Annotated in this window: 47 protein-coding genes (2 of these 47 only partly in view); 25 read left to right on the top strand and 22 right to left on the bottom strand. The window is 48.5% G+C overall.

The window, feature by feature from the left end:
• Window positions 1-183 carry the 3' end of a DUF1801 domain-containing protein gene (locus WBJ53_RS14580; protein ID WP_338876877.1) on the top strand. It extends 189 nt beyond the left edge of the window, so only the last 183 of its 372 coding nucleotides appear in the window; the start codon falls outside the window, past its left edge; the stop codon is at window positions 181-183.
• 56 nt (window positions 184-239) lie between these two features.
• On the opposite strand, the gene WBJ53_RS14575 is transcribed toward WBJ53_RS14580, so the two are convergent.
• Together WBJ53_RS14575 and WBJ53_RS14570 are read right to left on the bottom strand one after the other, a co-directional pair.
• Entirely contained in the window at window positions 240-665 is a 426-nt protein-coding gene (locus WBJ53_RS14575) for a DoxX family protein (protein WP_338876876.1), read from the bottom strand.
• A gap of 193 nt (window positions 666-858) precedes the next feature.
• Entirely contained in the window at window positions 859-3,306 is a 2,448-nt protein-coding gene (locus WBJ53_RS14570) for a TonB-dependent receptor (protein WP_338876875.1), read from the bottom strand.
• A gap of 173 nt (window positions 3,307-3,479) precedes the next feature.
• On the opposite strand from WBJ53_RS14570, the gene WBJ53_RS14565 reads away from it, so the two are divergent.
• Genes WBJ53_RS14565 through WBJ53_RS14555 form a run of 3 tightly spaced genes read left to right on the top strand, consistent with a single transcriptional unit; the run spans window position 3,480 to window position 5,987 of the window.
• Window positions 3,480-4,541 carry a histidine kinase gene (locus tag WBJ53_RS14565; RefSeq protein ID WP_338876874.1) on the top strand — a complete coding sequence of 354 codons (1,062 nt, stop codon included), beginning with the start codon at window positions 3,480-3,482 and terminating at the stop codon, window positions 4,539-4,541.
• Window positions 4,510-5,214 carry a LytTR family DNA-binding domain-containing protein gene (locus tag WBJ53_RS14560; RefSeq protein ID WP_338876873.1) on the top strand — a complete coding sequence of 235 codons (705 nt, stop codon included), beginning with the start codon at window positions 4,510-4,512 and terminating at the stop codon, window positions 5,212-5,214. Before WBJ53_RS14565 ends, WBJ53_RS14560 begins: the two co-directional genes overlap by 32 nt.
• Before the next feature lie 38 nt (window positions 5,215-5,252).
• On the top strand, window positions 5,253-5,987 hold the full coding sequence (locus WBJ53_RS14555; RefSeq protein WP_338876872.1) for a carboxypeptidase-like regulatory domain-containing protein: 735 nt from the start codon (window positions 5,253-5,255) through the stop codon (window positions 5,985-5,987).
• Window positions 5,988-6,012: 25 nt separating this feature from the next.
• On the opposite strand, the gene hisS is transcribed toward WBJ53_RS14555, so the two are convergent.
• The gene (gene hisS, locus WBJ53_RS14550; protein ID WP_338876871.1) at window positions 6,013-7,380 is read right to left on the bottom strand and encodes a histidine--tRNA ligase; all 1,368 of its coding nucleotides are present in this window, start codon (window positions 7,378-7,380) and stop codon (window positions 6,013-6,015) included.
• A gap of 127 nt (window positions 7,381-7,507) precedes the next feature.
• Between hisS and WBJ53_RS14545 the strand changes: the two genes are divergently transcribed.
• Window positions 7,508-7,663 (top strand): hypothetical protein, encoded by a 156-nt coding sequence (locus WBJ53_RS14545; RefSeq protein ID WP_338876870.1) that lies wholly within the window; start codon window positions 7,508-7,510, stop codon window positions 7,661-7,663.
• A 48-nt stretch (window positions 7,664-7,711) separates the two neighbouring features.
• On the opposite strand, the gene WBJ53_RS14540 is transcribed toward WBJ53_RS14545, so the two are convergent.
• The 6 genes from WBJ53_RS14540 to WBJ53_RS14515 form a co-directional block, all read right to left on the bottom strand.
• A complete protein-coding gene (locus WBJ53_RS14540) occupies window positions 7,712-8,059 on the bottom strand; it encodes a hypothetical protein (RefSeq protein WP_338876869.1) in 348 nt (115 codons plus the stop codon).
• 99 nt (window positions 8,060-8,158) lie between these two features.
• Window positions 8,159-9,184, bottom strand: a complete 1,026-nt coding sequence (locus WBJ53_RS14535) for a glycosyltransferase (protein ID WP_338876868.1) — start codon at window positions 9,182-9,184, stop codon at window positions 8,159-8,161.
• Window positions 9,181-10,473, bottom strand: a complete 1,293-nt coding sequence (gene hemL / locus WBJ53_RS14530; protein WP_338876866.1) for a glutamate-1-semialdehyde 2,1-aminomutase — start codon at window positions 10,471-10,473, stop codon at window positions 9,181-9,183. The genes WBJ53_RS14535 and hemL overlap by 4 nt, the downstream gene beginning before the upstream one ends.
• Window positions 10,474-10,565: 92 nt before the next feature.
• The gene (locus WBJ53_RS14525) at window positions 10,566-12,332 is read right to left on the bottom strand and encodes a tetratricopeptide repeat protein (protein WP_338876865.1); all 1,767 of its coding nucleotides are present in this window, start codon (window positions 12,330-12,332) and stop codon (window positions 10,566-10,568) included.
• Between the two features lie 126 nt (window positions 12,333-12,458).
• Entirely contained in the window at window positions 12,459-14,312 is a 1,854-nt protein-coding gene (gene yidC, locus WBJ53_RS14520) for a membrane protein insertase YidC (protein WP_338876864.1), read from the bottom strand.
• A 116-nt stretch (window positions 14,313-14,428) separates the two neighbouring features.
• Window positions 14,429-16,120: a CTP synthase gene (locus WBJ53_RS14515; protein ID WP_338876863.1), complete on the bottom strand. Its 1,692-nt coding sequence runs from the start codon at window positions 16,118-16,120 to the stop codon at window positions 14,429-14,431.
• A gap of 608 nt (window positions 16,121-16,728) precedes the next feature.
• Here WBJ53_RS14515 and WBJ53_RS14510 point away from each other — a divergent pair.
• The 5 genes from WBJ53_RS14510 (at window position 16,729) to WBJ53_RS14490 (ending at window position 24,613) form a co-directional block, all read left to right on the top strand.
• Window positions 16,729-19,233: a DUF2309 domain-containing protein gene (locus tag WBJ53_RS14510; protein ID WP_338876862.1), complete on the top strand. Its 2,505-nt coding sequence runs from the start codon at window positions 16,729-16,731 to the stop codon at window positions 19,231-19,233.
• Window positions 19,234-19,236: 3 nt separating this feature from the next.
• Complete coding sequence (locus WBJ53_RS14505) at window positions 19,237-21,105, top strand: proton-conducting transporter membrane subunit (protein ID WP_338876861.1); 1,869 nt, start codon at window positions 19,237-19,239, stop codon at window positions 21,103-21,105.
• Between the two features lie 279 nt (window positions 21,106-21,384).
• Entirely contained in the window at window positions 21,385-22,143 is a 759-nt protein-coding gene (locus WBJ53_RS14500; RefSeq protein ID WP_338876860.1) for a hypothetical protein, read from the top strand.
• A gap of 150 nt (window positions 22,144-22,293) precedes the next feature.
• Window positions 22,294-23,874, top strand: coding sequence for an FAD-dependent protein (locus WBJ53_RS14495; RefSeq protein ID WP_338877193.1), 1,581 nt, complete (start codon window positions 22,294-22,296; stop codon window positions 23,872-23,874).
• A 109-nt stretch (window positions 23,875-23,983) separates the two neighbouring features.
• Window positions 23,984-24,613 carry a CoA pyrophosphatase gene (locus WBJ53_RS14490; RefSeq protein ID WP_338876859.1) on the top strand — a complete coding sequence of 210 codons (630 nt, stop codon included), beginning with the start codon at window positions 23,984-23,986 and terminating at the stop codon, window positions 24,611-24,613.
• 20 nt (window positions 24,614-24,633) lie between these two features.
• Here the strand turns inward: WBJ53_RS14490 and WBJ53_RS14485 are convergent, their stop codons facing one another.
• From WBJ53_RS14485 to WBJ53_RS14475, 3 genes are read right to left on the bottom strand one after another with little or no spacing between them, the layout of a single operon-like run.
• On the bottom strand, window positions 24,634-26,091 hold the full coding sequence (locus tag WBJ53_RS14485) for a TolC family protein (protein ID WP_338876858.1): 1,458 nt from the start codon (window positions 26,089-26,091) through the stop codon (window positions 24,634-24,636).
• The gene (locus WBJ53_RS14480) at window positions 26,088-27,449 is read right to left on the bottom strand and encodes a biotin/lipoyl-binding protein (protein WP_338876857.1); all 1,362 of its coding nucleotides are present in this window, start codon (window positions 27,447-27,449) and stop codon (window positions 26,088-26,090) included. Before WBJ53_RS14480 ends, WBJ53_RS14485 begins: the two co-directional genes overlap by 4 nt.
• 57 nt (window positions 27,450-27,506) lie before the next feature.
• Window positions 27,507-28,517, bottom strand: coding sequence for an ABC transporter transmembrane domain-containing protein (locus tag WBJ53_RS14475; RefSeq protein WP_338876856.1), 1,011 nt, complete (start codon window positions 28,515-28,517; stop codon window positions 27,507-27,509).
• Window positions 28,518-28,632: 115 nt separating this feature from the next.
• Between WBJ53_RS14475 and WBJ53_RS14470 the strand changes: the two genes are divergently transcribed.
• From WBJ53_RS14470 to WBJ53_RS14460, 3 genes are all read left to right on the top strand, one after another.
• Complete coding sequence (locus WBJ53_RS14470; protein ID WP_338876855.1) at window positions 28,633-29,307, top strand: TetR/AcrR family transcriptional regulator; 675 nt, start codon at window positions 28,633-28,635, stop codon at window positions 29,305-29,307.
• A 426-nt stretch (window positions 29,308-29,733) separates the two neighbouring features.
• Window positions 29,734-30,861, top strand: coding sequence for an efflux RND transporter periplasmic adaptor subunit (locus WBJ53_RS14465; RefSeq protein ID WP_338876853.1), 1,128 nt, complete (start codon window positions 29,734-29,736; stop codon window positions 30,859-30,861).
• 27 nt (window positions 30,862-30,888) lie between these two features.
• A complete protein-coding gene (locus WBJ53_RS14460) occupies window positions 30,889-34,026 on the top strand; it encodes an efflux RND transporter permease subunit (protein WP_338876852.1) in 3,138 nt (1,045 codons plus the stop codon).
• 151 nt (window positions 34,027-34,177) lie between these two features.
• On the opposite strand, the gene WBJ53_RS14455 is transcribed toward WBJ53_RS14460, so the two are convergent.
• Complete coding sequence (locus tag WBJ53_RS14455) at window positions 34,178-34,930, bottom strand: SGNH/GDSL hydrolase family protein (protein ID WP_338876851.1); 753 nt, start codon at window positions 34,928-34,930, stop codon at window positions 34,178-34,180.
• 172 nt (window positions 34,931-35,102) lie between these two features.
• On the opposite strand from WBJ53_RS14455, the gene WBJ53_RS14450 reads away from it, so the two are divergent.
• The gene (locus tag WBJ53_RS14450; protein WP_338876850.1) at window positions 35,103-35,711 is read left to right on the top strand and encodes a sigma-70 family RNA polymerase sigma factor; all 609 of its coding nucleotides are present in this window, start codon (window positions 35,103-35,105) and stop codon (window positions 35,709-35,711) included.
• Complete coding sequence (locus WBJ53_RS14445; RefSeq protein WP_338876849.1) at window positions 35,701-37,461, top strand: hypothetical protein; 1,761 nt, start codon at window positions 35,701-35,703, stop codon at window positions 37,459-37,461. The genes WBJ53_RS14450 and WBJ53_RS14445 overlap by 11 nt, the downstream gene beginning before the upstream one ends.
• Window positions 37,462-37,584: 123 nt before the next feature.
• Here WBJ53_RS14445 and WBJ53_RS14440 read toward each other — a convergent pair whose 3' ends face one another.
• The 3 genes from WBJ53_RS14440 to WBJ53_RS14430 form a co-directional block, all read right to left on the bottom strand.
• Window positions 37,585-38,901: a sorbosone dehydrogenase family protein gene (locus WBJ53_RS14440; RefSeq protein WP_338876848.1), complete on the bottom strand. Its 1,317-nt coding sequence runs from the start codon at window positions 38,899-38,901 to the stop codon at window positions 37,585-37,587.
• Between the two features lie 111 nt (window positions 38,902-39,012).
• Window positions 39,013-39,420, bottom strand: a complete 408-nt coding sequence (locus WBJ53_RS14435) for a GNAT family N-acetyltransferase (RefSeq protein ID WP_338876847.1) — start codon at window positions 39,418-39,420, stop codon at window positions 39,013-39,015.
• 55 nt (window positions 39,421-39,475) lie between these two features.
• Window positions 39,476-40,423 carry a pyridoxal-phosphate dependent enzyme gene (locus WBJ53_RS14430; protein ID WP_338876846.1) on the bottom strand — a complete coding sequence of 316 codons (948 nt, stop codon included), beginning with the start codon at window positions 40,421-40,423 and terminating at the stop codon, window positions 39,476-39,478.
• A 171-nt stretch (window positions 40,424-40,594) separates the two neighbouring features.
• On the opposite strand from WBJ53_RS14430, the gene WBJ53_RS14425 reads away from it, so the two are divergent.
• The 3 genes from WBJ53_RS14425 (at window position 40,595) to WBJ53_RS14415 (ending at window position 44,578) form a co-directional block, all read left to right on the top strand.
• Entirely contained in the window at window positions 40,595-41,521 is a 927-nt protein-coding gene (locus WBJ53_RS14425) for a sugar phosphate isomerase/epimerase family protein (protein WP_338876845.1), read from the top strand.
• A gap of 261 nt (window positions 41,522-41,782) precedes the next feature.
• A complete protein-coding gene (locus WBJ53_RS14420) occupies window positions 41,783-42,922 on the top strand; it encodes an amidohydrolase (RefSeq protein ID WP_338876844.1) in 1,140 nt (379 codons plus the stop codon).
• A 57-nt stretch (window positions 42,923-42,979) separates the two neighbouring features.
• Window positions 42,980-44,578, top strand: coding sequence for an aldehyde dehydrogenase (NADP(+)) (locus tag WBJ53_RS14415; RefSeq protein ID WP_338876843.1), 1,599 nt, complete (start codon window positions 42,980-42,982; stop codon window positions 44,576-44,578).
• A 61-nt stretch (window positions 44,579-44,639) separates the two neighbouring features.
• Here WBJ53_RS14415 and WBJ53_RS14410 read toward each other — a convergent pair whose 3' ends face one another.
• Complete coding sequence (locus WBJ53_RS14410; protein WP_338876842.1) at window positions 44,640-45,380, bottom strand: hypothetical protein; 741 nt, start codon at window positions 45,378-45,380, stop codon at window positions 44,640-44,642.
• Between the two features lie 370 nt (window positions 45,381-45,750).
• Between WBJ53_RS14410 and WBJ53_RS14405 the strand changes: the two genes are divergently transcribed.
• From WBJ53_RS14405 to WBJ53_RS14395, 3 genes are all read left to right on the top strand, one after another.
• A complete protein-coding gene (locus tag WBJ53_RS14405; RefSeq protein WP_338876841.1) occupies window positions 45,751-46,254 on the top strand; it encodes a hypothetical protein in 504 nt (167 codons plus the stop codon).
• 82 nt (window positions 46,255-46,336) lie between these two features.
• The gene (locus WBJ53_RS14400) at window positions 46,337-47,032 is read left to right on the top strand and encodes a hypothetical protein (protein ID WP_338876840.1); all 696 of its coding nucleotides are present in this window, start codon (window positions 46,337-46,339) and stop codon (window positions 47,030-47,032) included.
• Window positions 46,986-48,653 carry a S8 family serine peptidase gene (locus WBJ53_RS14395; protein WP_338876839.1) on the top strand — a complete coding sequence of 556 codons (1,668 nt, stop codon included), beginning with the start codon at window positions 46,986-46,988 and terminating at the stop codon, window positions 48,651-48,653. Before WBJ53_RS14400 ends, WBJ53_RS14395 begins: the two co-directional genes overlap by 47 nt.
• A 7-nt stretch (window positions 48,654-48,660) precedes the next feature.
• Here the strand turns inward: WBJ53_RS14395 and WBJ53_RS14390 are convergent, their stop codons facing one another.
• Window positions 48,661-49,407 carry an NUDIX domain-containing protein gene (locus WBJ53_RS14390; RefSeq protein ID WP_338876838.1) on the bottom strand — a complete coding sequence of 249 codons (747 nt, stop codon included), beginning with the start codon at window positions 49,405-49,407 and terminating at the stop codon, window positions 48,661-48,663.
• 222 nt (window positions 49,408-49,629) lie between these two features.
• Between WBJ53_RS14390 and WBJ53_RS14385 the strand changes: the two genes are divergently transcribed.
• From WBJ53_RS14385 to WBJ53_RS14375, 3 genes are all read left to right on the top strand, one after another.
• The gene (locus tag WBJ53_RS14385; RefSeq protein WP_338876837.1) at window positions 49,630-53,076 is read left to right on the top strand and encodes a ThuA domain-containing protein; all 3,447 of its coding nucleotides are present in this window, start codon (window positions 49,630-49,632) and stop codon (window positions 53,074-53,076) included.
• 43 nt (window positions 53,077-53,119) lie between these two features.
• Window positions 53,120-53,500, top strand: coding sequence for a hypothetical protein (locus WBJ53_RS14380; RefSeq protein WP_338876836.1), 381 nt, complete (start codon window positions 53,120-53,122; stop codon window positions 53,498-53,500).
• A gap of 92 nt (window positions 53,501-53,592) precedes the next feature.
• Window positions 53,593-54,405, top strand: coding sequence for an SDR family NAD(P)-dependent oxidoreductase (locus tag WBJ53_RS14375; protein WP_338876835.1), 813 nt, complete (start codon window positions 53,593-53,595; stop codon window positions 54,403-54,405).
• A gap of 85 nt (window positions 54,406-54,490) precedes the next feature.
• Here WBJ53_RS14375 and WBJ53_RS14370 read toward each other — a convergent pair whose 3' ends face one another.
• The 3 genes from WBJ53_RS14370 to WBJ53_RS14360 form a co-directional block, all read right to left on the bottom strand.
• Window positions 54,491-54,892 carry a hypothetical protein gene (locus tag WBJ53_RS14370; RefSeq protein WP_338876834.1) on the bottom strand — a complete coding sequence of 134 codons (402 nt, stop codon included), beginning with the start codon at window positions 54,890-54,892 and terminating at the stop codon, window positions 54,491-54,493.
• Window positions 54,893-55,246: 354 nt separating this feature from the next.
• On the bottom strand, window positions 55,247-55,624 hold the full coding sequence (locus tag WBJ53_RS14365) for a hypothetical protein (RefSeq protein WP_338876833.1): 378 nt from the start codon (window positions 55,622-55,624) through the stop codon (window positions 55,247-55,249).
• A gap of 79 nt (window positions 55,625-55,703) precedes the next feature.
• Window positions 55,704-56,237 (bottom strand): NUDIX hydrolase, encoded by a 534-nt coding sequence (locus WBJ53_RS14360; protein ID WP_338876832.1) that lies wholly within the window; start codon window positions 56,235-56,237, stop codon window positions 55,704-55,706.
• A gap of 63 nt (window positions 56,238-56,300) precedes the next feature.
• Here WBJ53_RS14360 and WBJ53_RS14355 point away from each other — a divergent pair, with 63 nt between their 5' ends.
• On the top strand, window positions 56,301-57,200 hold the full coding sequence (locus WBJ53_RS14355) for a DUF2911 domain-containing protein (protein ID WP_338876831.1): 900 nt from the start codon (window positions 56,301-56,303) through the stop codon (window positions 57,198-57,200).
• 67 nt (window positions 57,201-57,267) lie between these two features.
• Here the strand turns inward: WBJ53_RS14355 and WBJ53_RS14350 are convergent, their stop codons facing one another.
• Window positions 57,268-57,671, bottom strand: partial view of a sodium:solute symporter gene (locus tag WBJ53_RS14350; RefSeq protein WP_338876830.1) — the end only. The gene runs 1,282 nt beyond the window's last position; the window shows 404 of its 1,686 coding nt (coding positions 1,283-1,686); its start codon lies beyond the right edge, outside the window; it ends in the stop codon at window positions 57,268-57,270.

The following is a 57,671-nucleotide window of genomic DNA, read 5'->3' as shown; positions in this document are numbered from 1 at the left end:
CATATTGGGTTTTATCCAGCTCCAGCCGGAATTGAAGCGTTTAAGAAGCAGCTTGCTAATTTCAAAGGCGCGAAAGGCTCCGTACAATTCCCGCTCGATCAGCCCATACCGTTACAACTCATCAGCGACATCGTAAACTATAGAGTTGCCCAAAATACGGCAGGTAAAAAAGCAAAGAAGTAGTTCTCATTCGCTCTACTCTGCCTTAGCTGCGCCAATGGCCTCAATACGAACAACATCTATTCGTTCTTGCCCCGTTCTTTAAACAGGATATCATCCAGACTAAACGCTCCGGGACCAAGCAACAAACTGGTTAGGTAACCGATCAGCAATAAAAAACCAGCCGACCCATCGCCTGCTATATCGCCCTCGTGTGCTACAAAAACAATGACAAACGCAGTAATAATCAAGGGAATTAGCACCAGCCGCGTCAATAGACCCAGCATCAGCAGGATAGAGCAGAAAAACTCTGCTCCAATAGCCAGCGCCAGCGAAACGGGGCTGCTCAGGCCCAGAAAACTCATAAAAGAATCCTGATACTCAGCAAAGTGGGTTAGTTTGTCGTAGCCGTGGGGAATCATGGCGATGCCCAGCCCCAAACGTAACCATAGGGTAGCACTGTTTACGGTCCAGGATGTAGCAGGAGTGGGTTGTACGAATTGCATAGAAATTATATGAATTAAAAAAGCTGGCAAATACTTGTTATTGTAGGAATTAACACTGGGCCTGTTTAAACTTTTGTTTCAATTGCTTTTGTCATCCCTCCTGCCGCCCCGGCGGACCGGCAGGAGGGATGACAAAAGCGCTCATTACGAATTGATTAGGAAAAGCTCAAACAGCTTCACTGCCATACTCCGGTTATTTCGCTCGGGCATCGTCGTTGGTTATTTTCCGGACGGGCTCGTCGTGGCTGGCGCGGACCTGCCCAAACTGCCAGCTAAAGGTTAGTTTGACCGAGCGGGTGAAGTATTGATTAGCGGTATGTGCCCGGAACGTACTCGACTGCGAATCGTTCTGCTGACGGAAGGGATAGGTGAACGGGTTGTTCACACCCAGCGTTAGATTGGCTTTTTTATCCCAGAACTCTTTGCGAAGCGCCAGGCTGTAATCGTACCAGGCCGAATTTTTGCCCTGCAACAGCACCCATCCTGTACTGTAAATACCATTAGCCTGAACAGTGTATTGGCGGGGTAACTGGTAAGCCAGATTGAGTGTCAACTGCCAGAGCCAGCCGGAGTTCTGCACCTGTAAGGCCGGGCTGTTGAAATGGGCGTAATAAAACTCACCTCCACCGTTCAGCTTCAAGTTTCGGCCTAATTGCCCGGCTGCGTTGACATTCAATCCCGTCCGGTCATTGCGGGCCACGTTCTGTCGGGTAGTTAGCGATACGCCCGATGTATCGACGGTCCGTACATCATCGATGGAGTTATCGGTTTGTCGGCGGTACAGAGCGAGGTTGAGGTAGGTGCCTTTTTTAGTTGTCAGGCTGTAGGAGATTTCGGCCAGATGGGCCAGTTCCGGGCGAAGCTGCGGATTACCGGCCATCCGGTTTTTGGGGTCGCTGGCATTAACATACGGATTCAGATCCCAGATCATCGGTCGGGAAATCCGTTGTGTATAAGTCACTTTAATCGATTGCTGTTCTGAAAGTTGCTTCGACAGAATGACGCTTGGAATGAAGTTGTTGAACTGCGCCCGAAACGGAGAGATAGTGTGTATGAACTGACCGCTCATGGTGGTGTTTTCCAGGCGGGTACCCAGTTGAAGTGTCCAGAACGTTCGGTTTACCAGTTTTAGGGAGGCATAACCCGCAGCCACCTGCTGATCATACGTGAACGTATTAGACCGGTCGGCGCTGAGGCTCAACAGGGCAACGTTTTCGGGCTGGCTGGTGTATACGTCGTACGTACTACTCACATCCCGACGGACCATTTTCGCTCCCACTTCAAACACCTGCTGCCCACTGCGCGAAAACGGATGAACATAATCGATCTGCCAGGTCCATTGGGGGTTATGGCTGCGGTTCGTGCTCGTCTCCCGGTAAAGAGGCTCATCGGTCAGGCTGAACTGGTCGCTGGCATAACGGGAGTTATCGAACGTGTAGCTATACTGACCCAGCACACTGAGTTCCTGCTTCGGCTTGCGAAAGGTGCGGGTATAGCCCAGGTTCCATTCAATATTGCCAAACGGGTTCTGCTGATCGACCACCTGGTTATATTCCTGCGTAACTATGTTTTCGGCGTTTCTGAAACGATAGTAGCCCGTATTGGATGTGGGCCAGGCACCACCCCAACTGCTGACCGACAGGTTGACCCGGTTCAGCGTGTCGAAGGCATATTCCATGCTCAAATCGCCGAACCAGCCCGGATGGATGTTATTGGCACTGATTCGCTGAAACAATTCTCCGGCAGGCTGGCCATTCGCCAGCGATGTACGGGTCGTTTCAATGATACTCTTTTCGCGTTCGGCATTGGTATTGCCCGAAAACGTCAGGCCAAATTTTTCGCGCTTAAACCCATAGCTGCCGCCCAGCGACTGAACGTAATTGCCCGCCGTTACGTCCAGGCTACCATTGGAACCTTTCAACTGTTTTTTGGTGATAATGTTGATGACGCCACCCGCCCCTTCGGCATCGTAGCGGGCCGCCGGACTGGTAATCACTTCGACCGACTGAATCGTGTTGGCCGGGATCATCTTTAGGGCTTCGCTCAGATTGCGGGCCAGCAAGCCTGATGGCCGACCGTTCAGCAACACTTTAATGCTCGAACTCCCCCGAATCTGAACATTACCCGACACATCGACGGTCAGCATGGGCGCTTTGCGTAATACATCGACCGCTGTACCGCCTTTGTTGGTGATGTCGCTACCTGCGTTGTAGACCAGCCGGTCGGATTTTTCTTCAATCAGGGCTTTTTGAGTACTGACCCGAACCTCGTTCAGTTGACGGCTTTCGGAGTGAAGCACTATGTTTCCTAAGCTACGAACGGGTTGAGTAACGGAAATCGTAATGTTCCTCAGGGTTCGGGACTGGTAGCCGACGTAGGTGATTTGCAGACCGTAGGTACCGATTGCCAGACCCGTAAACGCAAAGTGTCCGGTTTCGGTGGTGGTTTGGCCGCTTATAATTGTTCCGGCTTCCGACAGGAGCGCTACCGTTGCAAATGGCGCGGGCTGACGGGTGGTAGAATCGGTCAGTATGCCTGATAGCTGTCCTTTGTTGGTTAAATTTGTGGGTAATTGCTGCCCTTCTGCCAGAATTACCAGTAGCAGAAAGGAAACGATAAAATAGAGTCGTAGTCTGTCCATTCGTGTTATACCAGACGGTAGCTGGTCATCTGGTCACAAAGTACGAGTCTACTTTTGGCACCATCCCGCTAAAAATGACAAACGCATGCTTTTGGATGACGTATTCAATTGGTCATTTTCAATTGGAATGTCGGCTAACATTCGGTTTTTTTGTTTAAAAATCACGACGGAGAATGAGCTGGTTTAACAAGAGCGGAAAGCAAAAAGTCTGGCTGCGGGAAGTGTTGGCCTTTGTCTTTCTGTTTATTCTGATGTCGCTCAATTCCTGGAATCGGCTTACTTCCTGGAATGATCTGGGGCGGGCGCTGCTCTTTTTTCTGACGCTGTACGGGCAGGCTCAGTTTCACCGCTTTGTCTTATTCCCGCTTTTTTTTAGCCACCAGATTAAGCGATACATTGTCTGGACGGTTCCGGCGCTGGTGGTGGGGAGTTTTCTGGTGTATGGCGCAAATCACTGGCTCTATCCCGAAACCTGTCCGATTGAAGAATGGCGCGAGACAGGTCTTTTTCTGCTGGCTACCTATCTGGTCAGCCTGATGGTACTTGTTGGTGTTTTTCTTATTCAGCGATTTTATCAGCAACAGCAGCAACGCCATACCGACCAGTTGCTGCATCAGGACGAGCAAATTCGGTTTTTGCACGCCCAGCTTAATCCGCACTTCTTTTTCAACACGCTTAATAACCTCTATGGAATCAGCCTGCATGAACCCAGCCGGATGCCCGATTTGCTGATGCAGTTATCGAAACTGATGCGGTATCAGGTCGAGAGCAGCCGTCGGTCGTGGGTATCGCTTCAGCAGGAGATCGAATTTATTACCAGCTACGTTACGCTGGAGCAGGAGCGGCTGGGAAAGCGTTGCCAGATCAGCTATCGGTACCCTACCGACGAGTATCAACTGCAAATCTACCAGTTGGCTCCGCTGCTGCTGATGCCGTTGGTCGAAAATGCGTTTAAACACGGCACGGGCGACATCAAAGGCTGTTTTGTGCAGATCACCCTGCAATTGAAGAACAACCGGCTGCTGCTGTCGATTGAAAACTCGCTTTCGAGTCACAGGTTCAACGGCACATCTACCGGCCTGGGCTTACAGAATACCCGACAACGACTGGATATGCTGTATCCCGAAAAACATCGGTTGGTCTTAACCCAGGAACCTGACCGCTACATCACCCAGTTAGAAATCCAGCTAGCCACCCGAGCCGATGCCCAACCCGTTGCGGTGTTTACTTATTGATGACGAACAGGCTGCTCACTATGTATTGCAGCACTACATCGAGCAGGTCGATCAGTTGACGCTGGTGGGCAATTGCTATGATGCGCTGGAAGCGATTAATTTTTTACACCGCCATCCGGTCGATTTACTGTTTCTGGACATTAATATGCCGCAAATCAATGGGTTGCAACTGCTGCAAACGTTAGCCAATCCACCCCGCGTCATTTTCACTACGGCCTATTCGGAGTTTGCGCTGGAAAGTTACGAGTACGGTGTGGTCGATTATTTGTTGAAACCCATCGAATTTCCCCGATTTTTGAAAGCGATTGACAAAGTCGTGACAACAGAGACGGAAAAACAACCGGTCCAACTTCCGGCTGTTCCCGAACAATCGCTGGTGGCGAAAGTAGACGCCGACTGGATTCGGATTACCTTTAGCGATCTGGAGTACATTCAGAGCTGGGGTAATTACGTCAAGCTCTTTACAACACAACAGGTTTATGTAGCGTCGATGACCATGACCGAAGTAGAGCGTCGGTTACCCTCCGACCAATTCATCCGGGTGCATAAATCCTACCTGGTTCCCCTGGCCAGGATACGCCGGATGAGCGGCAACGAAGTTTTGATCGGTGAGACCACCCTGCCAGTTGGGCTAACCTATCGCCGGGAGCTGATCGAGCGCCTGAAAGGGTAAGTAGTAAAAGTTTTGATGAATCTTACTGCCAACGATATATGAAAAGTGCTGCCTATCATCTCAAACTCCATAATCCCTGCAATCAGTCGTGGGATTCGATGACGGAAAACGGTTCAGGAAAATTCTGTTCTGCCTGCGCAAAAACGGTAGTCGATTTCACCGGATTAGCTGATGCCGATATTTTGCATCTTATTCAGACGTCGTCAGGAAAATTATGTGGACGATTGACCCAAACTCAACTAAACCAAACGCTGGAAGAAACACAATCACACCGGTCTTCGTTGCCATTCAATACTGTACTGGCAGGTGCTTTTCTGATCAGTACGACCAGCAGTGCCCTTTCGGATCAGCAGCAATCGCTACCACCCACCAATGTGTTAGGCAGTCATACAGAAAACTCTGTACAGAACCAGGCCATCCGCAATAAACCGGAAACGGTTAGCGATAGTACAAAAAATACGATTCGCGGAACGGTTTTCGATGCTTCAGACCATCTGGCACTCCCAGGAATTTATGTCCAACTGAAAGGCACAGAAGTTAAGGCGATGACCAATGCGACCGGCCTCTTTAGTTTAACAATACCCGCAAGCTATACACCTGACAAGATAACCCTGATCTTTGCCCAGATTGGTTACCAAAGGCTCGAATTAACGCTCAAAGCAGAAGATTTACCGCTTACCAAAGAAGTTTACCTGAATCAGGAGCAGAGCTTTCTGGGCGAAGTCGTGCTTATACCTGTTAAGAAGAAAAAATGGTGGCAAAAGAAGCATTAAACCACTTTTGCCACCATTTCTACGATTATGCCTGTACGATCGCAGCAACCTCTTCTGCACTGACTTTCTGTTGTTCGCCAGTCAGCATGTTTTTCAGTGTCAGCAAGCCTGTTTGTACTTCTTCCGAACCAATCAGTACCACAAACGGAATCGCTTTTGCATTGGCATAATCGAGCATTTTCTTCACTTTTGCCAGATCGGGATAAGCCTCCGCCGAAATGCCCTGGCTCCGTAAGCGATTGAGCAACGGTAAGGCAACCACCCGTGCCTCGGCATCGAAGGAGACAATGAGCGCCTGCGTTCCCTGCCCCGCCGAAGCCGGAAACAATGAAAGCTCTTCCATCACATCATAAATCCGGTCGACACCAAACGATATACCTACCCCCGAAAGCCCCGGCATCCCAAAAGCTCCCGTCAGGTTGTCGTATCGGCCGCCACCGCTTATGCTACCAATAGAAACACCGTTGGCTTTGACTTCGAAAATAGCGCCCGTATAGTATGATAAACCCCTTGCCAGCGTTGGGTCGATCTCAACCTGCGGATTCGTCAGTCCATACTGCTCAACAAGCTGTAGGGTTTTTTCCAGTTCGGCAATACCCGAGGTGGCCGTTTCCGATGTTGCCAGCCAGCTTTTTAACTGATCGATCACTTCCTGAGCTGCCAGGTTGCCAAAAGTAAACATCGGATCTAGCCGATTAATACTCTCTTCCGAAAACCCGCGTTCACGGAGTTCGTCGAGGACTTTTTCCTTCCCGATTTTGTCGAGCTTATCGATAGCAACGCTTAAGGCCCCCTCCTGCCCCGGTGCGCCAATCACTTCCGAAATACCGGCCAGAATCTTGCGGTTATTGAGCTTAAGGGTAAAATTTTCGACGCCCAGATTGCGGAATACTTCATGAATCATCAGTACGATTTCGGCTTCGCACAGCAGCGAATCGGTACCGACAACATCGGCATCGCATTGATAAAACTCCCGATAACGGCCTTTTTGCGGGCGGTCGGCCCGCCATACGGGCTGCATCTGGTAGCGTTTGAAGGGCAAAGCCAGATTATTGCGGTTCATGACCACATACCGCGCAAATGGTACCGTTAAGTCATAGCGCAATCCTTTTTCAGCAATCTTCGGAGTAAGCTTTTTCGACCCGGCTTTCAGATCATCCTCAGTTAAGTCGGCAGCAAAATCGCCCGAATTTAGGATTTTAAATAAAAGCTGATCGCCTTCATCTCCATATTTGCCGGTCAGCACCGACAGGTTTTCCATTGATGGCGTTTCAAGCGGCTGAAAACCAAATCGCTGGAATGTCTGGCGGATGGTATCGAATATAAAGAGCCGTTTGCGCATCTGCTCCGGCCCGAAATCGCGAGTGCCTTTCGGTAATGTGGGTTTTTGCATGGCACAAAATTAATGGACAAGACTCTTTAGAGTAAATAAAATTCGACACATTCTGTCAATTCTGTTTAAAAAAGCCGTACTTTTGCACGTCAAAATTTGAACTTAGCAAGTAAACAAAGATATAATCATGGCAGTAACTGAATTAAAACGCAAAGGCCGCCGGAACCGGGCTATCGCTAATAACAAAACAAACGCGATCAAACAACTGCTGCGTAAGCCTACCATCAAAAACGTAGACGTTGAAGCCATCAAAGCATCGTTTGCGGAGAAAAAAGCGGCTTAAACCGCTTTAAAATGAAAATACCAGTCATAGACTGGTATTCCGAAAAAATCAAGCCTCGCCCTTACCCGGCGAGGTTTTCCGTTTTAGTCGAGACCATTCGCGGTCCCGTTTTTTCAGCTCCCGGCGAACGAACCGGCGATAATCGATCTGCACCCGATACCGAACCGCCTGGCCAAACAGAGCAATGCCTCCATTGATAAGAATAAGGCTATAGATTCCCCACAAAAACCATTGGCGAAAGGGCCCTCCCGTATGTTTAACGTGGGCAGCTTCACTGAAAACACAAAGCCCTGCACTAATCACCAATAAGCTTACAGGCGACAGAATCATCCACTTTGTGCGGGTGCTCATGCGCTTTACTAATCGTTGACCAGGTGGTTTTGCGAGTTTTGTCATCGTAGAAGCAGGGGTTGATAATTGCTTTTGTGGAATAACGTTTAAGTAGCGTATTTCGTTAATATTAGACCAAAATGATTGGCAAAAGCTTTTTTTCGCTCAGGAAGGATAATCGATGGTTGAGCCCGTTTCTCTGAACTCTTTAGGTTCATTGAGTCGTTTCCAGCCTTCGCTCAGGAAACCTACACCGTATCCAATCAGTTGCGTAAAAGCGGCTTCTACGCTCAACAGACCTATTTTCAGGCTCTTTTCTTTTCGGGTAGCATCAATTAGAATCAGGAGCGCAATCAACAAAACTCCGCTGAGGGCCAGTCCAAACAAAACAGGGCTGAGGAGTGCCCAGATCGGAAGCGAAAAGACATACAGCGTAAACATAGCCGGTATGGCATGAACAAGCTTTAACTCTTTCGGATAATAGCGTGATATATTTATGCGCGCCCGCCCGAAAAAACGCAGTTGGCGGTAAAACTGCCCAAAACTTGTCCGTCGTTTGTGGTAAATAAACGCATCGGGAATTAATCCTGTCTGAAAGCCATTCTCGATAATACGAATGGCAAATTCGATATCTTCCCCCATACGGCTCAGTTTATAACCACCGGTTTTTTTCCACACCTGGCGCGACAGCCCCATATTGAAACTCCGGGGATGAAACATACCTCCCAGATTTTTCTTACTCCCCCGAATCCCACCCGTTGTAAACGGCGACGTCATCGAATAGCTGATTGCTTTCTGAACAGGCGTAAAATCGGGATGCGCCTTATCGGGTCCACCGTAGGCATCGAGCCAGTTCGATGCCAGATGGTCGTTCACTGTCGAAAAATAATGTGGAGGGATTAGTGCATCCGAATCAAATATGACGAAATAATCACCCGTTGCCCGCTCAAAACCATAGTTGCGGGTAAAGCCCTGGCCTGAGTTTGGCTTATAGAAATAGCGAATATTGAGTTGGCCTGCAAATTCAGCAACTACGCCATCCGCTTTTTCTTTCGATCCATCTTCGACCACAATAACCTCAAAATGGGTGTACGTTTGTCGGGTCAGACTAAGCAGCAATTCGCGCAACTCGTCGGGCCGGTTAAAAACGGGGATAATGATGGAAAAAAAAAGAGTGTCTTTAATGGTCATGCTTCTGCCAATGCCTCCTGTAGGCTTTCTTCGTTGGCCTGAATGATCTGCTCAACCAACTCATTGGTCAATGCGGTTGAAATAAACAGGCTTTCGAATTGGGAAGGGGCCAGATAAACACCCCGCTTGAGCATCGCCCGGAAATACCGCCCGAACAACGGTAAATCACACGTTTTAGCCTCTGCGAAATTAGTCACCGACCGTTCGGTCATAAACAAGGTAAACATCGAACCAATGTGATTGATCGTGTAGTTTAGCCCTGCTTTTACCAGCCCTTTCCGAAAGCCTTCGGCCAGTTTCGATCCTGTTTCTTCCAGTTGTGTATAGACCTCAGGATGTTCATTCAGATAACGCAGCATGGCCAGTCCGGCCGACATGGCAATCGGATTGCCCGACAGGGTTCCTGCCTGATAAACCGGGCCAGCCGGAGAAACCACGCTCATAATGTCGGCACGACCACCATATGCTCCTACTGGCATACCGCCCCCAATAATTTTACCCATTGTGGTCAGATCTGGTCTAATGCCAAATCGTTCCTGCGCTCCACCTGCTGCGAGTCGGAAGCCAGTCATCACTTCGTCAAAAATTAACAGGGCTCCGTGTTTATCGCACAGCGTTCGAATACCTTCCAGAAAACCCGGCTCGGGCAACACACAGCCCATATTGCCCACAACAGGCTCCAGAATGACGGCGGCAACCTGATTATAGTTATTGTCGAGCAATTTTTCGACCGAAGCCAGGTCGTTATAGGGGGCCGTAAGGGTGTCGGCAGCGGTGGCCTTCGTAACCCCAGGACTATCGGGAACGCCCATCGTAACAGCTCCGCTACCAGCCGCAATCAGAAAGGAATCGCCGTGACCGTGGTAGCAACCCTCAAACTTTATAATCTTGTCGCGACTCGTAAAACCACGTGCCACCCGAATAGCAGCCATCGTCGCTTCGGTACCCGAATTGACCATACGCACCATTTCGACCGAAGGCACCATATCGACGATCAGCTCAGCCATTTCGACCTCTTTGCGCGTTGGCGCCCCAAACGAAAACGAATGCTGAATGGCATCCCGAACGGCTTTCTCAACCGGCTCAAAAGCGTGGCCCAGTATCATGGGGCCCCACGAATTGATCAGTTCAATATACTGCTGCCCATCTTCATCGTAGAGGTAGGGTCCCTGAGCCGATTTAATAAAAAGAGGGTGGCCGCCTACGGCGCGAAATGCCCGAACGGGTGAGTTTACACCACCGGGAATCAGCGTTTTCGCTTTTTCAAATAACTGTTCGCTCGTTGTCATATGTAGAAAGAACGAACGAGCGGCTGAATGAGCGAACAGAATCGGATCGCCGAAGCGAAGCTATTTCGCTCGTTCACTCAGTCACTCGTTTGCTAATTAATTTTAACAAACCGACTCCCTTCGCATTTGACGATAGGGACGATCTGGTTTTCGTTGCTTTGTGTATAATCAAACCCCGACATCAGATAATCATCGGAATCGGATCGCATAAGGCTCCGGTTCCGGGTGCTATTTTTGGCCAGTTGACGACCAAAAAATAACATCATATCATAGCCTTCGCTGGCAAAAACCGACGGAATCGTATTGCGTCGACTCAGGTAGTCTGCCTGAAAATCGACTACGGTTTCGCGTGAGGTATCGATAAAATCAGGATAAATCAGGTAAAGGTCCCGACGCGTGAATGTAGACGATGAATTTGCATAGAAATCAAACGCCGACGATGTGGCAATCAGGGGTGCATTTACTTTCCGGCGACTGAGGGCTTCAATTAGTTTTGCGCCATCTTCATCGTTAGTGCTGGCAAAGAAAACGTGACCTACTGTCACGGGAGCTCCACTCGTTACGGTACCAACAGAACGGGAGCTAGTTGTATTTCCCGAAAACTGCATGGCGTCGGCCATAGCCTGAGTGGAGCCACTCAGCTTCCGAAAATCGACAATCTGGTAATTTTGGCGTTTCAGTTCGCTCTGATAGGCAGCAGCCAGCAACGAATCCTTACGGGATGTACCAAAATAAATGGCCGCCCGCCGGAGAGTCGTTATGTTTCGGGCCTGTTCGGCAGCTTTCTGGGCCTGATGTGCCAGGGAAGGCTGCGCCAGAAACGACAGGGGCTGATCGGCAACTAATTCGCTGCTGGTAGCAATTGGATTTAGCAACAGGATATTACTCTGATTGGCATAGGCCGAAGCAATTCGGTTTGGCTCAATGTATAAGGGGCCAATAATCAGGTCCGTTTGCGCAAAAGCCGGACTGTTGACGAGTTCCAGTGCTTTATTGGCATCGTTATCAAGATCGTAGGCAAACAGGTTAATCGTTATTCCTTCTTCCTGTAGCTTGGCTTTTGCCATTTTCATACCATTATACAAATCATAAACATACTGATTTGAACGCAGGTGCCGATCGGCATTAAAATCATCCAGCCGAAAGGGAAACATGACAGCCACATTATAATATCCTTTCGAACGTGCGTTTCGATTGGGCTGATTTGTGGTTGAAGGACGCGTTGTTGCGGGTGTTATGCTGGTTGGTTGCGTAATAGTACCGGGAACGCCAAAGCGATTAGTTAGCCGATCCGACAATTCCAGATCATCTTTATCAGTAGCAGTACGCTGAATCAGGTCGATCAGAGCAAGCCCAACATTCCGATCATCAGGATATTGTCTGTTGATCTGTTTCAGGCGGCTCAACTCCTTGATTTTACTCAGAAACACCTGTTCCATCTTATCGGTATCTACCCGAAATGAGGTACTTTTGATTTGTTGAATAGCCTCCAGAGCGTCTTCGTACTGCCCCATTTCCATATGCACAGCAGCCAGTAAATAATTGACATCGTCCATTTTCCGCCAATCCGGATAGCGCGACATCAACTGTTTGATCATGAGCCGAGCCTGGTTGAAATTTTTCTGGCGAAAGGCGGCAACAGCATAATAATAGCTTGCATAGGGTGCCAACGGTCCGTCGCGTTGGACAAGGGCATTCAGATCAGCTTTGGCCCGTTCATAGTTTCCGGCCTGTACCAGTTGAACGGCAGCTTTGTATCGACGCTGTGCATCCGACGACACCTGGGCCTCTGCTGTTGTCCAGTAAACAAACCCGATCAGAAAAATCAGCAGCTTAAACCAATTAAGCCTACCATTCATGTTGTTCATGGGGTTAATACACAAAAGCAACGCCTGCGCGTTGCTTTTGTTGGGAGTTACGTCGCTTACGAGCCGTAATTTATGATTGCTTTGTGAATAGTTGAAGAGAAACTACCGACAAAGGTTTTATTTCTTCTGTTTTGCTTTCCGTTGGGCTTCTTCGGCCTGTTTGCGAGCTTCGTCGGCCGCAGCAAGCTGTTTTTGCAACAGAGCCTGGAAACCACCGGGTTTCTTACCTTGACCAGATGCGTTTTTCCGCCGATTATCGTCCAGTACTGCCCGGATTTTGCCTTCATCAACAAACCGACGAATCAGTTGCTGCTGGGTAATGGTTACAATGTTCGACACAAAATAATAGAAGGTCAGACCAGCGGGATAGGAGTTCAGAACGAACATAAACATGAGCGGGAATATGTAGCTCAGGGCTTTCATATTTACCGGACCGGGCTGCGTGGGTGTTGTCTGATTATTGTAATAGGCATACGCAATCGACGAAGCCGTCATCAATACTGTAAACAAGCTGAGGTGCCCTCCAATAAACGGTAGCGTTGGGAACGTGATAAACGCATCGTAGGTTGAAAGGTCGTGCGCCCACAGGAATGGCTTCTGCCGCAACTCAATCAAATTCGGGAAGAGCATAAACAGAGCAAACAGAATAGGCATTGTTGCCAATACTGGCACACAACCACTCAATGGACTTACGCCAACCTCCTGGTAGAGCTTCATTTGCTCCGACTGCTGCTTAGCCATATCGTCGCCTACTCGCTCTTTGATCTCATTGATTTCGGGAGCCAGCACCCGCATTTTAGCCATGCTCACATAAGAGCGATAGGTTAACGGTGTTAACAAGAGCTTCACAAAAACTACCAGGGCCACAATCAACAGACCATAGTTCGAAATAAATTTCTCCAGGAAGTTGAATACGGGTACAAAGAAATACTTGTTGATCGGCTTCAGAATTGAATAGCCCAGATAAACGTTCTGATCGAACTCCGGCGCTACGTCGCCCAGCAATTGAAAATCGTTCGGTCCAAAAAAGAATTTATACTGCGCTTTCCCCGACTTCACATCCGACATTGGCAGCGTTACATCGGCCACGGCCCTTTTCACAACACTACTATCGGCCGGATCGACCAGGGTTTTAAAATCGGCCTTGGGCATCGGGCTGTTTTTAGCGACAAACCCCGACAGGAAGTATTTGTGTTTGATTGTAAACCACTGCACAGGCTCTTCGAGAGTTGCCTCCTGGTTACTTTCGCCTTCGCTCAGTTTCTCGAAATTCTCATCGGCGGTCAGGTAGTTAATCGTAGCGGCACGACGGTTATTTGCCAGGTCGTTTTCATACTGACGCATCTTATCTTCCCAGAAGAATCGGATGTTTTCGTTCGCTAGCGTATTGTTTAATCCATTCAGTTTCAGATCGTAGTCGATCACATATCCTTCGGCCGGAACGGTGTATACCTGCTCTACTGATTGGCCCGGCGCAATTTCGGCCTGGAAAACGATTTGCTGCGCCTGTCCAGTTACGGTTCCGCTCTGAGTGGTAGACTGGTAGTACAGTGTGTGCAGATCGACTTTGCCATGATTGGTAGGCAGTTCGAGAAGCGTTTTGCTACTTTTTTCGTCGATCAGAACCAGCGGCTTCTGGTCGTAGGTCTTATAGTTTTTCAGCAGCACTTCTTTTACCCGGCCACCGTGCGTACTGAACGTTACTTTAATGTCTTTGTTTTCAATGACAATGTCGCGATTTTCTCCCGTGGCAACGGTTGCAAAATCGCCAAATCGAGCTCGGGCAACTGCCGAATCGAGCGGCAGTTCAGCTTTACTAATTGCCGCTTCGGCTCCCGATTCGCTTGTTGGTTTTGTTGTCTGTGTTTTCTGAGCCGCCTGTTTTTCGGGCGCAGGTTTCGGCACCAGAAGCTGATAGCCGACCAGCATCGCCAAAATCAGGACAATGCCAACTAATTGATTACGATCCATTTTCTAAGTTTTCAGCTTGTCGTTTTCAGTTTTCAGGTAAAAGCCGGGAATCCAGACATAGGCTGAAGACTGAAAACGGCAAACTATTTTCGGCAAAATTACGCCAATCTACCCGCTTAATCAACCACATCGGCGGTTTCTACATGGGCGGAATGTTCGGGCGTATCGGCAAGCCGTTTTTGCTGACTATAGGTAAGCGCTGCCCGAACAAACTGAACAAACAGTGGATGCGGGTTCATGACCGTGCTTTTCAGCTCAGGATGGAACTGTACTCCCACAAACCATGGATGGTTATTCAGCTCAACAATTTCGACCAGACCCGTGTCGGGGTTGACGCCCGTTGGCCGGAGCCCTGCTTTTTCGAACCGATCGAGATAATCGTTGTTGAATTCATAGCGGTGCCGGTGCCGCTCGCTGATCTGTGTTTTTCCGTAAATCTGATGTGCCAGCGAATCGCGTTTGAGTTTGCAGGCATAGGCACCCAAACGCATCGTTCCTCCTTTGTCGGTAATATTCTTCTGGGCTTCCATCATACTAATCACCGGATTCTTCGTATCAGGTTCCATTTCGGTCGAGTGGGCATCGTCGATTCCCAGTACGTTTCGGGCATATTCAATGACGGCCATTTGCATACCCAGACAAATACCCAGGAATGGAATACCATTTTCACGCACATACCGAACGGCATTGATCTTACCGTCAATTCCCCGCTCGCCAAAACCCGGAGCGACCAGCACAGCATCGAGCTGGCTCAACACCTCGGCGCAATGATGTTCATCGACCAGCGTTTCGGACTGAATCCAGTCGAGCTGAACTTTACATTCGTTTTCAGCGCCAGCATGAATAAACGATTCGGCAATCGACTTATAGGCGTCGTGGAGTTCAACGTACTTACCCACGAGGCCAATACGCACAATATCGCCCGGATTTTTAAGCCGCCCCAGAAATGCTTTCCATGCGTCCAGATCTGCGTCCTTATCGTTATACAAATCCATCATATACAATGCCCGCTGGTCGAGCCGCTCTTTCTGCATCAGAAGAGGGACGTCGTAGATGGTTTCGGCATCAATGGCTTCGATAACCGAACTAACCTGCACATTGCAGAAAAGAGCGATTTTCCGGCGGATTTCCTGAGGAAGTGCATGTTCGGAGCGGCACACGATGATGTCGGGCTGAACTCCGTTTTCGAGCAGCATTCGAACCGAGTGCTGTGTTGGCTTGGTCTTTAATTCGCCGGCCGATTGCAGATAGGGTACCAACGTCAGGTGAATGACAAGGGTATCTTTTTCGCCCAGTTCAAATTTGAGCTGGCGAACTGCTTCTACAAAAGGCAGCGACTCAATATCGCCTACGCAGCCACCAATTTCAGTGATCACAATATCATACTCACCCGTATCGCCCAGTAGCCGGATATTCCGCTTGATTTCGTCGGTGATATGTGGTACTACCTGAACGGTTTTACCAAGGAAATCGCCCCGCCGTTCGCGTGTGATAACGTTATAATAGATACGTCCGGTTGTGATATTGTTCGCCTGCGAAGTAGGACGATTGAGGAAGCGCTCATAATGCCCCAGGTCGAGATCTGTTTCTGCTCCGTCGTCGGTTACGTAGCATTCGCCATGTTCGTATGGATTAAGCGTGCCGGGGTCGATGTTAATATACGGATCGAATTTCTGGATTGTCACCGCCAGTCCCCGCGACTGTAATAATTTGGCTAGTGAAGAGGCTATAATGCCCTTGCCAAGTGATGAAGTTACCCCGCCCGTAACAAAAATGTATTTTGCGGATTTGGGTCCCGTAGCCGCCATGATTGAAACCTGTTTTGGTCGTTACGGGATGTAAAAGTACGAAGGATAAAGCAGAAATTAGAATAAGTTTACACGAAAATGTTTATCATTTTAAGTAACCGGCTACGGATCAGGCCACTACCAATTTACCTTTTTGCAAAATTTCCGGAATAATGAGTCTGCTCATCACCAGCGTCCATTGCCAACTCCTCCCGCCAGGGTTTGGCTTAACGTTTCGCCAAACGAGTTTTAATTAAGCCCTGCACCGATAGAGATTTTTGAAGGCACCCTGAAAGAAGAAGTAAAGTTTGGTAAACAGCAGCCAGCAATCTATATTATGGGCAATATTGCCAGAAACTTGCCCTTTATCGTACCATGATTACCAAACAATATCACTTAGCCCGTCTGGTATTACTTGGGGTTTTAAGGCTCTAGTTTCTCCTCTTCCGTATCCAGCGTTTTTATTCAACGCCCAATGTTGGCTTATCGACGCCTTGCTCCGGTTCAATTTTCGTTTTTTTTGTAAATAGTAGCTCTGTTCGAGCCCCTTTGCGTCTCGTTTTCCCAGCGTATTGAGCCAGGCATTTTTATCCGATGAAAGTGTGGATTGGCAAACGTTCTTTCTCAGTATGAATACTCACATGGATACCTTCAATGAGCATGATGTTCTTCACAAGCTGAAGCACTATTTACCCGCTCAGGCCCCGTTAAAAGATTTTGTTCATCACAATACATTACACGCCTTTCAGGATCTTGATTTCCATCAGGCCTTACACCGGGCAGCTAAACTGTTTGGCTACAAGACATCGCTTTCTATCGACGAATACCGCTCGCTGTATGCAGCTAAACGAATTCGGGAAGATATTTTAAAGCAGATAATCGGTCAGCGAAAAGGACCCGAGAAACTGGAAGAATGGCTACATAAAGCAATCCATCAGCCACATAAAGGCAATCGACGAAGCCGAATTGGCTCCTTACGGGCTAATTGGAAAAAACACTATCATATTGATCTGGACTCGATGGTTCATCCCATTTTGTTCAGAATTCTGTGTAGTTATCTCGACCAGGGAATTTCCATCTGGAATTTTCCGATTCGTCAAAAAAGCTTTTTAGCAGCCCTGCATGAACTTGAGAAAATCAGCCTTTCCAGTTTTTTTCGCACAAAACAGGTAAAGACTCTGTTTCTTTCGCAATCCTATTCACTGAAAAGTATATTGGATACACTGGTAGGAAATGAGTCACTCTACGAGCATTATCTGTTTGATCAACAATTTTCGCACCCTGGCTGGTCGGGACTGGTAAACGCTGTAGAAACTCTTCCCGAAAGCCTTTTGGACGCTCGCAGCCTATCTCTGCACGATCTGATTGTGTTCGAGCTTTTGCTGGAAATGGATTCACTTTATTATCAGTTTGGCAATAAATGGGAACCTATGCAGAGCTGGCTATCAGAAGCGCCAGTCTATCTTTTCGCCGAAACACCCAGCACAGAACTTAGTCAGATCCTTAGCATTTGGCAGGAGGCATATGAATGGAGTTATTACGATCAGGTACTGGCAGGGCTCGAACAGGAACCACATCCTGCCGATAGGCAAGCCAAACGCACAAGTTTTCAGGCACTCTTGTGCATCGATGATCGGGAATGTTCTCTACGTCGCTATCTGGAAGAATTTGATCATGAATGTGAAACGTTCGGCACCCCTGGTTTTTTTGGCATAGACTCCTTTTTCCAGCCCGAAGGCGGAAAATATTATACCAAAATCTGCCCCGTTCCGGTTACGCCAACCCATTTGATCAAAGAGACTGGATCGCCCCACAAACGACCTAAAGATTATTATTTAGACAAACATGCTCATTCTTTCCATAGCGGTTGGTTAATTGCTCAGACCCTGGGTTTTTGGGCTGCCCTGCGGTTAGTGCTCAGTATTTTCAGACCAACCCTGACACCCGCTGCGGCTTCGTCGTTCAGGCATATGGACAATAATGCCCAGCTTACTATCGAAAACAACGATCCGACAGCCCAGGAAAATGGCCTGCAAATTGGCTATTCGGTCAGCGAAATGGCTCAGCGGGTAGAAAACATTTTAAAAAGTATTGGCCTGGCCGATGGCTTTGCTCCTATTATTTACATCGTTGGACATGGAGCAAGTAGTGTTAACAATCCACATTATGCCGCCTACGACTGTGGCGCCTGTTCTGGCCGGGCGGGCTCGGTAAATGCAAGGGTCTTTGCCCATATGGGCAATCATACTGAGGTGAGAGCAATTTTGCGGGACAATGGAATTTACATCCCAGACACTACTCAGTTTATAGGTTGTTTGCACGACACTACCCGCGACGAAATTGAGTTTTTCGATGAAAACTCCCTTTTGCCGGAAAATCAGCTACACCATCAAAAAAACAAAAGAGCTTTCGATAAAGCACTGGATTATAACGCTAAAGAACGGTCAAGACGTTTTGATTCGGTCAATAGCAACCTAAGTCCCCATAAAGTTCACGAACGGGTTCGGCAACGTTCGGTCGCTTTGTTTGAAACCCGCCCCGAACTCAACCATGCCACTAATGCGCTTACCATTGTAGGCCGACGGTCTCTCTCCCGAACGCTGTTTCTGGACAGGCGATCGTTCCTGAACTCATACAACTATCGACTGGACCCCGATGGCATTTATCTGCTTAGCATTCTAAAAGCGGCTGTTCCGGTTTCGGGAGGCATCAATCTTGAATACTTTTTTTCAAAAGTGGACAATAATCAGTTAGGAGCTGGCACTAAACTTCCCCATAATGTAATGGGTCTGATTGGAGTAGCGAATGGTATGGATGGCGACCTTCGCCCCGGTTTACCCAGCCAGATGGTTGAAGTTCATGAACCAATCCGAATGTTATTTATCGTCGAGCAAGACCCGGGCGTCGTTTTAACTGTTCTCCGGCAATCGCCCCCTACAATGCAATGGTTTGCCAACAACTGGGTTCATTTGGTAGCGGTACATCCTGAAACGTTTGCGTTGTATGTTTTTACGAATGGCGCATTTACTCCATACCAGCCATTAACAACGCATGTCGACAACATTGCCGACACAACGTTGATTGTTGACTCAGAACAGAAGATCCAACCTGTTTATATTATTTCTGACAATTAATTTATGGCATCGCTTCTTGCTGCTTTTATTCTTCTTCCGCTACTGGTCTTTCTCCTGCTATTGACAATTTCACCGCGGAAGGAATACACCATTTCGAGGATCAGCTTTGTTACGGTCAGTTTGCAACTTATCCAGCTAATGGGTCTTTTGCTCTCCTGGGCGATAGCAGGTTTTCCAACGCTTACGGGTAAGAACATAGTGCTATTACAGACAGACCACTATACGTTTGTTATTACTTTTTATTTTGATAGCATCTCGGCTGTTTATGCGTTTGTAGGCACTGTACTGACGTTTCTTGTCGTAATTTATAGCCGTCACTATCTGCATCGGGAGCCTGGCTATAAGCGCTTTTTCAGCACCATTCTTTTCTTTTTTACCGGTTATAACCTCACCATCTTTTCCGGCAATTTTGAGACACTGTTTATTGGCTGGGAAATTCTCGGCATCTCGTCGTTTCTATTAATTGCCTTCTATCAGCATAAGTACATTCCAGCCAAAAATGCGGTAAAAGTCTTTTCAGTGTATCGAATCGGCGATGTCGGCCTGTTGCTTGTTATCTGGATGAGCCATCACTTATGGCACGATACCATTACGTTCTCCAAACTCAACAACTATGTTCTGGTACATGACCATCTACAAACCCATACCCTGATTGGCGTTTTTATCTCGCTGATGATTTTAATTTCTGCCCTGGCAAAATCGGCTCAGTTGCCCTTTTCTTCGTGGTTACCCCGAGCCTTGGAGGGCCCTACCCCCTCCAGCGCTATTTTCTACGGTTCACTGGCGGTGCATTTAGGTGTTTTTTTACTTTTACGGACGTATCCTTTCTGGGTTCATCAGTTTTCAGTCCGTATCGCAATTGCCCTTTTGGGCTTATCCACCACGATTATGGCTTCGGGTATAGCCCGTGTTCAGCCCTCCATCAAAGTGCAGATCGCCTACGCATCCATTGCGCAAATTGGGATCATGTTCGTTGAAGTTGCTGCCGGTTTCGAAACACTGGTTCTGTTTCATTTTGCAGGAAACGCTTTTTTGCGTTCCTATCAGCTACTCGTTTCGCCATCGGTGGTTAGCTACCTGATTCGGGAACAACTTTATGCCTTTTACCCCATCAGGCGTTCGCTGGAAGATTTTCTGCCCAGGCGGTTGTCATTCACTTTTTATGTGTTAGGTATAAAGGAATGGAATCTTGATTCAGCCTTGTATCAATACCTGTGGAATCCACTCAAACTGGCCGGAAATCAGCTCAACTTCATTACCCTTAAAGGGCTACTGGGCTTCTTTATTCCCTGTTATCTCATTGGTTTATTTTTTCTATACTACCCCAACAGTATCCCGGCCAGTATACGCAGCTATCTGCCCATTTTCTTTTCGTTCATAGCCGTGATTATGGTGCTCAAGGCATTCACAGAACGAAAGCGAGCCCGTGTTGCCTGGGTCTTATCCATACTCAATCACTTTTTTATTGTACTCGCTATTTCGTTTAATGAAACATTCAGTACGGTTCAGGTTCTCATTTACCTCAGCGGAGTCTGTGTGGCGGGTATCGTTGGCTACGCTTGTCTGGTGCGTGTAAAGCTGGCCGAAAAAAGTTTGAGTTTGCGGCAGTTTCATGGGTATGGCGTCCGCCATCCAATTCTGTCGTTTATCTTTCTATTGGCATGCCTGGCTGTTTCTGGCTTCCCAATCACACCTACCTTTATCGGAGAGGACTTAATGTTCTCACATATTCGTGAGAATCAAGTTATTCTGGCTTCGTTTACCGCCCTAAGCTTTGTTATAGGCGGACTCGCGATCATCCGAATTTACGCACGGGTCTTTTTAGGTCCCTATAAAAAATCAATGTATGAAATGGCTTATCGATCATACTAATAACGGCATCTGGCATAATCCGTTTACTCTTTTCTACAGGTAAATACGGGGAAGCCTGCAACTTATTGACGGTCCCGTTCGTTACTTTTTTAATCGCTTTTTAATCTGACACCTTATTAACCCTGCGCTCTTCAGCCCAGTCAAACAGTTAGCTTATCGATACAACCTACTTTTGGTTAATCATCTGTCAGGTAATCTCCTTTTCAAAATTAAACGTACATTCACTGGATTACCCAAAAACACTCAACCAGTTTCTTCACGCACTAATGTTAAAACCCAATGACGAAAGCCGAAAAACTTGCCATTGTTAAACAATACTACCCGAACGCTAAAACCACAACCGATACGATCAATGACCTGATTCGTTTCATTGAGGACAAGCTCAATATGGAAACTAGTCAGATACTTATGGCCGACAGTGTTTGCGCCGACGACGTTAACGGGGTTCAGTATCCGATGCGAACCCGCGAGTTTTACGGGCCCTTCAATCTGGCGGGTTTGTGGGGTTATCCGTTCACAGGTTTAACTGGCATGGGCGCTTTTGCCAGCCACGTTCCCGATGGCGGTGCTGCCTTTATTTACTATGGTCCACACATCGGCATTTCGAAACAGGGGCATGTTGGCGAAATTCATCGTTTTGGCCAAAGTGCCAACTCAAGCTGCTGCGGAGCGGCCATTGGCGCTTTAACCAAGTTCAACAATAAAGCGATTCAGGAAGGGGTTATCGACGAACTAAACTACCAGGCCAACACACTCGAACAACTTCTGCTGAAAAATAAAGAAAGGCTAAACAAATCTGCTGAATTTGGCCCTCAGTTGATGGAGGTTACGGAAATTGCATTCGAAGCAACCGATAAACGAATTCAGGAGTTAATTAGCCAAACCAGGTTTAATAATTGTCAATACATTATTCTGTTGGGTATTATTCTTATCAATGGCGACAGCGATGTAGGGTCATTTAATGCAATCAAACGGTTTGATATAATCGACCTTACCACGAACGAACGGACAAGTTACCTGAGCGATCTGTTGGACTAAATTACCCGACGAGTCTTTGTTTGAATGCCCGACGTTAACACAATTGGCGTCGGTGTGAACCCAAACAAAAGCCTGCCTGTTACTCCTCAGGCAGGCTTTTTCCGTTTACTTTTACCGATTATTTGCCGGATAAATACCGGTCTTTCCTTTATGATTCACTCGCTTACGTTAACACTACCACCCGAACAGGCTTTTGATGAATCTGCCTTTCGGGCTCAGGCTTTACAGGCCCTTCATCTCTCCGACGATGAGGTGTTCGTACGAAAACGCCGACAGTCGATCGATGCCCGAAGCCGACAAATTCGGGTGCATGTTGAGGTCGACGTTTTTGTGAATGAACCTCCCCCTCCTCTAATCCAGTATAGCAAACCGCAGTCAGATATCAGTCGGGCTCAACAGGCAATTATTGTTGGGGCGGGCCCTGCCGGTCTGTTTGCGGCCTTACGTCTGATTGAGTTAGGCATTAAACCGATTGTGCTGGAGCGCGGCAGCGACGTTCGAACCCGACGACGCGACCTGGCTGCTATTAATAAAGACCATATCGTTAATCCGGAGTCGAACTATTGCTTTGGCGAAGGCGGTGCCGGAACCTACTCCGATGGAAAACTATATACCCGTTCAACCAAACGGGGCGATGTACGCCGGATTCTTGAGATTTTTGTGGCGCACGGCGCTAGCGACGAAATTCTGATTGATGCCCACCCGCACATTGGCACCAATAAACTACCAACCGTAGTGGCCGACCTGCGTCAAAGCATCCTGAATGCGGGTGGAGAAGTTCGCTTCGATACGAAAGTTACGGACTTCATCCTGGAGAAAAACGAACTCAAAGGAGTTGTATTGGCATCGGGCGATACCTTGATGGGTATAGGAGTCATTCTGGCTACCGGTCATTCGGCCCGCGATATTTTTTATTTACTCCACAATCGCAATATCCGCATCGAGGCCAAACCCTTTGCTATGGGCGTTCGCATTGAACATCAGCAGCGTTTGATCGATCAATTTCAGTATCACCGCCCCGACCGGGGCGATTATTTACCCGCAGCATCGTACAGTTTAGTAACTCAAACCCGGTTTAATGGGGTAGAACGTGGCGTTTTTTCGTTTTGTATGTGTCCGGGAGGGTTTATTGTACCAGCGGCCACATCTCCGGGCGAACTCGTTGTCAATGGCATGTCGCCCTCACGGCGGGATTCTAAATATGCGAATTCAGGTCTGGTTGTAGCCATTACAGATTCGGATTTGAAACCGTATCTCGACGAAGGGCCATTAGCTGGATTAGCGCTACAACAGGATCTCGAACGCTGGGCATGTCGTATCGGTAGTAATCAGAGCGACAAACCCTCACAAACGGCCCCAGCTCAGCGCATAGCCGATTTTGTGAATGGCCGCGTTTCAGACGAGTTACTACCAACATCATACCAACCGGGCTTGTTATCGGTAGCCATGGCCGATGTATTACCCGACCACATTGCGCAACCCCTACGGCAGGGACTACGTGATTTCGGTCAAAAAATGCGTGGTTATCTAAGTAACGACGGTCAGGTAATTGGTGTAGAAAGCCGAACCTCGTCGCCGGTCCGTATTCCGCGACACCGCGACACCTGTGAGCATGTTGAGCTTCGGCGGCTGTTTCCGTGTGGAGAAGGAGCTGGTTATGCGGGCGGAATCGTGTCGGCAGCTATGGATGGCGAACGTTGCGCTGAAGAATTAGTTAGGTTGTATAAATGAGTTTACGGTTTACAGTTTTCAGTGGCTCCGCTGTTGCAATGATTTCCAGGAGTTAGGTTGTAAAAAGGTGGAGCCACTGAAAACTGTAAACTGTAAACTGTAAAAAAACATGATCGATACCTCGTTCCACAGCTTCACAAAACAGCTTCGGCAGCGGCTCCAGCAACCGTTGCCAGGCGAAGTAGCGCATCAGAAAATGGCTTCGGCCGCTCGCTACAGGCTTGGTATTAAACCCAACGAACGAACCCGACGCAGTGCCGTGTTGATTTGCTTTTACCCATATCAGGACTCCGTCTATCTTCCCTTGATTCTTCGCCCGCAGTATGATGGCGTTCATGCGGGGCAAATGGCCTTTCCGGGCGGACGAATGGAACGGTTCGACGAAAATCTGACCCGCACCGCTCTGCGCGAAGCCCAGGAGGAAGTAGGTATTCGGGTTACCGATGTGAAAGTATTAGGTCTGCTGACCGAGCTGTTTATTCCACCCAGTAACTTTTTTGTTCAGCCAGTTGTCGGCATGCTCCCCTACCGACCCGACTTTTACCCCGACCCACGCGAAGTGGAGGCCGTGGTTGAAGTAGACCTGCAAACGCTCATGGACGAAACGATTGTGGGCGATAGTCAGATTGAAGTCAGGGGTATTATTGTCGATGCACCTTTTTATCAGATCCAGGGGCATCGGGTCTGGGGAGCAACGGCCATGATGATCAGTGAGTTGTTGATGGTGATGGATTCGTAGGCTACGGAATTTCCGGTATTTTACCGGCTCGTTCCGGCTACATAATACAATTCGGCAATCGCTTTCTGGTATTTCGTTTTTAGCTCCTCGCCTTTTACACGCAAGTCAATCAATTTGGTTTCCCGCGAATTAACCAGAAACAGTGAGCTTTCGCCCAGCTCAAACTTTTGCTGTTCGGCCCTCAACAGAGTCTGCTGATTCTGAATCGTTTGTTGTTGAACAGCTACCTGCCTGGCCAGCGTTTGAAGCTGGTTATAAGTTGATTGGACAGTGTTGGCGATATCCCGACTGGCCTGCTGACGTTCCAGAAGCACCTGCTGGCTCTTTACCTGTACTTCTCGAAGCTTACCCCGTTCTTTCCGCAGAAACAGAGGAAACACAAAGTCTAATCCCACCTTATGATTCTGGGGGCGAAACGAATAATAATTACCCCAATCGTAGGGAATGTCTACCGTTGGCGTCTGGCTCAAAACACTCGCGTTGAGCACCACCTGCGGCTGAATCATAGCCTTCCGAAATTGTCCTTCCAGCGTGAGTTGCTGTGCTTTCGTATCCAATTTCAGTAGTTCGGGATGCTGCTGAGTAGCCTGATTTAGCAGGCTCTGGAGCACCTGTTCGTCATAGGCCGTTAGTGTAGCTTCCTGTGGTATGGCTCCGATGGGTAATTCGACAGGTTGCCCCTGTCCATTCCAGAGAAAGTTACTGACCCCAAGACGGGCATTTTGCTCGTCTACTTCTGCCTGCTGCCGTTGCACAAGTCGGTCCTGCACCGCAATGAGTGCTTCAGTGGTATCGATTGTGGCGGCATCGCCGAGCAATGCCCGTTCGCGCAAGGCCCGAAACCGACGGTCGGCCAAGTCATACCCTTCGGCAATCAACCGTCGCTGCTGATAAGCCAGAAACCACTCCCAATAGGCTTTGGCGGCATCGAACAGGGTTTTATTGACAAGTTTCAGCCGATCTGCTTCGGCCAGGTTCACAGCGAGCCGGGCCTGCCGAACAGCCGTTCGGCGGGCATCGATGAGCAGGCTTTGCCCAATCGGTACACTCAGCCCGATTCCTGTCAACCCCGAAGAAGGTGTCCGCTCTTCAGGGTTGATGTATTTTCCGGCATTCCGGTTGTAGGAAACAGTCAGATCAATCCCACCCGGCCAGAGCGGAACAGCCAGTTTGTTCTGCCAATGATCGTAATACAGATCGTTACCAAATTCTTTCCGGTCGTAGGTCGATACTAGTTTAGGATCGAAAGCGCCCCTGGCCTGCATAACAACCTGCTTTGCTTCTTCGCCAAACAAATCTGCCTGTTTTACGATAGGATGATTCTGCCGAATTAACTCAAAAAAGACTTGTGCCGAGAAAACGGACGTATCTGGCCGGGTAGTTCCGGCAACGGGTGCCTGCGAATAAGCCATAGACTTCAGCCCGGCCACGGCTACCATCATAAAATACCATAGCCTACAATCGAAGAGTCGTTTCATTTTTTCGCTCCTTTCTCATCTACTTTTGGCTCCTCTTTCAGGCTTGGTGGAAAGCCATTGAGCTGTCGCCATAATTCATACCAGACCGGAACATCGTCAAGCATTACCCAGCCATAAACCCCCGACCCAACCCGCAATTGGGTCGGCCAGGGCTGGTCGCCCTGCTCCTGAATTGGGCGTACCAGCAGGCGATATTTTCCGCCTACGCTACTCACGGCATCGATGACGGCTACCCGTCCGCCAAACGTTCCGACGGATACCGTTGGCCAGCCCGAAAACTGAATGGCAGGCCAGCCATCAAATTGCAATCGCACAACCCGTCCGCGTTGAATCAGTGGTACATCCATAGCCCTTACGAACAACTCAACTGCCAACTGCGGATTTGCGGGTTGCAGTGTAGCAATTGGTTCGCCCTCTTTAATTGTTTCCCCAATTCCGGCTTTAGATGGTCGCACAACGTAGCCATTCTGTGGTGCCCGTACGACATACAGCCCACGACGTACATCCACGCTACTGATTTTATTACGAATTTTTGAGATTTCGCCACCGGCTTCGGCCAGATACGACACCGCCGAACTGCGGTCTGATTGCGCCTTGGCCAGCTTTTCCTGAAAATCAGCCTGAATTGTCCCCAAATCGAGTCGGGCATTGACGAGTTCCTGCCGCGATACATTTAGTTTATTTTCCTGCGAAATCACTTTCGCATTGTCTTCCTGCACCTTTAGCCGCCGTGCTTCGAGGTCGGTGAGCGAGAACAACCCGTTTTTATAGCCCTTCTCGAAACGGTCGAGCCGATCGAGGGCAATCTGATAATTTTTACGAATAGCCAGCAGGTCAGCTTCATCGGCCGAGACTTTGTATTCGCTCTGACGCACTTTATTGCGGGCGGCTTCCAGCTTCACCTTCAGGCCTGTTTGCAGGGCCACAATCTGGCCATCCAGAGCCCGAATTTTTGTTTCGGTAGCGTGCAGGCTTCCCTGCTTGGCAGTTAGTTGTTCGCCCAGCCGCTGCGGCAGATTAGGATCAAAATAGTCGTCCTTTATATCGGAAATAACCAGCAGGGTGTCGCCCCGCTTCACATAATCGCCATCGGTAACGGCCCAGCGTTCAATACGCCCCGCAATGGCATTCTGAACGGTTTGCGGACGGTCCTGCGGAGTGAGTGCCGTAATGGTTCCTTCGCCATTGATGTTTTGCTGCCAGGGTAGAAACATCACCAGAATACCTAGCCCTAAAAAGGCCAGCATCCAGCGGCCCAGCCTTCGTCCACCGTCCGACTGTGGAAGTGCCCGAAGCGTTTTTAGCGGATAATTAGCAAATAGGTCTTCGTCTACCCGCTGATTTGATAAATTAAGCATGTCGTGACTGATGAGTAATAACGTGTACTGGAAAAGATTCTACGAACGATTTATCCATTACTGGTTATCATGGGTAAGTGGCAAATCGGTTACTGCACCAATTTTTTCAACGGCCGTTAATAAATCGAATACCGTATCAATACCTGAGATGAGTTTATCGACTGAACCCGTAATGAGAACAATCACCAGTTCGGCCGCCACAAACTGCCCCAGCGACATCTCCCGCCCAACCACCAAAGTCGTTCCCAAAATCAGCAAGCCGCCTGTAACGATGGTTTTGAAAGCGACACCGCTATAAAAGAATCGGCGAAGTACCTTAAAATGCTGATTTCGATAGTTGACGTAATTGGCAACCAGATTATCCATTTTATCAATAGGTTCCAGCGTGTCGGCAGCCGGATTGGCCTGCTGATACCGATAGGCAGGTAGCTCCCGGGCAATGTCTTCGAGCCAGGCTACAACTTTATATTTATATTTTGACTCATTCAGGCTCGTTTTGATGCCACTTGGTCCGTAAAGCATGCAGATAAAAACAATGATCAGTACGGTAAACACCCCAAAGCCAACGAAAACGGGATGATACGCCGACAGCAGAATGATGCCAAAAATAATCTGTACTGTAGCCGCCGTTAGATCAATCAAGAGTTTAGGAAGACCTTTCTGAATCGTTAACACATCAAAAAAACGGTTCATCAATTCAGGCGGATAATAACCCGATAAAGCATCGGGCTCAATGCGTGGCAACCGATACGTAAACTCGAAGGCTGCTTTTGCAAAGATCCGCTGCTGGAGAATTTCAACGAGCGTCATCTGGCCAACCAGCAGCAGACCAGTCGCTATAACTCCTGCAATAACCAACCCAATCAGCAGGTATACAGAACTAAACAGAAGCCCTCCCGATACCAGATTGAAGACAGCCTGAATACCCAAAGGCAGCGATAGGCTAATTACACCCGTTACCAGGGCATATAAATAGATATAGCCTATATCTTTTTTCTCATTAGCCAGTAACCGTATTAACCGTTGTACGGGAGTTGGTGGCGGTTCAATTGTATGAATTGCGCTCATATAGTTGCTATTGTTTATGATAGTATTACTATCTTTAATGCAAATATAATATCGATGGTCGATAGTATATGTACCTTTGGCTATTTATTAGCTAAATGGCTAAAAAAACGGATCAATGGAGTATTCTGTACATGTCCGCATGAATGAGCGGCTATTTCTGCGCGACCCGGAAGGGTCTGATCTAGGGCGTCGGATAATCAGACAGGGAATTTTATTATTCAATGAGATTGGTTTTGAAGATGCTACCTTCAAAAAGTTAGCCGAACGCTTAAACACGAAGGAAGCCAGTATTTATCGCTATTTCGAAAACAAACACCGTTTGCTGGTTTATCTGGTTGCCTGGTACTGGCAATGGATGGACTTTCAGCTCGTTTTTCAGACCAATAATCTGGCGGACCCACAGCAGAAACTACAACGACTGCTGCGTGTGCTTCTGCTGATCGATATTCACGAGACCCTCGCCAATGACATCGATATACGTGCTTTGCATAACATTGTGGTTCGGGAAGCCAGCAAGGCCTACCTTACACATCATGTAACAGAAGATAACCGGCACCAGTTGTTTAAGCCTTACAAAGATTTGTGTATACGGATTGCCAGTATTATCCTGGAGTATCACCCAAACTACCCTTATGCGCGGTCACGGGCTAGTTCATTAATTGAAACAGCTCATTATCAAACGTTTTTTATGGAGAATTTACCTTCCTTAACTGATTTTGGCCAACCGAAGGATGAGCGAAAGCTCCTCGACTTTATGCATCATCTGCTATTCTCATCACTTGACGCCTAGTTCCCTAAGCATTTTATGATGAGCAGTATACTGACTTATGATGTGTTTAGCTGGTGCACTGCTCAGGCACAGTTTTTGTCTATACCAGACAAGAAATTTTTCAATTTTCATCCAGGCAAAAACCATAAGTATTTTCCCCATGTCACCGTGTAGATCTACCCTATAAAACCAGAAAATAGTAGTTGCTTCATTATCACACAAAGACTGGGATTCAGGCTATTTATAGCTTTTAAAAATCATAAGCATTTTTACAGTCTATTGCCATTCCGTGACCAAACTAAACCATTGACAATCATTCTAAAATTCAATTATTTACCTTCAGCAATCCGTTGATATAGTGCTTAAGATTGATAGTTTTGTAGTTTGTAACAAACGTGGCTCTGCCACCGTTAAAAATTTACGTTTTTTATTGCAAAATACTGCTCCGTGAAAAGATGGATTGCTATCGTTCTCGTCGTTGGAACACTTGGCGGGATTATTTATTATAACAAAGTGTTACACCCCGCACCCGGAGCTACTCCTGGAGGTGGTGGCAAAGGAGGCTCCGAGAAAGGTGGAAAAGGCGGCCCTGGCGGGGGTGGTCCTGCCAGTGTAAATGCCTTTGTGGTTGTCCGAAAAAACCTTCAGGAAGATATTGTTTCGGGCGGATCACTACTAGCCGCTGAACAGGTCGACATCTATCCAGAAATTTCGGCCCGCATTACCCAATTGAACATCCACGAAGGGCAACCCGTTAAAAAAGGTGACTTGCTGGTAAAACTCTTTGATGCCGATTTACGGGCCCAGCTACTTAAACTACAGGCACAATCCGAAAATGCCCGCCGAACCGAAGAACGCAATAAACAACTGCTGGCCCGTGGTGGTATCAGCCAACAGGAATATGACATTGCAACCACCAACTTAAGCTCATCGCTCGCTGACATTGAATTAGTAAAAGCAAACCTGCAACGGACCGAAATCCACGCTCCTTTTTCGGGTATCATTGGTTTGCGAAACGTAAGCGTTGGCGCTGTTGTGTCGCCCAACACCCTCATTGCCCGGCTTCAGCAAACGTCGTCGCTTAAACTCGATTTCTCCATTCCCGAAAAATACGCTTCGGCTGTACACAATGGAAGTACTATTTCGTTTTTAATAGACGGGAGCAATCAACCTAGCCATGCAGTAGTTTATGCAATTGAACCAGGCATTGAAGAACAAACCCGTAACCTGCGTATCAGAGCCCGGGTCAACAATACATCGTCTCGTTTTCGGCCTGGCACATTCGCTCGCGTTACGCTGACCATTCAGAACGAACAAAGTCTGGTTGTGCCTACCCAGGCCGTTATTCCACAAACACGAACCAATCAGGTAATTATGGTTAAAAACGGGAAAGCGGTCTTCAAAGATGTTAAAACAGGACTTCGTACGGCCGGGCTCATTCAGGTGCTTTCGGGCCTGAGCGTTGGCGATACCATTGCTACCACCGGTTTATTATTCCTCAAACCCGATGCTCCCGTTAAAGTGGGTAAAGTAGTTAGTTTAACTGAAAATGGCCCCAAAGTAGCGGCAAACTGAGTACCACATACTTTAATCAACAAAACAATGAGTCTCCCCGAACTAAGTTTAAGTCGGCCCGTATTTGCGATGGTGATGTCTATCGTTGTCGTCCTATTCGGTGTGATTGGCTTTACGTTCCTCGGTGTGCGCGAATATCCGGCCATTGACCCGCCGGTTATTTCAGTACGAACAAGCTATACGGGTGCTAACCCCGAGATCATTGAATCGCAGATTACCGAACCAATCGAAAAGTCGCTCAACAGTATCGAAGGCATTCGGACAATCTCATCGAATAGTTCGCTGGGGTCCAGCAATATTACGGTCGAGTTCAATCTGGACGCCGATCTCGAACAGGCGGCCAACGACGTTCGCGACAAAGTATCGCAGGCACAGCGGCAATTGCCTCAGGATATTGATGCTCCTCCGGTTGTCACTAAAGCCGATGCAAACTCCGATCCAATTATTTTTCTGAATGTTCAGAGCACCACACGCAGCCCAATTCAGCTATCCGACTATGCCGAAAACGTGCTTCAGGAGCGGTTGCAGACCATACCCGGTGTTAGTCAGGCCAATATTTATGGGCTCAAGCGGCAGGCGATGCGCCTGTGGATCGACCCAATCAAACTGTCGGCTTATCGGTTGACTTCGCAGGATATTCAGAATGCCCTGACCGCCCAAAATGTTGAACTGCCCGGAGGTAAAGTCTACGGAAACAATACTGAATTGACCGTAAAAGCCGTTGGCCGTCTGACTACCGAAGACGATTTCAATAACCTCATTCTCCGGCAAACCAGCAATCAGATTATTCGGTTTAAGGATGTGGGATATGCAACACTCGGCCCCGAAAACGAAGAAACGATCTCCAAACAAAATGGAAACGTGGGCGTCATTCTGGCCTTGATCCCTCAGCCGGGTGCCAATTACGTTAGTATTGCCGATGAGTTTTACAAACGATTCGATCAGTTAAAGAAGGACGTCCCAGAAGATATTATTCTGGTAGTTGGTACTGATCGCAGCATATTCATCAAGCGCGCTATCGAAGAAGTAGGCGAAACGCTGCTGATATCGTTTATTCTCGTCGTTCTGGTCATTTACCTTTTCTTCCGCGACTGGCTGATTGCGTTTCGTCCGTTGATCGACATTCCGGTGTCGTTGATTGGTGCCTTTTTTATTATGTACGTTGCCGATTTCAGTATCAACGTACTAACGCTGCTTGGTATCGTGCTGGCAACGGGTCTGGTGGTAGACGATGGCATTGTGGTCACAGAAAACATCTTTAAGAAAATTGAAGAAGGGATGGAGACGAAACAGGCTGCTAAAGAAGGCTCCAACGAGATTTTCTTTGCCGTTATTTCGACTTCGATCACGCTGGCGATTGTGTTCCTGCCCATTATTTTCCTACAGGGATTTGTAGGTCGTTTGTTCCGTGAGTTTGGTATTGTGGTAGCCGGAGCTGTTTTAATCTCGGCCTTCGTTTCGCTGACCCTAACCCCCGTACTAAGTGTAAAACTAACCAGTAAAAATCACGGTCGCTCCTGGTTTTACCGGAAAACGGAACCATTCTTTGAATGGCTCGACGAGAGCTATCGCCAGTCGCTCAGTAGTTTTATGAAGAAACGTCGCTGGGCCTTTATGATGATTGGCGTATGTTTAGCGATCATCTTCGGCATAGGTTCGCAGCTTAAGTCAGAATTGGCTCCTCTGGAAGACCGTGGCCGTACGCGCATTAGCATCACATCGCCCGAAGGAACAAGTTTTGAAGCGCAATCGGCGCTGACCGACCGCGTGCTGGACTTTGTGCTGGACTCCATACCCGAAAATAAGCTGGCATTCAGCGTTGTGGCACCAGGCTTCTCGGCTGCTGGTGCCGTTAACTCGTCGTTCGTGATGGTGAACATGGTCGATGCCGACAAACGGAAACGATCGCAACAGGAGGTTGTCGATTATCTGACCAAAAACCTGAAAAAGTTTAGCGAAGCTCGGATGTTTGCCACACAGGATCAGACCATTCAGGTAGGTCGGGGCGGTGGCTTGCCCGTTCAGTTTGTGATTCAGAACCTGAATTTCGAAAAACTGCGGGAAAAACTGCCTACGTTCCTCGACGAGGTTCAAAAAGACCCGACTTTCCAGACCTCCGATGTCGATCTGAAGTTCAACAAACCCGAACTTAATATTTCGATCGACCGGGAGAAAGCTACCAATCTGGGTGTTTCGGTTCAGGATGTAGCGCAGACGTTGCAGTTGGCACTTAGTAACCGCCGACTGGCCTACTTCCTGATGAACGGAAAACAATATCAGGTGATTGGTCAGGTAGACCGGGGCGACCGCGATGAACCTGTCGATCTGGCTTCGTTCTACGTGCGCTCAAGTCAGGGGCAGTTGATTCAGCTAGACAACCTCGTTAGATTTCAGGAAGTAAGTAGCCCTCCGCAGGTGTACCACTATAACCGCTTCAAATCGGCAACAGTATCGGCGGGTCTGGCTCCCGGTAAGACCGTTGGCGACGGCGTTGCGGCCATGCAGGCCATTGCCGCCCGGACGCTTGACAACACCTTCCAGACGGCTCTCTCTGGCCCATCGCGTGATTACGCTGAAAGTTCATCGAACACACTTTTCGCCTTTGGTCTGGCGCTCGTGCTGATCTATCTGGTACTGGCCGCTCAGTTCGACTCGTTCATCGATCCGTTTATTATCATGATGACCGTGCCACTGGCGCTGGCGGGTGCTGTGTTCTCACTCTGGATGTTTAACCAGACACTGAATATTTTCAGTCAGATCGGGATTATTATGCTGGTAGGTCTGGTAACGAAAAATGGGATTTTGATTGTCGAATTTGCCAACGAGCAACGATTGGCGGGTAAAAACAAGATCGATGCGGCCCTTGAATCGGCAGCTCTGCGCCTTCGCCCTATTCTGATGACTACGCTGGTAGCGGCTTTCGGTGCTTTACCCCTGGCAATGGCCTTAGGTTCGGCTTCGAAAAGCCGGGTTCCGCTCGGGATCGTTATTGTAGGCGGTCTGTTATTTTCGCTCATACTGACCCTGTATGTTGTGCCAGTTATTTACACCTACATGACCCGCCGGAAAGATGTGCCGCAGACCGATCAGGAGAACACCAAGAAACTGAACGGGCGGCCCACTGGCGATACCACCAAGCCAGAAGAAGTACAGGTACAGTTGTAAGCGTCCTATAGTAAAAAAGTGATCGGGCTCAATCGAATGTAAAACCTGCATTCGATTGAGCCCGATTCTGTTTGGGCTTTTCTGCAAAAAATCCCTGAGAAGAAATCCTCCCAGGGATACGACGCATCATAGGTTAGTAGAAAATGTTTATTTAATTCCGACGAATCGGACGAATGGAAACAATGGTTGGGGCTGCTACATAAAAATCAAAAAGTGCCAACCCAATTAATTCATGCCCAATAGCATTCAGATAGCTGGGGCTATTCTCCAGAAAATACTCTTCACGAGGATAAACCACAGAATCCGAATCGAACACACTAAATAATTGCCTTACTTCCGAGCGCATCAGGAGCGATTTTTCTTCCTGCCGAAGCCACTGAATACCAGACTCCTGATGCGGAAATGGACTAAGCAGAACAACTTTATGCCGATGTGGTCTCAGCAGAATCAGCAGTTTATCTAATTCGCGCCCAACTGAATTCAAACCAGGCAGTCGACCAATAGATGCCAATGCTTTCATTAGCTGAAGCTTTCCCCATTGCCGAATTTGTGTCCAGGGCTTCCGACGATTTGGCCCGGAAATCGTCGGAAGCGGTTCGGGCAACAATAAATCACCCGTCAAATCGGGTATTGATCCCGAATTAGCAGCAACTACAGCTCCTAAACCAGCCGGAAGATCAGCACATCCCTGACCGGTCTGGACGACAATCAAATCGTATCGTTCTAACGGCAATTTTTCTAGCGTCGACTGTATGGCCGATAGAGTAGAATGAGCATACGCTTCTACCTCAACCGACCGCCCGTTCTGGCTGATTTGCCGAATAAAGTGCCCCACAAAGCTGGGTTGTCCGGCAGTAAGGCCATATCCGCCTACATGCCGATCGCCAATTATCAATATCTTCATTGGATGAAGTGGCACCCAATATGCCGTTTTTAAACGATACGCCCCAGGTTGGACAAGTGTGGCAGGAAAGGCAAAAAAAATCCATAAAATATTGGTAATTCGATGCAACGATTCATATTGGTCTTTCGTATTAATACGTATATGCGCATACTCACTCTAATCGGAACGAACGTTGTTTTTCAAGAAATCGTCCTCGTTTGCCGAACATGACCTAATTAGTGTCATTCAGGCCTGCCGTGCCAAAGATCCCCGGGCGCAACGAACGCTGTTTAAGCAGTTTTTTGGGTATGCCAAGAGTATTTGCCTACGCTATACAAACAGCCGGGAAGAAGCCGAAGATGTATTGAATGAGGGATTCCTGAAGGTTTTCCAGAATCTGGATCGTTTTGACGAAACCCAGCCCTTTAAAGCCTGGCTTCGAACGATTTTGGTTAATACGGCCATTAGCCATTATCGGCGCAATCATCAGCTCGACCAACAAACTAATCTTGAATCGGGGGAACAGATAGCTGTAGATGAAGATGTTGTCGACCAGATTGCGGCCGAAGAAATTCTGGCACTAGTTCAACAGCTAACACCAACCTACCGAACGGTGTTTATGATGCACGTTGTTGATGGATATAGCCTCCACGAAATTGCAGGCATTCTATCGCACAACGAAGCTACGGTTCGCTCTAATTATGCACGCGCCCGTCAGAAACTTCAGCAGATGATTCGACAGGCGTATCCATTCCATGCTAAGACTGGCCCTGCGGCCCCATTGCCCTATCATGAAAACTGACCGTTTTGCCGATATTATCCGACGAAAGCTGGATAGCATCCGACCCGATTTCTCCGAGCGGGACTGGGATAGGATGCAGGCGACTCTTAAACAAGCTGGGGTTACGCCAGATCCCACTTCCTTTGCCGCTCATCCATTTGCTGCTCCGGCAGCCAAACTTGCAGTTGTTGGCGCAATAGGCACTGCTGTTTTCTTAACCACCACGATCTGGCAACACTATGAATTAAAACATTTACATCAAAATCTCCAGGAAGTCACTCAGAAAGCCAATCAATTGCAGACTCTGACTCCCCGTGCCGATAGCCTGACGCAGACAGTTGGTGGCTCGGAGCCTGTTGGTCAGGTAGGCAAAACAATGCAGCAGACCCCCGATCAGCCGGCCAACGCTGTTTCCGATACGCGAAAAACGACCACTGGCAACATCCCACGCGATACGGTCTACATTGACCGATATGTGATGGTACCATCGACATCGCCCCGGCGTCAGACTACAGCAACAGCCCAACCTGCCGATCAGTTAAGCCAGCGCACGGTCGACAAACGGTTATCTTCCTCCGATCGTTCGTCGGAAAGCACGCCATCGACTAACCCGCCGGAAGAACGTATCGCCAGTCAGCGTACGGGAAAACCCGCTGAGTTATCGACACCGACACCGGTTGACCTCGCCCCTGAAGCTACGGCTGTAAAAGAAACAGGCAATGTCGCCGTCGATAAATCGGGAGCATCACCCTCGGTATCTCCTGATAAAACAACCGGCCGGTCGATGACTTCTGCGAAAGCGGTAAACGCATCGACCGTTGAGCCCGTAAACGGGATTGCTACCGACAACAGCACGGCGGTGACTGTTAATGACCGAACAGGTAGCGGACAAAAAAATACGGATCGAACGCCTTATAGGGCCCCTTCCCAGGCTGATCGTTCGCCGTCTTTTCCGACAGAAGAAACCGCTATCCCGAAAGCCAACGAATCGGCCCGGTCGGTAACAACCTACGAACAGCTAACGGCATTGCCTATGCAAAACAATACGGTTCGGTGGGATCAGCTCCTGGCTCAGCGGGCAAAACGTATGCGTCCGGCTCGTACAACCATTGTTAGCGGACAGCCGCAATCGCCCGCCAGAAGCAAGCCGATCACACCGTTTTTTGCGGGCGTTCGTGTGGGAGCGGGTACCAATCTAAGCTCTCAACTGTCTACCTATGGGGCGTATTCGGAAGTTCTGTTGGGCAGGCATTTTGCGCTAAGCGTAGGTATTAATAAGGGAAATTTTGCGGCCTTGAGTTTCCGCGACGAAGATGACTATGATCGAGTAAATCATGAAGACTTTCGGCAACAGTTTGCCCGATTTGTCGATATGCATCAGGCTATTCTGAACATAAAGAGCACAACAACTCGGGTTCAGATGCCTATTCAGCTTAGCTATCGGATTCCGTTAAATCAGGCGTTTACACTAGCCCCTGTAGTTGGCACTAACCTGACTATACAGAATATGGAATCGCTGAGCTTTATTTCGTTATTTCAGATACGCCCCTCTTTGTTTGAACTGAAAACGTTTGATCGGAGCATTAACCGGCCTATCGACCTATTCAACAGTATGACCCTCGGAACCAATGTTGAATGGCATCAACACCATTGGGCGGTGCAGGCAGGGCCAGTTGTTACTATACCTTTCCAGACTACATCGTTCCCGGTTTCGTACTGTCAGGATAATGTGTCGGTTGGTTTACGGGCACGTTTGTTCTATCAGTTCTGATCGTTTGTGTAGCTCCCAACAAAGCGTTGGGTGGCATACCTAACAACTAATCCACTATATAAAAATCAAAGCGGGCACCAGGTCTGAACGACCTGATGCCCGCTTTGATTTCAGGCAGTTTCGTTACTTGCTGGCGGCTACACGCCAGACACGACCGGCGGCATCATCGGCAACCAGCAGAGCTCCGTCGGGCGTTACGGCCACTTCAACCGGTCGGCCATAGACGTCTTTATCGGTTCCGTTGGCAATAAACCCCGTCAGAAAGTCTTCTGGTTCACCGGGCTTTCCATCCGTAAAGGGAACAAAAACAACCTTGTAACCAGCCAAGGTTGATCTGTTCCAGGAACCATGCTGCCCAATAAACGCACCATTATGGTATTTTTCGGGAAACGCCGATTTATCGTAGAAAGCCAGGCCGAGCGACGCTGTGTGAGCCCCAAGGGGCACATCGGGAACAATTGCTTTTTTGACTAAATCCGGGCGCTCACCTTTCCGTCGAGGATCTTCATGTTGCCCGTAGTAGGAATAAGGCCAGCCGTAAAAAGCGCCTTCTTTTACGCTCGTGAGGTAATCAGGTACCAGCTCGTCGCCCAGTTCGTCGCGCTCGTTAACGGACGTATATAGCTTTTTGGTTTCTGGCTGCCAATCCATTCCAACGGGATTCCGCAAACCACTGGCATAAACCCGTTCGCCCGAACCATCGGGATTAATCTCCAGAATATTGGCCCGCCGAACTTCATTTTCTGGACCGTGCTCGCCTACATTACTCCCCGACCCCACCGACACATAGATTTTTTTACCATCGGGGCTAGCCAGCAAATTACGGGTCCAGTGGTTATTGTAGCCACCTGCCGGTAGGCTCAGAATTTTCTTTCCCTGAGCCGTCATTTTGGTCTGCCCAGTCTGGTAAGGGTATTCCCAGAGCGCATCGGTGTTGGCTACGTAAAACTTACCATTCAGGATGAGCATGCCAAAGGGCTGGTTAAGTCCCGATAGAAACACCTCGCGGAGCTCTGGTTTGCCGTCTTTGTTGGCATCGCGCAGTATTGTAATCCGGTTAGCGCTTTCGCCTGTTCGTTCGGATTTATTCTGCCCCGTAACGACATTTTTAACGGTCTGCTTTACACCTTTTCGTTCAGTATTCGCTTCCGAAACAAAAACATCGCCGTTGGGGGCAACATAAATACAGCGTGGACTTTCCAGATCATGGGCATAGTCGGTTACCACAAATCCGGCTGGTGCCTGTGGGGTTTTACCGGCGGGCCAGCCGATCACGTTGCTGAATTTAATAGCCGATTTTGTGGCATAGGGCGGAGGTAAAGCAATGGTTGTGTCGGTCATCGCTACTTCGGTAGTCGATGTATTGCTTTCTTTTTTCTGGCCACAGGCCGCTACAACGGCCATAAAAGCCGCCGTTACAATCAAAGTTTGTGTTTTCATCGTTGAGTATTCGTGTTCAGACGCTTCCCGAATGGTGTATTTACCGGCCTATTACAGCCCGGGCAATAAGCCGAAACGCTTCCCTACTAAACTCATGAAAATGATCTTTGGTTAAAGCGATAGCGAAAAGCGGGCGTATGGAATCGGACCTTTATAGAAGACCTCGCTTACGGGTTTCATGCCGAAACGGCGATAAAAATCGGCCGCGTCTAAACGGGCATCGCACCAGAGAGTAGTAGCCCCTAACTGTTTGGCTTCGGCAATAACATGGGTTAGTAGCTGAGTACCAATCCCGTTTCGCTGGTAGGCGGGGCTAGTAGCAAATTTGCGAAAACGGGCGGTTTCTCCATCAACAAAAAGTGAGATAACGGCCACCAGCACTTCGTCCAGAAATGCCCCGTAATGATACCCATCCTCATCATTATCGACTTTCACGAAGTCGAGCGGCTTATCGGGCCACAACACACGATGGCGGAGCGGATAGGTCTGTTCAGGAGTAATAAGTCGAATGTCGATCATTAGTAGTCATTGGTTATTGGAGGTTTCGTGTAGTAACGAATGGCCAATGCCCCGCCTAAAACGGTAATTTCCCTAAATCAACATTCCCTCCAGTTAGAATAATACCCACTTTCTGACCGGCAAACTGCTCTTTATGCTTTATCACTGCTGCCAGTGGTACGGCACTCGATGGCTCAATAACAATTTTCATTCGTTCCCATACCAGTCGCATGGCTGCACTAATTTCAGGATCAGAAACCGTCAGGATCTCGGAAACATGCGTCCGAATAATGGCCAGCGTCCGTTCGCTCAGGCTGGTCATCAGGCCGTCGGCAATGGTTTTGATGTAAGGTGCCTTTTCTACCCGACCACTCAGAAACGACAATATGGCATCGGCAGCGCCTTCTGGCTCTCCGGCAATGATGCGTGTGGTGGGCGACAGATAATGAGCCGCCAGTGCTGTGCCGCTCAACAAACCACCACCACCTACCGGTGCCAGAATGGTAGCGAACGGCTTGTCTTGTCCAAAATCTTCGATCAGTTCTTTGGTTGCGGTAGCCTGCCCAGCAATGACCCGGTCGTTGTCGAACGGATGGACCAAAACCGCCCCCGTTCGTTTGATTACCTCCAGCACACCTGCTTCCCGGGCTTCGAGCGTAGGCTCACATTCGATCACTTCAGCACCATAGCCCAGCACGGCTTCTTTCTTCACCTGAGGGGCCGTACGTGGCATCACAATGTAGGCTGGTATTCCTACCTGCCGGGCAGCAAAGGCAACAGCCTGCGCATGGTTGCCCGACGAATGAGTTGTTACGGCAGTTCCTTCTCCATTTCCGACAACCTGCAATACGGCATTTAGGCCCCCTCGGGCTTTAAAAGCCCCAATCTTCTGGAAGTTTTCGCACTTAAAAAACAAGTCGGCTCCGATACGTTCATTGATGGTTTTATTGGTCATCACCGCAGTATGGTGAACATAGGGGCGGATGCGATCGTGGGCTTCGCCAATGGTTTCGAGGGAGATCATCGGATAATTTGTAAGCAAATGCCGCAAATTACGAAGAAATTGGCCGGTGAACAGGTAATTCTTGCGGTTTATGCTCTTTTCTCCTTATGACCTTTCGGCTTTTGCTTGGTTTTTCGCCGGGGAAGCCAGTCTTTTGTTTACGCAAAACTCACGTATCAAATCCATTCTGTTATGAGCACGACTCGTCGTTCATTTTTAAAGCAGGCCGCCGGTTCGCTGGCAGGCCTGTCTCTGATGCCAGCCGCCTTTGCCGAAGTTACCAAGAAAAAAATGTTCTTCGATATTTCGCTGGCAGAATGGTCGCTCCATAAAGCCCTTTTTTCGAAGAAAATTACGAATCTCGACTTTCCTGGTATTGCCCGCAAAGAGTTCGACATTAGCATCGTTGAATATGTAAATCAGTTTTTCAAGGACAAGGCGCAGGATAAAACCTACCTGAACGATTTACTGACCCGGTGCAAAGACAACGGCATCACGAACCACCTCATCATGATCGATGGCGAGGGGAATCTGGGAGCTACCGATGCCGCCGAACGCAATAAGGCCGTCGACAATCACCACCGCTGGGTGGAGTGCGCCAAATACCTGGGTTGCAAAACCATCCGGGTTAATGCGGCCGGAAAAGGCACCGCCGACGAAGTAGCCCATGCTGCCATTGAAGGGCTAAGCAAACTGGGCGAATTTGCCAAAACAATGAACATCAACGTAATTGTTGAAAATCACGGAGGTTATTCGTCGGAAGGGAAATGGTTAGCGGGTGTGATGAAGCAGGTAAACATGAAAAACGTTGGTACTCTGCCCGACTTTGGTAATTTCTGTCTGAAACGGGGCGAAGGCCATACCTGTGTGGAAGAGTATGACCGCTATTTGGGCACGCAGGAACTAATGCCATTTGCTAAGGGCGTATCGGCCAAAACCTATAATTTCGACGATAGTGGTAACTGTATAGAAACCGACTATAACCGCATTATGAAAATCGTAAAAGACAGCGGTTTCAGAGGTATTGCCGGCATCGAATACGAAGGCGACAAGCTCGATGAATATGACGGCATTCGCAAAACGAAAGCCCTGCTTGAACGTGTTGGCGCTCTCGTTTAGTCCTTTTCGGTTCTAAATCGGTATAATAGAAGACTTTCGCAAAAACCGTACAGCCTACGACGCACCGTGGTTAGTTGGCACGTAATGAGAGAACCGTAGCACGTTTTTTTGCGAAAGTCCTGTACCATTAGTTATTGTTCATCGAGACCACGAAGAATAAACATTCGGATTCTTTGCGGTTCCACCTCTGTATCTTGTTGGACAACCAGTAGATATAGTTCTGGTTCAGCGCTCCATTCGTTCTGTATATTCGTATTCCGTATGCCGCCAGAATCAGTCGATCCGTTCATTCAGTTCAGACGAGAGCTTCACCAGTTTCCGGAGATTTCAGGTCAGGAGTATGCTACCCAACAGCGAATAAAATCATTCGTCAGCTCGTTTTGCCCGGCAAAAATTACTGAAGTTGGAAAGACGGGACTCCTGCTCCAATATGGTGAAGATTCGTCGGGGCCAACCACACTGATCCGGGCCGATATGGATGCGTTACCGATTCAGGAAATCAACGAATTTGGCTATAAATCCAGAAACGGTGGCGTTTCGCACAAATGCGGCCACGATGGTCATACCGCTACACTGACCCGGCTGGCCTCATTGCTTCATAAAAAGCCACCCGCCACCGGAGTTGTTTACCTGCTTTTTCAACCAGCCGAAGAAACTGGTGCAGGAGCCGAAGCGGTACTGAACGACCCGGCCTTTGCGTCTGTACACCCCGACCGTGTGTATGCGCTGCACAATCTGCCGGGCTATCCGCAAGGCGCTATTGTTTGCAAACCGGGCAATTTTACCGCAGCCGTAAAAAGCCTGATCGTCCGGTTCTTCGGAAAAGTATCGCACTCAGCCGAACCCGAGAATGGTATCAACCCGGCCTATCTGATGGCAGAATTTATCCTAAAAAGCAGGGATTTTGAGCACAACGATCCTGATTCGGAAGCCTTTGCGCTGATAACGCCTGTCTATACCACTCTGGGTGAACAATCGTATGGCATTTCGGCAGGCTATGGCGAAGTCCATCTGACATTGCGCACCCGGAATAACGATCGGATGGAAGCGTTGACCCACCTGCTGCTAACTACCTTATCGAACCTTTCGGCAGGCTCAGGCATTACACTAGAAACAGCCTATACGGAAGCTTTTTTTGCCAACCAGAACGACACAAAAGCGTATGAAGCGGTAAAGAACTGCGCCGAACAATTAGGGTATGCCTTTGTTGAAAAACAGGAACCCTTCAAATGGGGCGAAGACTTCGGTTTGTTTACTCAGCAATACAAAGGTGCCATGTTTGGCATTGGCGCTGGCCAAGACACGCCAGCGCTTCATAATGCCGATTACGATTTCAATGACCACTTGATTGAACCCGGCGCTCAGTTATTTGCAGCACTTATTGACCAATATCACACCTAATTCAGCAACGCGTTATCAGCAAACGCTACTTTTTTTGACCAATCCTGATTGAATAGTATGCCAACATTGGACTATCAACTTACCGCCAATTTCATTGGTAACGAAGCAACTACCGGCGAAGGTGACTTTTTCCGGGCTTTTGCACCAGCCAGCCACGAGCAGCTTATCGACGAATTCGCGAATGTGTCGAGCGAGCAGGCAAACCGGGCCGTAGAGAAAGCGGCCACGGCCTTTGCTACCTATACGCGACTACATCCAAATCAGCGGGCCGATTTTCTGGACGCTATCGCTTCCGAAATTGAATCGCTCGGCAATCTGCTCATTGAACGGGCCGTCTTGGAAAGCGGATTACCGGAGGGCCGCCTAACGGGCGAACGTGGCCGTACTGCGGGCCAGTTGCGTATGTTTGCCAGTCTGCTCCGCGAGGGTTCGTGGGTAGATGCCCGTATCAACCCAGCGCTTCCTAACCGTCAGCCCCTCCCCCGGCCCGATTTGCGACGGATGCTCATTCCACTCGGGCCGGTTGTGGTGTTTGGTGCCAGCAATTTCCCACTGGCGTTCTCTGTGGCTGGTGGCGATACGGCTTCGGCACTGGCAGCAGGCTGTCCGGTTGTTTTCAAAGCTCACCCATCGCACCCCGGCACATCGTCATTAGTCGGTCAGGCAATCACGACGGCAGCGCAGAAAACAGGAATGCCTGATGGCGTATTCTCATTAGTACATGCCGACAACTCGGTAGCTCAGGAACTGGTAGCGCATCCGTCCATAAAAGCCGTCGGTTTTACCGGATCGCGGGCGGGTGGTCTGGCTATTCAGCGAATAGCGCAGGAGCGGCCTGAGCCAATTCCGGTTTATGCCGAAATGAGTGCCGTTAATCCGCTTGTTGTACTGCCCGGAGCCATTCAGGAAAACGCCGTAAAAGTAGCCGAAGGGCTGGCTGCATCAATAACGCTGGGGGTTGGTCAGTTCTGTACGAATCCGGGATTGGTCTTTCTGCTGGATTCGCCACAAACGGAGCTTTTTCTCGAAACCGTAGCCGAAAAAATACGGGCTTCGTCGCCTGCTACCATGCTCAACGCAGGCATCTGTCATAACTACCAGAAAGGTGTGCAGCAGAATCGGGTGGTTCCTGGTGTGCACGTACTGGCCGAATCGGATATTGATGCTGAGAGTATCCGCACCGAAGGGCGCCCAACGGTTCTGACAACCACTGCTCCTCAGTTTCTGAGCACACCCACTCTGAGCGACGAGATTTTTGGCCCTACCTCACTCATCACGGTCTGTGCAACCGAAGCCGAACTCGCCGACTGCCTGAATACCCTCGAAGGGCAGTTGACAGCCACTTTATATGCCACACCAGCGGAGTTAACCGAATCTGCTGTCGATTGGGTGTCGTTGTTGCAAAGCAAAGCCGGTCGTGTACTTTTCGGAGGGTATCCAACAGGCGTTGAAGTTTGCGAAGCCATGACCCACGGTGGCCCCTATCCGGCTACAACCGACGGAGGCCGAAGCACGTCTGTCGGCACGGGGGCTATCCTACGGTTCGTTCGTCCGTTTACCTACCAGAGTTTCCCCGACCAATTACTGCCCTTAGCGCTTCAGAATGACAATCCGTTAGGTATCTGGCGAAATGTAGATGGTAAGCTGACCAAATAAGATAAAAAAAAGACACAACTCGCTTCTGGGTTGTGTCTTTTTTAGCCAGAAGGCAATCGGTTCATCTGCACTTCGACAGCACTTCAGCAGCCAGTTTCTTCGCGAGAGCAATGTTCTCATCCTCGTTGGCACTTACATCCGTAATGACCTGAAATGTGGTTTTGCCCGCCAGCACAATGAGGTGTTTTTCTTTTATACGCCAGGTAGCGGCATCACCAACGCCCTCAACCGGCCTGAACATAATGGCCTCACTGGAGAGTTCTTTTCCTAAACCAACTGCCGACTGGGTTTTCGTCTGATCATATCCTTTCTTTTCCAGCATTTCGCCTGCTTTTTTAAACGCTTCTTCTTTTTCGCTGGTCGTCATATTCCGATAAAAGAAGCGAAAATTCTCAACGGGCGAGCCTTTTTTCGCCATCATGAACATATCATTTCCCAGCCAGCTCAACCCGATTCGGTTTGATACATGTATGTCCATTTCCCGCCCCATCAGGTTTATTTTCTGCATACGATCGCTCGGCCAAACGTACTCATAGGTGTCGGTGTCATGACTCCTGGCCTCAGGGCGGTAGCTGTATTTTTTCTCTGCCTTCGCCATATCGCCGGAGTAATACTTCTGGATTTGTTCAAGCGGCAATAGTTTATCCAGTTTGGTTTGGTAGTTAATCAAACAGGTTCCTACATCGACTGTTGGGGCCAACTTGTCGGCAACTGACCGGGCCGCTTCGGTCTGGGCGTTATTGCCACAAGCTCCAGCAATCATAAATGACAAAATAACCGGAAAACGATAGGGAATGTCCATAGGCTTCGAAACGGATAGCTTTAGAATGTGAAAACACATGAAATAGGATACAGGCCCAACCAATTTGTCATAACCGGGAGTCAGGTCAGCTTTGGCCTAAAGTTTAGAGTTGGCAACCATCTATACCTGATGCAGTTTACAGGCCTGGGATTTGAATGTGTCAGTGAGGCTTTTCAGTTAATGACCAACACAATGGCAAGCCTTACATTCAGAATCCAGGGCGCACTGAAAGAACGCCCGATTTATCCGGCAGCTTTCGGTAGAATTGTGTATTAATTCACGTTGATTTGATACAAAGCCAGTCAGCAGGCATTTAAATTTCGTGAGGACATTTAGATTTGGGAATTAAAACCAAAGTAATTCCATTACCATGACACTTCGTGAAGTTTTCAATAGCATTTCAGGCCAGCCTACCCTGCTCTTTCTACTGTTGATGTCGGTACCGGCACTTGCCTTCCTGGCGACTGTATGGTCGGGCGAAACAGCCGAAGACATCTGGAAATGGCGGTATGTCTATGCTGTTCTGGTGTATCTGGCCTGTATTCCCGGAATCTTTGCTGTCACGCTGAACATCTATCTGTTTTTGTTCGACCGCCAAAGTATCTGGGATATGAATCTGGCGGTTCAGGTACTTCCTGTTCTTACGATGGGGATTACCCTTGGCATTATCCGTCGGAAGATGCCATTCAACTACATCCCGGCTTTTGGGAAACTATCCAGTGCATTAACACTAATTGCGGCTGTGATGGGACTCTTATGGATTATTGACCGAACCCGGCTCATAGCCATCACCTACATTCCCTTCACCTATATCCTGATTGGGTTTGTGAGTCTGCTACTCCTCATTCGTTTTGCCTGGAGCCGGATTTTTTAGGGTGGCTAAACGCTGGCGATAACCAGCATTTGCGCATTTATTATCTACACTTTACCTTCGGGGGTTACTTTGCATACCTTACATGAATCCCCGTAACTACATCCTGTATCTTTTTCTGTCCGGCGCTTTGCAGATCGGTTGCCAATCAAGCACAACTTCCCCTGTTGATCCCGGAACAGACTATTTCCCGCTTGAAACGGGGCGATATACTGTTTATTCGGTTACGGAACAACAATATGGCCTCAACGCGGTTCCTGTCCAGCGGACCTACCAGATAAAGGAAGAGATTGGGGCCTCCTATCAGGATGTGACTGGGCAGCCAGCTTTCAAACTGCTGCGCTACCGACGCGCTGCCGACAATCTGCCCTGGCAAGCCGATTCAATCTGGTCGATTCGTCAGGTGAATAATGAAGCCATTCGGACAGAAAATGGGCAGGATTTTGTCAAGCTACAATTCCCGATCAGTGACAACCTGACGTGGAATGGAAATCAGTTGAATGCACTTGGCGAGGATGCCTATCTGATGCGCAATACAAATCAGCCTTACCACGTTTCGGATAAGGAATACGATGAGACAGTTACGGTTGTGGCCCAGGATGATTCGACGCTGGTTTCGCAGGATAAACGAATAGAAGTCTACGCCCGACAAATAGGACTGATTTATAAAGAGCGCGTTCAGCTACAATTCTGCTCATCGAGTCCATCGTGCATCGGAACATACCAGATTGACTATGGGATTCGACAAGTGTACCGCATTCAGGCTTACGGCAAAGAATAAGATTGGCTGGCTAGTGGTTCTGTTTCTTCTGAACCACAGCATCAGCCACGGTCAGTCAACCCACAAATATCTGGTACTGCTCCGCGATAAGGCCAATTCTCCGTATAGTATAACCCGACCGGAAGCTTTTCTGTCGCAGCGGTCGATCCTTCGGCGGCAAAAGCAACACATTTCGATTACCGAACGCGATTTACCGGTCAATCCATCCTACATCAGTCAGCTTCAACAGGCCGGAGGCAAAATCTGGTTCCCTTCCCGCTGGCTCAATGCGGTGATGGTTGAGGCTACGGATGCCGTCATGGCTACTATTCAGCAATTGCCGTTTGTAAAAGGGCTGGAATTTGGCCGTTCGCTGGCCAATTTCCGGGTAGGTGCCGACAGCACCGGTAAGACGGTGAATAAATTTGAAAAAGCCGAAGGCATTCAGGCTCTGAACTACGGGGCATCGGCTTACCAGCTTTCGCAGATCGGGGTCGACCAAATGCACGATCAGGGTTATCATGGCGAAGGAATGCTGATTGGCGTACTCGATGCCGGTTTTCTGAATGCAAATAAGGTTTCATACCTAAAACCACTCTTCGACGATAAGCGCGTATTGGCTACCTATGACTTTGTTCAAAAGGAAACCAGTGTCTATGAAGATGATCAGCATGGCGTAGAAGTACTTTCGTTACTGGCGGCTACGGTCGATAACCAGTTGTATGGAACGGCCTACAAAGCATCATACATCTTATTGCGAACAGAAGATGCCATCCCCGAAAGCCGGGTTGAAGAAGCAAACTGGCTCTTTGGGGCCGAATATGCCGATAGCGCCGGTGTCGATATAATCAGTTCGTCATTAGGTTATACAACCTTCGATGATGCCTCAACCAACTATACCTACCAGGACATGGATGGTAAAACGGCTTTGTGTACACGAGCTGCCCAGATTGCTACCGAAACAGGTATGGTTGTGGTCGTAGCGGCAGGCAACGAAGGAAATGACACCTGGCACTATCTGACGGCCCCTTCCGATGCGGCATCGGTTTTGGCCATCGGTGCCGTTACTCAGGCAGGTGTGCAGACATATTTTAGTTCCTTTGGACCGTCGGCCGATGGGCGGATCAAACCCGACCTGGCAGCACGTGGTCAGGGGAATATACTCGGAAGCCCATCGGGTGCTATAACCAGTGGTCAGGGAACCTCCTTTGCCACTCCGCTTGTAGCCGGTTTGGCGGCAGGTTTCTGGCAGGCTCATCCGTATCTGACCGCCCAGCAGGTTACTGAAAGCCTTCGCCGGTCGGGAAACCAGTACGACAAGCCCGATGACAAACTCGGCTATGGTATTCCCAACTTCGGGCGGGCAGCTACCTACTCCGACGTATATAGTCAATTGCTTTTTTATCCTAATCCATTTAGCGAAGCAAACCCGCTGGTCGTTCAATGGGCCGAGTTAGGAACCAGCGCATCACTCGATGCAACCCTTATTGACCTGACAGGTCGAGTTATCTGGCATACGAATTACCCTCCGGGTGGCATACCCAATTTTGTTCTTCCCAATCTCAACCTTTCCGCTGGTATGTATCTTATGACGCTGATTTCGGGCAATAAGAAGCGTACGTTAAAAGTGGTGAAGCAATAAACGCACATTATTGAGCTGTTTGCTTTCGAAACCGGTATAAGTAAGGCGCTTTGTTGGCGGCACCGGTAAATTTCTTCTCCAGGCGTTCCAATACATTCATATCCAGTATCTTCTTCTGAAAATTATTGCGGGCAAAGGGTTTATCATAAATGGCTTCGTAGAGTTCCTGAACCTCTTTCATTGTAAAGGTTTCGGGCAGCAAATTAAAGGCAATCAGTTTCTGATCGAGATTAAGCCGAAGCGTTTCCAGCGCTTGTGCCACCATTTCGTTATGGTCCATGATCATCGTTGGCAATTCCTTAACTGGATACCAGTCAATGGATTCGTCAAGATCAATTTTTCGGGGAATCACTGTATTAATGTCGACCAGCGCATAATAGCCGATGGATACAAACCGCTGGGTAAACCAATCAAATTCTTTTCGATTGAATTGCTGATCACCAGGTTTACCAAGTTTGTCCTCATTTAGCTGAATCAATCGTTCCAGAAAAGCGCGGTTGGTTCGCGGAGCATCACCAAACACTCTGAACTGCTCCAGGTAGATATCTTTAATGCCAGTTCGCTCTTCCAGAATCCGGCGGGCCGCCTGATCGATCCCTTCATGCTGATAGATAAATCCGCTTGGCAACGCCCAGAAATTGCCCCTGAAATTCAGTTTGGGTACTAAAACATGGAGTTGTTTGTGTCGATAGCCAAAAATGACACAATCGATGGAAAGTTGTTGTATGTAGCCCTGTTCGCTGGGTGCATGCATAGCGTACTGGTTATTAGGTCAGGCAAAGGTAATGGGTTTACGGTATTCGGTTTATGGTTGGCTGACGCGTCAGCAATTCGTGCGTCAGCCAACCACAAACCGAATACCCAACCATAGTACTGCGAAGATATGGAGTTGGATAAAATTTATTGTCTAAATAATAGACAATAATAATTTTTATTTTCTACATTTGCCCAATAACAGTAAAATACCCTGTGCTTTATGAAAGTAAACTCTCTAAAAATCAGCACCATAGTTTGCGGGTTATGGCTGCTGGCACATATTGCTTTTGCTCAAACACCTAAACTCAACCTGCTTGTTTTCAGCAAGACGGCCGCTTTCCGGCACCAGTCTATTGAAGCAGGTAAGAAAGCACTGGCGAAGATGGCCAGTGAAAAGGGTTTTGGGGTGAGCTTCACCGAAGATGCCAGCCAGTTTAATGAAGCCAATCTGAAAAAATACAATACGGTCGTATTTCTCAACACCACAGGCGATGTGCTTAATAACGAGCAGCAAAGTGCATTTGAGCGCTACATTCAGGCCGGTGGTGGCTATGTTGGTATTCACGCAGCCACCGATACGGAATACGAATGGCCCTGGTACGGTAATCTGGCGGGAGCTTACTTCCTCGATCACCCCATGCCCAATAATGTGCAGAAAGGCAAGTTTATCGTCGCCATGAAAAACCACTGGGCTACCAAAGGGATGCCCGATGAGTTTGAGCGCACCGACGAGTTTTACAGCTTCAGGAATATCTCACCCAAGCTCAACGTCGTGCTCAAAATCGACGAAAAAACCTATCAGGGTGGCAAAAACGGCGATAATCACCCCATGAGCTGGCATCAGGAGTTCGACGGCGGACGGTCTTTTTACACAGCGATGGGGCATACCGACGAAACCTTTTCGGAACCGTTGTTTCTGAATCACCTCTGGTCGGGCATTCTGTACACCACGGGTGGCGATAACCCGAAACCGCTAAACTTTGCCAAAGCCCGGCCGGAAGAAAACCGATTCTCGAAAGTTGTTCTAGCCGAAAAACTGGATGAGCCGATGGAACTGAGCGTACTGGGCGACGGACGAATTTTGTTTATCCAGCGCAAAGGTGAGGTTCGTTTGTATAACACCAAAACCAAAGAACTTAAAACGATCACCAAAATTCCGGTCAGCATTAAATACGTCAATAAGGAAGGTAAGGAATCGATGGGGGAAGATGGGCTGCTGGGTCTGAATAAAGACCCGAATTTTGCGCAGAACCACTGGATTTATCTCTACTATTCGGTTCCCGAAGAATCGAAAAACGTGCTGGCCCGCTTCGAACTGAATGGCGATGAACTGGATATGAACTCGAAGAAAGTACTGCTCGACGTACCGACCCAGCGCGAAGAGTGCTGTCATACGGGTGGTTCGATTGCCTGGGATAGAGCCGGAAACCTGTATCTGTCCACAGGCGACAACACCAACCCGCACGCATCAAACGGGTATAGCCCCAGCGACGAGCGCGAAGGTCGCGGCCCGTGGGACGCCCAGAAATCGTCGGCCAACACGAACGACCTGCGCGGTAAAATTATCCGCATCCATCCTGAAGCGAACGGCACCTACACCATTCCCGACGGTAATCTGTTTCCTAAAGGCACTGCCCAGACCCGCCCGGAAATTTACACGATGGGTCACCGCAACCCGTTCCGCATTTCGGTCGACCAGAAAACGGGCTACGTATATTGGGGCGAAGTGGGGCCTGATGCAGCCAAACCCGATCCGAATCGTGGCCCTGCCGGACATGACGAAGTGGGGCAGGCTCGTAAAGCCGGAAACTTCGGCTGGCCGCATTTTGTGGGCGACAACAAAGCCTATAACAAATACGACTTTACCGCCAGTAAGTCGGGTGAAAAGTGGGATGCGGCTGCACCGACCAACAACTCGCCCAACAACACCGGTTTGAAAGTGCTGCCTCCCGCGCAAAAGGCATTTATCTGGTATCCGTACGATGCGTCGCCGGAGTTCCCGCTGGTGGGCGCCGGTGGCCGGAATGCCATGGCTGGACCGGTTTTCTACAGCGAGGATTTTAAAGCGGCACCTCACGCATTCCCGAATTACTACGACAAAAAGCTGATTACCTACGACTGGATGCGAGGCTGGGTCATGGCCGTTATGATGGACCAGGAAGGCAACTACGTGTCGATGGAGCGGTTTATGCCGAGCTACAAGTTCAGCAACCCGATGGATATGGAATTTGCCGAGAATGGTGACCTCTACATGCTCGAATACGGTTCTGGCTGGTTCTCGGCCAACGACGATGCCCGCCTGATTCGGATCGAATACAACGGTGGAAACCGGAAGCCGCAGTTACAGATGGTAGCCAATAAAATGGGTGGATCGGCCCCGCTGGCGCTCAAACTTAGTTCGAAAGGAACCGAAGATGCCGACGGCGATGCGTTGACCTATTCCTGGAAGGTTACGTCGAAAAATGGCTACAGCAAAGTCATTAACACACCCGATGCGAACCTGACGCTGGATAAAATGGGCGTTTATAAAGCCACACTGACCGTGAATGATGGCAAAGGTGGCACCGCTTCGCAGTCGATGGATATTACTGTGGGCAACGAAGCGCCCGTTCTGAGTCTGGAGATGCCGGGGGCCAATAAGTCGTTCTACGTAGCCAACAAGCCATTTGCCTACGATGTTAAGGTGAGTGATAAAGAAGATGGCACCCTGGGCAAAGGTATTGATCCTGAGCGCGTAGCCGTTACTATCGATTACCTGCCCGAAGGCTTTGATAAAGTTGCTATTGCGCAGGGACATCGGTCGGCCGATGCGGGTGCCTTACTGACAACGGGTAAAAAACTGATTGAAGGCAGCGACTGTAAAGCCTGTCATAGCATCAACAAAAAGTCGATTGGACCGGCTTATGCTGACGTAGCGAAAAAGTATAAAGGCGACAACTCAGCCCTGGAGCGGCTGACCAAAAAAGTGATTACCGGTGGGGCTGGCGTATGGGGCGAAACACCTATGTCGGCACACCCACAACTCTCGGCCGCCGATGCCTCCGAAATGGTGAAGTATGTGCTGAGCCTTTCGAGCGAGTCGGCGACCAACGCATTGCCTGCCAAGGGCAACTACACCGCCAAAATTCCAGCGGGCGACAAGGGCAAAGGCGTTTACATTGTTCGGGCATCATACGAAGACAAAGGCGCGAAAGGACTGCCTTCGCTCCGGTCGGAACAGACGTTTATGCTCCGCAATGCCATGCTGGACCCCCATGGCTTCGATACCTACGACAACGTCAACAAAATGGCATTCGGAGGTAATAATCTCGCCATTCCATCCAAATCAGGCGCTTACATGGGTATTAAGCAGGTCGATCTGGCAGGCGTTTCGGAGTTTCGGCTTCTGGCAGTAGCGCCCAAGCCTCAGCTCAATGCCATTGGGGGTAAAGTAGAAGCCCATCTGGATAGCCCAACTGGCAAGCTCATTGGCGAATCGGCCATGCTGGAGCCTTCCGACAAGATGGACTTCAAGCCGAATCAATTGAGTGTTCCGGTCAAGCTACCCGTTCCAGCCGACAATAAGCCGCACGATGTGTATCTGGTCTTCGTCAATCCGGCGAAAGCAGCCGGAAGCCTGATGGTGGTAATGGGCGTTGAAGCCGTTCTCGATTCTACGACACATTAACTTCTGTAGTCTAATCCTGTTTCATTTCTAACCAATTCTAACTATGAAAAAAGTAAGCGTACTTCTGTTCTTTTTATTGCTGGGAGTTGCATACAATGGTTTTTCCCAAGCCACACCCTCCGATTTTTTTGCAGCTAAATGGGATATTCTGGTGGCAGGCACGCCCAATGGCGACGCAAAATTTTTAACTCAACTGGTCAGAAAAGATGGAAAGCTCACCGGCGAGTTAAAAAATCCAACAGATGCGTCTGCCGAACCGATCCCGATCACAAAAATTGAGGAAGCAGACAATAAAATAACCATCTATTTCACGGCTCAAGGCTACGATGTGAACCTGGATCTTGAAAAAGTGGATGAAGATAATTTGAAAGGCTCGCTGATGGGCATGTTTGATGCGAAAGCCCTGCGGGTTAAAGAAGGCTAAACGGGCAGTCTTACGCCTTTAAAACACTTCCCGAAAGTGCAGAACTATCTGTTCTAAGCTTTCGGGAAGTTGCGTCTTAAGCTACACTAATCATGCAAATAGCCAATAAAACATTTGTTGTAACGGGTGCTGGTAGCGGTATTGGGCGCGAACTAACCTTGCAATTGCTAAAAAAAGGCGCTAACGTCGCCGGAGTCGATATTCATCCCAATACTCTCCACGATACGCAGCAACTAGCCGGTGACGATCATAAATGCTTTATGGCATTTCCGCTCGATATTACGGATAGAGAAGCGGTCGGACAATTACCACAGGCAGTTGTCGGTCACTTTGGCGCAGTAGACGGTTTAATCAATAATGCCGGTATTATTCAGCCCTTTAAACCTGTTCAGGAATTAACAATGGATGAGATCGATCGCGTTCTGCATGTTAATTTTTACGGAACGCTATACCTGACCAAAGCCTTTTTGCCTCTTTTCCTGGAGCGCCCCGAAGCTCATATTGCGAATGTGTCGAGTATGGGTGGTTTTCTGTCCGTACCAGGTCAAACAATTTATGGGGCTGCCAAAGCGGCTGTTAAGCTCTTTACAGAGGGTTTATATGCCGAATTGATAAACACACAGGTTAACGTAACGGTCATATTTCCTGGCGCCATTGCCACTAATATTACTGAAAACTCAGGATTAGGCAAACCCAAAGCGAGCAGCAATTCAGCCTCCGAGTCAAAAATTAAACCGTTACCTGCTCCCAAAGCGGCTCAGATTATTTTGGACGCAATTGAAAAAAATAAATTCAGAGTAACGGTAGGCAGCGATGCCCGGTTTCTGGATTTACTCTATCGTTTCAATCCAAAATATGCTACAAACCTGATTCAGAAGAAAATGAAGAGTCTTCTGACCATGTGAGATAGGGCTATAACCAGAAAAACCTTCCTAAAGATAGCAATGCCACCTTTGGAAGGCTTATCTGGTTAGCTATATCAGGCGTCCGTTAATCGTTTCCAATCACGGATGTACTATCTGAATGACGTTTACGCTGTTTGGCCGTACGGTCGTCCGTTGCGCTGCGGTATTCGCCAACGCGCTGAATCTTGTAATTCCGCTCGGCCAGACTTACAGAGGGTGTATGATCAACCGTAATACCGCCTACTGGCTCAGCATTTGGTACTGCTTTTTTATAGTCGGCCAGCCGAGCGTCGTTCGGAGCGGGAGCTTCGACGGCAACGTTCGTTTTCGACTCCCATTTACGGGCAGCAGCGGCTTTGTTTGGGTGTTTGTAATTGTGTGTCGAGTATGTTGGATCATTTCGCAACTGCTGTTTATCCTGCGCCTGTGTCGGCCCGGCTATAGCCAGCAAGGCCAGACCAGCTAGTAGTCCCAGAGTGTATTTCATAACTATTCTATGGTTTTGTTGTACAGCAAAACTATCAATTTTGTCGTACTTACAAAACAAAGAAATTGACTACTATATTTATAGTTTTTACGATTTTTCACCTAAACACGCGTTATTTATGCAAAAACAGTACGTTTAAAAGGTAATTTCATTAGTTTATAGATAAAAATCGCCCTTCATCACATTTTCACCAAACTTTTTTTGGGGCTATTTATTCCTTCACAGGCAATCATTTTCTGAGTATTCGCAAGCCAGGTCTGCCGTTAAAAACAGCCCCGGCTAAGCCGATCAGGAAGCACCAAAACCAGCCGGTTATAGCTGGTTTTGGATAACGTCACATAAAAACTTAAGTTTTCAGGCAGCCTTATGATGATGCTCATGTTTATGCTTTGGCTGCATACTATGTGAGGCATGAACAACATGCTGGGTTTTGTAATTCCAGCTTGCCATATCGGTAGAAGCCTTGTAATCGATATTGATACCGCCATCCGATTCGCCCTGACGAACCTGGGGTTTATAATCGGACCACAGTGCCTCTTTTGCCGAAGTTGCTGGCACACTGACCCCCGATGTATGCTCGAGATGCTGAGCTACACTAGCCTTATTCATCTGTTTGTAGTTGTGCGTAGAATACGTCGGATCGATATATGCTACAGGATGGTCTTGCGCAAAAGCGGGCTTCATTAAAACCAACAGAATGAGTCCACCAACCAATTTCAGCACTGTTTTCATAGCCTTGTTTGTTTTAGTTTATCGAATCCATTACTGGTTGGTCATAAAACAAACTGCCTGGCGAATAAACTATTAATTTTTAATTAATTTTTTGAACCATTCTCAGGACAGACACTGAATTCGTTCGTGTAGTAATTGTATTGAGAGCCACCCATTGCACATCTTTGACCTCTTCATTTAGCTTAAAGGGCTCCGTCGGATCGGCTTCGAACAGAAACCGAATATCGTAATGAAGATGCTCCGGCACATCGCCACGGGCCGGAATGGGATGTATATCAACATCTAGGATTGCTGGGCTTACCAGTTTCAGCGAGGTGAGCCCTGTTTCCTCTTCAGCTTCGCGAAAGGCTACAGCCCTACTATCAGGATCACCATCGGCATGTCCGCCCGGCTGAAGCCATCTGTCGAGTTTACGGTGATGAATTAAAACTACCTGTTGCCGATCGGGGCTAACAATCAAAGCCGATGCCGTGATATGGCCAATGAGAAGAGTTCGTTCAAAACACGCAGGATTGGCTTCAACAAACTCAATGGTGGCCTGAGTCATGGCTTTTTCATCGGCTGTGACCGGATGATGTTCTTTCAATAAGGTAAGCAATGCTTTTCGATGCATAAGTTGGCTTTATATGTAAAAAAGCTGCAATTTGTGTCAATTTTCCAATCTATGTTTATAATCATGCGCAAATTTGCACTTTCAGCGTCCACATTTCTTCTGGCCGCTCAATTAGCCACCGCTCAAATTAAACTGCCTTCGCCTAGCCCCGGCGCCACCGTAACCCAAACCGTAGGAACTACTGATTTCACGATTAATTATTCACGGCCAAGCCTGAAAGGCCGGACACCGTTTACCGATGCGTTTGTTCCAACGGGAAAAATCTGGCGGACCGGTGCCAATGCTGCTACCGCCTTTACTACATCGACCGATGTGATGATCAACGGCAAAACCCTGCCGGCCGGCAGCTATGCCATCCTATCGATACCCGACAAAAACGACTGGACGCTTATTTTTAGCAGCAACAAGTCTGTTACAGAACAAACCTACAAACCCGAAGAAGATGTATTACGGGTTCAGCTTAAGCCAACTACGGGTGGCGAAAAAGTTGAAACCTTTACAATCGGCTTTAGTGATCTGACCGAGGCCTCAACCAAACTGAATATTCTATGGGATGATGTGAAAGTCAGTGCCGATCTGAAAGTCGATGTAGAAGCTAATGCAGCTGCTAATGTTGATAAGGCTGTAGCCGACAAGCCCGATGATGCAGCCGTATTGCAGGCAGCCGCCAATTATAACCTGTCGAAAGGTCGCAATCTGGATCAGGCACTGGGCTGGATCGACAAATCGGTTTCAATGGGCGAAAATTTCCGCAATCTGTACATTAAATCACAGATTCTGGCCAAAATGGGTAAGTACGCTGAAGCGCTGCCACTGGCCCAGAAAGCCCTGTCGCTCGGGCAATCGTCAAATGATTCGGTTTTCCCGTTCTTTAAAGAGGGGATCGAAAAAAGCATTGCCGACTATACGGCTAACCTCCCTGCCGTTCCCACTATAAAAGGGAAAGGCAAGAAGAAATCCTAGGTTTTCATTGAGTGAATTAGCGATTGATTGTAGCTTCTGAATGAAGTTCACTCAATCGCTAATTCATTCAATTGTTACGAAACACCTGTTGCAGTAGCCAGGCAAACCCGACAACCAACAGGCATCCAATCACGTTCAGCCACAAAAAGGCAGTCAGATTCAGATACCAGCTCAGCACCACAAACACTTCGGCAATAAGAGCTCCCCAGAACGTAGCCCGCCCACCAATTGACTTCACATAGAATGCCACCACAAAAACACCCAGTATAACACCATAGAACAATGATCCCAGAATATTGACAGCTTCGATCATACTGCCCAACTGATTGGCAAACTGGGCAACTATAATACAGAATATTCCCCAACCAACAGTTGCCCAGCGCGACACACTCAGATAATGCGCATCGTCGCCATCGTTTCTGACTAATCGTTTATAAACATCAACCACCGTTGTTGATGCCAATGAACTAT

This window comes from Spirosoma sp. SC4-14, assembly GCF_037201965.1.
Classification (GTDB): Bacteria; Bacteroidota; Bacteroidia; order Cytophagales; family Spirosomataceae; genus Spirosoma.
This window is presented reverse-complemented; position numbering and strand designations above follow the sequence as displayed.

Coding starts and splice junctions, on each gene's coding strand:
- WBJ53_RS14515 (WP_338876863.1), bottom strand. CDS start 16,120: ATGGCGGCTACGGGACCCAAATCCGCAAAATACATTTTTGTTACGGGC.
- WBJ53_RS14440 (WP_338876848.1), bottom strand. CDS start 38,901: ATGAAAACACAAACTTTGATTGTAACGGCGGCTTTTATGGCCGTTGTA.
- hemL (WP_338876866.1), bottom strand. CDS start 10,473: ATGACAACGAGCGAACAGTTATTTGAAAAAGCGAAAACGCTGATTCCC.
- WBJ53_RS14430 (WP_338876846.1), bottom strand. CDS start 40,423: ATGATCTCCCTCGAAACCATTGGCGAAGCCCACGATCGCATCCGCCCC.
- WBJ53_RS14540 (WP_338876869.1), bottom strand. CDS start 8,059: ATGACAAAACTCGCAAAACCACCTGGTCAACGATTAGTAAAGCGCATG.
- WBJ53_RS14405 (WP_338876841.1), top strand. CDS start 45,751: ATGACACTTCGTGAAGTTTTCAATAGCATTTCAGGCCAGCCTACCCTG.
- WBJ53_RS14375 (WP_338876835.1), top strand. CDS start 53,593: ATGCAAATAGCCAATAAAACATTTGTTGTAACGGGTGCTGGTAGCGGT.
- WBJ53_RS14390 (WP_338876838.1), bottom strand. CDS start 49,407: ATGCATGCACCCAGCGAACAGGGCTACATACAACAACTTTCCATCGAT.
- WBJ53_RS14475 (WP_338876856.1), bottom strand. CDS start 28,517: ATGAGCGCAATTCATACAATTGAACCGCCACCAACTCCCGTACAACGG.
- WBJ53_RS14420 (WP_338876844.1), top strand. CDS start 41,783: ATGCCGCCAGAATCAGTCGATCCGTTCATTCAGTTCAGACGAGAGCTT.
- WBJ53_RS14400 (WP_338876840.1), top strand. CDS start 46,337: ATGAATCCCCGTAACTACATCCTGTATCTTTTTCTGTCCGGCGCTTTG.
- WBJ53_RS14555 (WP_338876872.1), top strand. CDS start 5,253: ATGAAAAGTGCTGCCTATCATCTCAAACTCCATAATCCCTGCAATCAG.
- WBJ53_RS14365 (WP_338876833.1), bottom strand. CDS start 55,624: ATGAAAACAGTGCTGAAATTGGTTGGTGGACTCATTCTGTTGGTTTTA.
- WBJ53_RS14385 (WP_338876837.1), top strand. CDS start 49,630: ATGAAAGTAAACTCTCTAAAAATCAGCACCATAGTTTGCGGGTTATGG.
- WBJ53_RS14510 (WP_338876862.1), top strand. CDS start 16,729: ATGAATACTCACATGGATACCTTCAATGAGCATGATGTTCTTCACAAG.
- WBJ53_RS14415 (WP_338876843.1), top strand. CDS start 42,980: ATGCCAACATTGGACTATCAACTTACCGCCAATTTCATTGGTAACGAA.
- WBJ53_RS14455 (WP_338876851.1), bottom strand. CDS start 34,930: ATGAAGATATTGATAATTGGCGATCGGCATGTAGGCGGATATGGCCTT.
- WBJ53_RS14435 (WP_338876847.1), bottom strand. CDS start 39,420: ATGATCGACATTCGACTTATTACTCCTGAACAGACCTATCCGCTCCGC.
- WBJ53_RS14500 (WP_338876860.1), top strand. CDS start 21,385: ATGACGAAAGCCGAAAAACTTGCCATTGTTAAACAATACTACCCGAAC.
- WBJ53_RS14460 (WP_338876852.1), top strand. CDS start 30,889: ATGAGTCTCCCCGAACTAAGTTTAAGTCGGCCCGTATTTGCGATGGTG.
- WBJ53_RS14495 (WP_338877193.1), top strand. CDS start 22,294: ATGATTCACTCGCTTACGTTAACACTACCACCCGAACAGGCTTTTGAT.
- WBJ53_RS14505 (WP_338876861.1), top strand. CDS start 19,237: ATGGCATCGCTTCTTGCTGCTTTTATTCTTCTTCCGCTACTGGTCTTT.
- WBJ53_RS14370 (WP_338876834.1), bottom strand. CDS start 54,892: ATGAAATACACTCTGGGACTACTAGCTGGTCTGGCCTTGCTGGCTATA.
- WBJ53_RS14525 (WP_338876865.1), bottom strand. CDS start 12,332: ATGAATGGTAGGCTTAATTGGTTTAAGCTGCTGATTTTTCTGATCGGG.
- WBJ53_RS14445 (WP_338876849.1), top strand. CDS start 35,701: ATGAAAACTGACCGTTTTGCCGATATTATCCGACGAAAGCTGGATAGC.
- WBJ53_RS14485 (WP_338876858.1), bottom strand. CDS start 26,091: ATGAAACGACTCTTCGATTGTAGGCTATGGTATTTTATGATGGTAGCC.
- WBJ53_RS14380 (WP_338876836.1), top strand. CDS start 53,120: ATGAAAAAAGTAAGCGTACTTCTGTTCTTTTTATTGCTGGGAGTTGCA.
- WBJ53_RS14490 (WP_338876859.1), top strand. CDS start 23,984: ATGATCGATACCTCGTTCCACAGCTTCACAAAACAGCTTCGGCAGCGG.
- WBJ53_RS14575 (WP_338876876.1), bottom strand. CDS start 665: ATGCAATTCGTACAACCCACTCCTGCTACATCCTGGACCGTAAACAGT.
- WBJ53_RS14570 (WP_338876875.1), bottom strand. CDS start 3,306: ATGGACAGACTACGACTCTATTTTATCGTTTCCTTTCTGCTACTGGTA.
- WBJ53_RS14360 (WP_338876832.1), bottom strand. CDS start 56,237: ATGCATCGAAAAGCATTGCTTACCTTATTGAAAGAACATCATCCGGTC.
- WBJ53_RS14565 (WP_338876874.1), top strand. CDS start 3,480: ATGAGCTGGTTTAACAAGAGCGGAAAGCAAAAAGTCTGGCTGCGGGAA.
- yidC (WP_338876864.1), bottom strand. CDS start 14,312: ATGGATCGTAATCAATTAGTTGGCATTGTCCTGATTTTGGCGATGCTG.
- WBJ53_RS14560 (WP_338876873.1), top strand. CDS start 4,510: ATGCCCAACCCGTTGCGGTGTTTACTTATTGATGACGAACAGGCTGCT.
- WBJ53_RS14535 (WP_338876868.1), bottom strand. CDS start 9,184: ATGACCATTAAAGACACTCTTTTTTTTTCCATCATTATCCCCGTTTTT.
- hisS (WP_338876871.1), bottom strand. CDS start 7,380: ATGCAAAAACCCACATTACCGAAAGGCACTCGCGATTTCGGGCCGGAG.
- WBJ53_RS14470 (WP_338876855.1), top strand. CDS start 28,633: ATGGAGTATTCTGTACATGTCCGCATGAATGAGCGGCTATTTCTGCGC.
- WBJ53_RS14545 (WP_338876870.1), top strand. CDS start 7,508: ATGGCAGTAACTGAATTAAAACGCAAAGGCCGCCGGAACCGGGCTATC.
- WBJ53_RS14355 (WP_338876831.1), top strand. CDS start 56,301: ATGCGCAAATTTGCACTTTCAGCGTCCACATTTCTTCTGGCCGCTCAA.
- WBJ53_RS14395 (WP_338876839.1), top strand. CDS start 46,986: ATGGGATTCGACAAGTGTACCGCATTCAGGCTTACGGCAAAGAATAAG.
- WBJ53_RS14480 (WP_338876857.1), bottom strand. CDS start 27,449: ATGCTTAATTTATCAAATCAGCGGGTAGACGAAGACCTATTTGCTAAT.
- WBJ53_RS14425 (WP_338876845.1), top strand. CDS start 40,595: ATGAGCACGACTCGTCGTTCATTTTTAAAGCAGGCCGCCGGTTCGCTG.
- WBJ53_RS14410 (WP_338876842.1), bottom strand. CDS start 45,380: ATGGACATTCCCTATCGTTTTCCGGTTATTTTGTCATTTATGATTGCT.